Below are 56,362 nucleotides of genomic sequence, written 5' to 3'. Positions count from 1 at the left end.
GTCGAAGCGGCCGGGATCGGCATTGACGGCAGGGTCGCGCCCGTGAGCGCCGAAGCAGATGAGGATGAGGTCGCCGGCCCGGATGACGGTCCGCCCGTCCAGGGCGATGTCCGCGGTGGCGTAGCGCAGCGGCAGATGCATGACGGGCGGGTGCCGGCGCAGAGTCTCCTCGATGACGTCGTCCCAGCGTGCGGGGTCGCGGCGGGCGGCAGCGAGCTGCTCGGGGTGGCTGAGCATGGCGATGACGGCATGGTCGAGCAGAGACACGGTGGTCTCGCTGCCCGCGCCGATCATCAGGAGCAGCGTGCTGACGAGCTCGTCGTCGGTGAGCTGATCGAGGCCGCCGTCCCTGGCGGCGATCAGCCGGGTGGTCATGTCGTCGCCGGGCTGGGCTCGCTTGGCCTGGACGAGACGGTGCATCGAGGCGATCATCTCCTGCTGCACGCGGGTCGTCTGCTCGGCTGACAGGGTGGTGTCCAGCACGGCGTCGATGGTGGCCAGCATGGCGGGCCGCTGATCCGGCGGCACGCCGAACAGGTCGCAGATGACCTGGGTGGGAATTCTGTAGGAGTAGCGTGCCCGCAGGTCCAGGACGCTTCCCGGAGCCTCGGCGGCCAGGGCGTCCAGCAACGTGGTGACGACGGTGGTGATCGGCCGCCGCATCGCCTCCACGCGGCGGGGCGTGAACGCTGCGCCGACCAGGTTCTTCAACCGCTGGTGGTCGGGGTCGTCGGTGGTGAACATGCTCTTCACGTCCACCCAGGCGGTGAGCCAGCCGATCGCGTAGGGGCGGTAGCCGGGCCAGGACTTGCGCGCGTCCTTGGAGACGTGGGGATGCGTCAGCAGGTGCTTGACGACCTCCCCGTCGGTCACCGACCAGGCGGTGAGGTCGCCGGGCAACCGGACGGGCACGGCCGGTCCGGCGGCTCGTAAGGCGTCGGCCTGCTCGTAGATGCGGCGTCCGCTGCTGTCGAGAACCACGGGTGCGGGGGTCACGCGTGCCTCCGGTGCGGGCAGGGCTTCGGTCGAGCCCGCCCTTCCTCTCAGTTCAAGAGTCCACAACCTGTCGAGGATCGTTTCAAGGGCCCGTTTCTCCCTCCACCAGGCCGGCGAGCCGCCCTTGCTCCCGGGCGGCCCGGGGCCGGGCGCATGGAGCGAGCCCCCGGCCCTCTCGCGGTTGCAGGGGGCCGGGGGCTCGCGGCGGTGCTGAGGTGTCCGTTCCGGCGGAGGGGTTACCTCACGTAGCTGACCTCGACGTTCAGATAGGTGCCGACGCCGTAGTCATGGCCGCGGATGGCCAGGAGGTTGCAGTGCTCCAGGTGCCTGGCGGGCAGGACGACGTTGATCGCGCCCGCGGCGCAGCCGCCGCTCCTGACGGCCTGGACGAGGCGGCCGTTGAAGTAGACCCGCGCATCGTTGTCGATCGTTCCCTGGATGCGGATCTGCCGGGCGTTGCGCGGGATGTGCACCCAATGGCGTACCAGGATGTCGGTGTTCACCGCCCAGGACGTCTTGACGTGGGCGGAATTGTTCCAGGAGCAGATGCCGTTGGTGGTGCCGAATCCTTCTTGCCCGCTCGACCAGTCGCTGTCATCGAAGTCCGGCTCGTAGAAACGCGGGGCGTTGGCCCCGGGCGGCACCTGGAGGTATTTCCAGTCGGTGCTGTTGTAGCCGAGTACGGTGACGACATTTTGCCGCGTTCCGGCCTGGGAGGCCGACGCCGATGCCGGAACGGGCAGGGCCACGGTGGCCAGCAGCGAGCCGGCCGCGAGGCCGACGGGAAGGAAACGCAGCAGTTTCTTGAACATGGCGATCTTCCTCCGTTGATGGTGCGAAATGTCGATCCTGCGGCCGCCGAAAGGGACATGTCTATGCATGTCGCAATTCTGCCGCCTAACATCCCGGCCGGAATGGGTAAATCGAATCATAAGTTGAGCACACGCCGACAGGTTAAGCAATGGCAAAGAAAGGTCGACAAGAAGAGGTAGGCGCATTTATTAATAAAGAGGAATTTTCCGATATGCCGAATATGAGGGGCCCCTCGGCGGGGTGGCTCGCGTGTTAAAGAGGCGACCCCGTACGGCTACGCGTCCTGTCGATCGGGGCCGGCCGGCCCCGAAACGCCGGGCGAGCCGTCGGCGCCGCCGCCCCGCCCCGCCGGTGGTCAGGCGGGCAGCAGCAGGGTGGTGAGCAGGTCGTCCAGGGTGACGAGGCCGGTCAGCGTGCCGGCGTCGTCGCGGATCAGGGCGATCTGGCTGTGGGCGGCGCGCAGCCGGGCGACCGCGTCGGCGACCGAGGTCTCCTGGGGCAGGTCCGGCACGCGGTAGGCGAGCTGGGCGGCGGCGGTGGCGGGGACGCCGACGATCTGCGCGGCCGGGGTGAGCAGCGCGGCGATGCCGGACTGCGGCGCCTGCAGGGCCTGGCTGAGCACGACGTGGTCGTCGGCCTCGATCAGGCCGAGCCTGCGCGACTCGGCCACCAGGTGCCGGAGCTGGTCGGGGGTGCGCGCCTTGGCGCCCGCCTCGTCCGGACGGACGCGGAACAGCCGCAGCAGCCCGTTGGTGACCGCGTTCAGCGCGCTGATCAGCGGACGGACCAGCAGGGTGAAACCGCGGAACGGCAGTGCGAGCAGGGTGGCCGAGCGCTCGGGGTGGGCGATGGCCCAGGACTTGGGCGCCATCTCACCGAGCACCATGTGCAGGAACGTCACGACCGCCAGCGCGACGACGAACGCCACCGCGTGCGCGACGGCCTCGGGCAGGCCGACGGCGTCGAAGAGCGGGGCGAGGGTGCCGGCGATCAGCGGTGCCTGCTGGGACAGGGCGATGCGGTCGGCGCTGACGTAGGCGAACTCCTGGGCGACGAAGTAGCCGGTGGCGAGGGTGAGCAGGACGATGGCCACCAGGCCGAGGGCGACACTCATCGCGGCTGCGCACCCCGCAGACGAAGGCCGTACCTGAGGCTGGGGCTACTGCTCGGGTCCGCTGACAGGGACACCACCACCGATCCTTCCCGTTTCGTGTTCTCCGCCGCGGCGCGCCGGCCGCGGCTTCCTGGCCCGGACGTTCTCCGACCCGGGCAGCCCGGTCCTGACCGGGGCGTCTTAGCCCAGATCAACGCATACGAGCGAGCGTAAGCACCGGATGTGATCCGCGTCTCAGCCGGGTTCGGTCGCAGTGGGAGCCTCCCGTCGCCTCTACCATGATCAGCGATTTGTGATCTTCACTGTGAGGAGCGATCCCGTGTCGTCCGGGCAAGAACGCGTGCGGGCCGTGCTCGAGCACCGGCTGACCCAGCGGGCCGTCATCGGCGTCATCGTGCTCAACGCGGCCACGATCGGCTGCGAGACCAGCGCCTACCTGATGGAGCAGGCCGGCGGGCTCCTGCACGCCGTCGACCGGATCGCCCTGGCCGTCTTCACGGTGGAGATCGCGGCCCGGCTGTTCGCCTACCGCCGCGCGTTCTTCGCCGACCCGTGGAACTGGTTCGACACGGTCATCGTGGCGATCGCGCTCGTCCCGGCCTCCGGCCCGGCCTCGGTGCTGCGCGCGCTTCGCATCCTGAGGGCGCTGCGGCTGGTCTCGGCGGTGCCCAGCATGCGCCGCGTGGTCAGCGCGTTGTTGTCGGCGGTGCCCGGGATGGCCTCCATCATCGGGCTGCTCGTCCTGATGATCTACATCGCCGGAGTGATCGCGACCAAGCTGTTCGGCGAGATCATGCCCGAGCGGTTCGACGAGCTCCCCCGCTCGCTGTTCACCCTGTTCCAGATCATGACCGGCGACGACTGGGGCAACGTCGCCCAGGCGGTCATGGAGCACAAGCCGTGGGCGTGGGTGTTCTTCATCGCCTACATCCTGATGTCCACCTTCGTCGCGCTGAACCTGTTCATCGCGGTGGTGGTCAACGCGATGAACGACGCCGAGCCGTCCCCGGCGGAGACGCGGGCCCAGGCCGAGCTGGCGGAGGTGAAGCAGCAGCTCGCGGCGGTGAACGCCAAACTCGACCAGCTGCTGCTGGCGCGCGAGGGCGTCACGGCCGACGGCCGCGCCGAGGCCGGCTGAGGGGGCGTCGGCGGCGATCGAGAGGGGCGACGAGCCGGCCTGACGGAACACGGCTCAGCCGACCAGGTGGCCGCGCGGTTGCGCGACACTGGGCGAGGTGACCGAGCGACACACCCGTGCGCCTGCCGGACATGAGCCAGGCATGAACGTCACCGACACCGGGCCGCCGGAGCGCGCCCAGCGCTTCGCCCGGCTCTACGAGCAGACGTATGCCGCGTTGCTGCGGTTCGTCGAGCGTCGCGTCGACCCCTCGCACGCCGAGGACGTGGTCGCCGACGTGTTCCTCGTCGCCTGGAGGCGCCTGGACGACGTGCCGGCGGCGGCGGACGAGGCGCGGGCCTGGCTGTTCGGCGTGGCGCACCGCACCCTCCGCAACGGGCTGCGGGCCGACCAGCGGCGGCGGGCGCTGACCGTCCGCATCGCCGACAGCCGGCCGACCGGCGCCGCGGCGGACGGGCTGGACCCCGAGCTGGTGGCACGACGCCTCGACCTCGTCCAGGCGTGGCGGCGGCTCAGCCCGCGCCACCAGGAGACGCTCGCCCTGGCCGTCTGGGACGGCCTCACCGCCCCGCAGGCCGCCGGGGTGCTCGGCATCTCCCCCGTCGCGTTCCGGCTCAGGCTCACCCGGGCCCGCCGCGCCCTGCGCCACCATGCCGACCACCAGGCCGACCACCAGGCCGACGCCCAGACCGACAGCCACGCCGACGCCCGGACCGACAACCAGACCGACCACCAGGCCGGCACGGCCCCCGCCGCGACGACCCAGCCTGTGGCAACCGCCACCGCAGACTCCCGGAGCATGCGATGAACGACAGCCTCGAAGACGTCCTGCGCGGCCTCGACCCGGCCGTCACCCCCGCCGGCCTGGACGCCGGCACCGATCCCGGAGCCCGGGCCCTGCTGGCCCGGGTGGTGTCCGCCGACCCGGCGGCGGCGCCCGCCTCGGCGGCCGGCCGCCGTCGCCCGTTCACGACCAGGCGTCTCGTCGTCGTGGCCGGCGGGGTGGCCGCCGGCGTCGCGGCGGCGCTGCTGCTGCCCGGCGTGTTCGGCGGCGGCTCGGCGATCGCGGCGTGGACCGCGACGCCGCACACGGTGACCGGTGACCGGGCCGCCGAGGCCCAGGAGAAGTGCCTCGACCACGCCCAGGACGCCGCCCGGCGCACGACGGGGCACGAGCTCGGCTTCCGGCCCGTGGTGACCGAGGGCCGGGGGCCGTGGACGCTCGTCTACGTCAACGACGGCGGCAGCCGGCTGGCCGAGATCAGCTGCCTGTTCCGCGACGGCGGCATCGCGGCCGCGGGCGGCTCCACGCCGGGCCCCGGCGCGCGACCGCTTCCGCCGGTCCCGCCGGGATCGGCGCGGGCCGCCCTCGGCTCGGTCGTGAGCTCGAGCGAGGAGAGCGTGCGCATCGTGACCGGCAGGGTCGGCGCCGACGTGGTGGGCGTGGAGCTGTCCACGGAGGCGAAGGGCACCGTGACCGCGACCGTCACCGGCGGCTACTTCGCGGCCTGGTGGCCGGACGCGCCGACGACGGAGGAGCGCGAGAGGGCCGCATCGGGCCGGGGTGGCGTCAAGGGCGTCACGACGATCCTCCAGGACGGGTCGCGGCACGGCGTCCCCTTGGAGGAGCTCACCGGCCGGACGAGCACGCAACTGACCACACCGGCCACAGGGGGCTCTGCGCGCAGCTGACCTGGCCCTTCACAGCGGCGCCGGGCCTCAGGCGCCCCCGCCCCCGCCCCCGCCCCCGCTGCCCGGGGTGCGGAGGAGTGGCACCGGGTCGGTGGCGAACCGGGCGGCGCGAGGCTCGCGTTCGTTCCCGAACCGGTGGGTGAGGAGGCCGTAGAGTTCCGGGCGTCGTCCCTGGAGCCAGCGGCGGCCGGTCGAGAGCGGCAGCAGGGTGAGGTCGAGGTCGGCGGTCACCATGTCGTCACCGGCCGCCCAGGTCTCGCCGAGGACGCGGCCGTAGGGGTCGATGATCATGGCGTTGCCGGTGCGGATCTCGCCGTCGTCCTCGCCGACGCCGTTGCTGAACAGGACGAACAGCCCGTTGTCGTGAGCCCGCGCGGGCAGCCAGCGCATCAGCCACTGGCGTCCGCTGGGGCCGCGCAGCTCGGCCTCGATCGCCTCCGGGGCGCTGTGCCGGTTGCGCCAGAGCTCCACGGGGATCGGGCGCATCCCGTGGGGGCTGCGCGAGGCGGTGCCGCCGGTCTGGTGGGGCGCCACCAGGATCGAGGCGCCCATCAGCGCGGTGACGCGGACGTTCTCCACCAGGTTGTTGTCCCAGCAGATGAGGATGCCCATGCGGACTCCCCAGGGGGTGTCGAAGACGGTGTAGGCGTCGCCGCTGCTGATCGCCGGGTGCTCGAAGGCGTGCAGCTTGCGATGACGATGGACCGATCCGTCCGGGAGGCAGAGGGCGTAGCTGTTGAACAGCCGCCCGTCCGGGTCGCTCTCCAGGAAGCCGACTCCCACGGCGAGGCCGTGCTCGGCCGCCAGCGCGCGGACCGCGGTGACGGACGGACCGTCCAGCGGCTCGGCGAGCTCGCGCAGCCGCTCGGGGGTCTGGCGGCGGAGGTGCCAGTACCCCAGCAGGCACATCTCCGGGAAGGCGATGACCTGCACGCCGTCCGCGCTCGCCACGCGCACGTGCTGCTCGACCTGGGCCAGGTTGTAGGTCTTGTCATCGGGACGATGCTCGAACTGCACGGTCGCGCACCGCAACGCCGGTGCGGGGGTCTCGGCCGCTTCGTCGTTCCCTGCCATCGCGAACCTCCGGATCCTTGGGGTGGTTCACCAGGAGACCGCATGCGCCTCCCATGCGTCCAATGAATGTTTTTCGCTGTTCGATAGAGTCACGGAATGGATCTGGTTCTGCTGCGCGCCTTCCTCACGGTCGCCGAGCACGGTCACTACGGCCGCGCCGCGCGGGCGCTGAACGTCACCCAGCCGACGCTCACGAAACAGGTCCAGTCGCTGGAGGCGCAGGTGGGAGGCCGGCTGTTCGACCGCGGCCGGCACGGCGCCGTCCTGACCGAGCTGGGCGCCGTCCTGCTCCCGGACGCGCAGGCTCTCCTGCGGCGAGCCGACGCGCTCACCCGGCGGATGGCGCGAATGGCCGCCGGGGAGATCGGCAGGCTGGCGGTCGGCTTCGGGCTGTCCAGCATCGACCTGGCCCCGCGGATCGTCGCCGCTTTCCGGCGGCGCCACCCCGATGCGCACGTCACGTTGGACGATATGTCGTCACAGGTCCAGCTTGACCGGATCGACGCGGGCGACCTCGACGTCGGTTTCGTCCGGCTGCCCCTCGAAGGCGGACGGGGACGACTGCCGCTGGCCGGCGACCGCCTCGCCCTCGCCTGGGCCGACCACGACGACCGGCCCCCGCACGACGTCGGAGAGCTCGCGAGCTGGGCGGCCCGCCACGACTTCCTCCGGCTGGCGCGGGAGAGAGGGCCTGGACTGGCCCGGCAGATCAACCACCTGTGCACCGCCGTCGCGGTCCGTCCCGCCGTTGTCCAGGAGGCACGGGACCTGCAGACCGTCCTCGCGCTGGTGGCGGCCGGCGCGGGGGTCGCCTTCGTGCCGGCCAGCGCCCGCCGCATCGCGCCCCCCGCCGTCACGATCACGCCGATCCGCCATCCGGCGGCCGAATGGCAGATCGCCGTGGTGTGGAAGGACGGACGGCCCGGCCCGTTGACGACCGGTTTCCTCGACCTCGTCCGAGAACACGGCCATCTGGAAGCCGGCGGCTCCTGAGCCGGCGTCAGGAGACGGTGAGCGTGCCGTCCGGGTTACGGGCGCACGTGACGACGGCGCGGGACGTCGCGGCGAGCGCGCCGGTCAGGCACTGGCCGAGGACCGTGTGGCCCGCGGCGTTGGGGTGCCACGACTCCTGACAGGTCTGGAAGTAGGTGACGCAGGTGTTCGCCGCCCGCTGGATGCCGATCTTGTCCCAGCCGGACAGGCTGGTGACGAACGTGCCGGACGGCCCGTCCTGCACCCGGACCGGCGTCGCGAGCGCACCCGCCGGGCTGCCGGGGTTCTCGCACAGCCTGGCCCCGTCGAAGGCCCTCTGGACGTCCAGCACGCGCAGGTCGGCCGCCGGGCGCTCGGCTGCCAGCGTGGCGAAGGCGTTCTTGACCAGCGAGCCGAGGTTCTGCGAGAACACGTGCCCGGGGGCCAGGCTCGCGCGGTGGATCGGGCACCCGGCGGCGTAGCGCTCGGCGCCGAGGGCGCGGAACTTGTCGCGGGTGTCGGTGCGGCCGTCCTCGTCGTAGTACTGCGGGGCGACGTCGGGCGGCAGCGGGTTGGTGTAGGTCTGCAGCACCACCTGGTGGACGCCGTCGGCGTCGATCTGGTCGAGGGTGTCCAGGATCTGGCGCAGGGCCGCGGTGGTCTCGGCGGTGGCGGCGGCGACCTCGGCGTCGGTGGCCAGGTCCGAGGCGGTGCAGGGCTTCTGCGGCACCTCGCCCTTCAGGTAGGCCCAGAACTCCCACCAGCCCGTCCAGGCGTCGGCGATGAAGCGGTTGGCGCACAGCGTGGCCACGTCGCCGAAGGTGAACTGGGTGTTGTTGGAGCCGAGGCCGACGAGGACGACGTCGATGTCGTGCGTCCGGGCGACGGCGCGCAGCTGGTCGAGCTGCGCGGCGACGGCGCGGCCCTCGGCGCGGGCGCTGGAGGGGGCGGCGATGTCGGCGGGCTGGGCGCCCGAGCAGGCGAGGTTGAACCGTTGCTGGATGCCCGGGAGCGACGCCGTGAACACCGAGGCGTTCGCCGACCGGTGACAGAAGTAGGCGTTGCTGTTGGCCGCCGACCAGCCGGGGAAGGCCTGTGCCGTACCGGAGGCGTCGACGACGGGCTGGTAGTCGCCCGCGCCCTCCCCGCTGATGAAGCTGTCGCCGAGCGCGACGGCGGCGGTGGGCAGAGCGGTGGGCAGAGCCGCCTGCGCCGGTCCGCTCCGCGCGGCCTGGATGCCCGCCGCGCTCACCAGGAGCATGACCACCGCGACCGCGTTCCGGAGGAGCCTCATGACCGCCTCATTTCATACTGAACAAGTACGAAATACGCCTGTGTGGATCACAACACGCGGCGCCAACAGCGTCAACATGCACCGGCGGCGATCCGCGCACGCTTACCCGGGACGTAATTGCCGCCCCTACCTCCGCCTGAAAAGCTCAAGACATCGCACGACATAAGGAGTCATGAGATGTTCTTCGAGACCACGGACGGCACCCGCCTCGCCTACGAGGACTACGGCCAGGGCAAGCCCATCGTCTTCGCCGCCAGCGTGATGCTCTCGGCGGACATGTGGGAGTACCAGATCCCGTACTTCGTGGAGCGCGGCTACCGTTGCGTCGCCCTCGACCGGCGGGCCCACGGCCGCTCGGACCGTCCCTCGACGGGCTACGACCTGGACACCGGCGCCGACGACCTGGCCGAGCTGATCGAGCTGCTCGACCTGCGTGACATCACCTTGGTCGGTCACTCCATGGGCGGCGCCGAGGTGGCCCGGTACCTCGACCGCCACGGCGACGAGCGCGTCGCGCGGGTGGCGTTCGTCTCGGCGATGCTGCCGTTCCTGTGGCGGACCGACGACAACCCCGAGGGTGTGCCGGGCGCCGTGCTGGAGGCGTCGATGGCGGCCCTGGACGCCGACCGTCCCAAGTGGCTGGCCCAGCGGGCGCAGGCGTTCTTCGCCACGCACCTGGGCAACGAGGTCTCCCCCGCGCAGGTGGACTTCACGCTGCGGCAGTGCCTTGAGGTCTCGCCGTGGGCGATCCGCCAGTACCAGCGGGCCGCGATGACCTTCGACCACCGGGCCTCGCTGGCCGAGATCGCCGTGCCCGCGCTGGTCGTGCACGGGGCGGCCGACGCCTCCGTGCCGGTGGCCGTCAGCGGGCGGCGCACCGCCGGGCTGGTTCCCGGGGCGACCTACCTGGAGTACCCGACCGGCGGGCACGGCCTGTTCGTCACCCACCGCGACCGGTTCAACGACGACCTGCACACCTTCATCAAGTCCACCTGACCCGCGCACGGGTGGTCACTCGACCACCCGTCCTGTCGCCTTCCGCCCGTCCACGCGTACGGCCAGGCAGTACACGGTCCGGTAACGCGGCCAGTCCCCCGGGGCCGGCGCGAGCCACGCCAGCCCGATCTCGTCCTTCTTCGGCTTCTTGACGCGCATCCTGGGAAGACAGCCGTTCTCCGCGAGGCGCGCCATGTCCGCCTCCGGGTACGGCCCCTGCGGCAGGACGTACGTGGTGGCGAACTCGGCCGAGTGCGGCACGTGACAGGGGACGATGGTCACCAGGTACGTCTGGGGAAGGGGTTCGACGCAGTCGCCGGGTCGTAGTTCGGTGGCGTAGTACCGCTGCGTGCCGGGAACGCTGCTCTGCTGCACGGGGGTCTGCGGGGCGGCGGCGGGCTCCGGCCGGGCGGACCCGGACGACGCCGCCGGCACCGGGTCCCCCGCGCAACCGGTGAGCGAGACGGCTAAGCAGCATGCGATCAGTGAGGTGCGAACCATGGCACAAGGGTGGCAGCATCGCGGCGCTCCGGCGGCTCTCCTGACGCCTGGCCGCCGCCGGTATATTGGGCGGATGCTGATCAGGGAAGCCACCGTGGACGACTGGTCGGCCATCTGGCCGTTCTTCCGCGAGATCGTCGCCGCCGGTGAGACCTTCACCTATCCGCTCGACCTCGGCCGGGAGGAGGGGCGCGGCTGGTGGTTGCTGCCGGCCCCCAACCGCACGGTCGTCGCCGTCGACGACGACGGGACGATCCTCGGCACCGCGAAGATGAACAACAACCAGATGGGCAACGGCTCGCACGTCGCCAGCGCCAGCTACATGGTCGATCCAGCGCATTCCGGACGCGGTGTGGGCCGCGCGCTGTGCGAGTACACGATCGAGTGGGCCCGCACCAACGGTTTCCGCTCGATGCAGTTCAACGCGGTCGTGGAGACCAACGAGACGGCGGTGCGGCTGTACCGGAAACTCGGGTTCGAGGTGCTGTGCACCGTGCCGGAGGGCTTCCGGAGCCCGGCGAAGGGCTACGTCGGCCTGCACATCATGCACCGCCCTCTGTGACGGCGTCCCGGAGGACACCGCGCACCGGACCCGGCGCCCGTGGCGGCGGCCACGGACGCCGGCCGGCGAACCCGATCCGAGCCCGGCCCTCCTACCGGGTCGCTCCGGCCACCCACTTGGGGGCGCCGTACTGGTAGGCGCCGAGGCTCGGGAGCGGGTCGGTGGAGCCGTCGTTGACGCCGGGCAGCGGGATCGCCTGGTTGCGCGCCGGGGACGCCTCCGACAGCCGGTAGTCGCGCCCGGCCGGGTCGACGAACAGCGGGTCGACGTCGGCCGGCAGGTTGTTGGACAGCACCATCCCGCCGTTCGTGGCGCCGTCGAGGCCGCGGATGGGGCCGATGTTGTTGTAGACCTTGGTGCCGGTCGAGTTGCCGGGCTCCTTGACGTAGAACATCGTCATGCCGCCGGTGTTGTTGTAGACGCCGTTGTTGCGCGAGCCGCCGCCGAGGCCGTTGAGCATGACGGTCCCCTCGGGGTTGCCCCAGCCCACGTTGGCGGCGATGGTGATGTTGCTCTGCCCGTTGTCGGCGTAGACGCCGGTGACCCCGAACTTGGTGGCGCCCCACCTCGGCGCCGGGTCGTGCAGCACGTTGTGGTCGATCGAGGTGCCCAGCATGTCGGAGCCGCAGCAGGTGTAGACCGCGGCGACGTCCAGGCTCAGCCGGGCGTACCGGGAGATGTCGTTGTAGGCGATGCGGTCCGGTCCCGGCGTGCCGCCGGCGGCGTCGTCCCACTGCAGGTTCACGCCGCTGCGGCCGACCCGGTAGATGGTGTTGTGCGTGACCGTCTGGCTGTTGCCCTGCACGGCGACGCCGGCCGCGTAGGTGCCCAGGTAGTCCACGTCGTGGATGACGTTGTTCGTCGCGGTGTTCCGCATGCCGCGCAGCGCGATGCCGTTGCCGGCGCTGAATGACAGGTCGCTGCCGACGACCTTGTTGTCCGTGCCGTTGAGCACGATGCCGGTGTCGGCGACGCCGCGGGTGACGGTGGAGCCGCAGTCTGCGGCGCCGCGCGTGATGTCGGTGTAGTGCGACAGGTACGTGCCGGTGATCCCGTCGATCACGACGTGGCTGCTGCCCGGCCCGGTCTCGATGGTGGCGGCGAACAGGCCGAGGCCGGCGATCGTCGTGTGGCTCGCGTTCCGCAGGTCGAAGGCCAGCGTGCGGGCCTTGGCCTCGATCACGTGCCGGTTGGGGTCGTCCTCGCTGTACAGGTAGAGCCGCTTGCCTGCCGGGTCGTAGAACCAGGTGCCGGGGTGGGCGAGTTCGCCGATCTTGCCGGCGAGCGCGTACCGGGTGTCCTTCGGCACCACCTTGTGGACGCACGGCGGCGCCACGTCGAGCTCGACCGAGCCCACGTCGGAGCTCTTGATCGTGGAGGTCGCGGTGATGTACCAGTAGTTCGTCGTCACGCGGGCGCCGTTCCAGTAGCCGGCCGGGCGGGTCAGCGCGTCGTCGGCGACGGTGGCCGCCGCGCTGCCCGGGCCGGCGTACCGCACCGCGGGTTCGAGCAGGTCGAGGCCGGGGTAGGGCCACTGGGCCTCGACGTTCATCCGCTTGTCGGTGAAGGTCTGCACGGTCGTGACGTCGGGCCCGAGGTCGGCGCGGGCGCTGTGGACGTGACCGTCGCGCACGGCCTGGGCGAAGGGCGAGCCCGCCGCGTACGGGTCCGACCGCGCGATGCGGGCCAGGTCCCGGCCGGTGACCGGGGACCAGCCCCTGATCCGCCTGGCGCCGCTCACCGTCACGCGCGCGCCGGGGGCCGCCCGGTAGGTGATGGGCAGTCCAGCGGCGCCCGGCCTGGCGGGCACCACGGTCTCCTCGTACGTGCCCGACTGGATCAGGCAGGTGTCGCCGGGCGTCATGACGTCGGCGCACCGCTGGATGCGGCGGTAGGCCGTCGCGGCCGACCGGCCGTCGGCCGAGTCCCTGCCCCACGGCGCGACGTGGTAGGTGGTGCCGCCCGCGCTCGCGCCCTGCTCGGCCGCCGCCGGGACGGCCGGGAGGGCTGCCGGCACCGTCGCGATCACCGTCGCGATCACCATGGCCGCGAGCGGCCGCCGATTGCGTAAGAACGTCATGGTCCTTCTTTCCGTGACGGGCCGTTCAGCCCTTGACCGCGCCGACCGTGAGGCCGCTGATGATGTGGCGCTGCATGTAGACGAAGAAGATGACGACCGGTGCCACCGCCAGCAGCAGGTTGGGGAAGACCCTCGTCAGGTCGGTCGAGTACTGGCTGATCCCGGCGTAGATGGCGGTCGTCACCGTGTACCGGCCGGAGCCGGGGCTGAGCAGGATCTGCGGGCTGACGAAGTCGTTCCAGATCCCGATCGAGTTGAGGATCAGCACGGTGACCACCGCGGGCCGCATCAGCGGGAAGATGATCGTCCAGAACGTGCGCAGCCGGCCCGCGCCGTCGATCATCGCCGCCTGGTCGATGGAGGCCGGGATGGTCCGGATGAAGCCGACGAACAGGAAGATGCTCACCGGAAGGGTCGAGGCCACGTCGTGGGCCACCAGCCCGGCCACGGTGTTGGCCAGGCCGACCGAGCGCAGCACGTAGATCACCGGGATCACCAGCGCGGCGCCCGGGATGAACGTGCCCGCGAGGAAGTACAGCAGCAGCAGCTGCGAGCGGCGGCTGAGGCTGCGCGCGATCGCGTACGCCGCCGGGCCGGCCAGCAGGATGCACAGGACGTCCACGACGACGACGAGGAACAGCGTGAAGCCGTAGCTGCGGATCACGTTGTACTGGGGGCTGTCGACGGCGTTGGCGAGGTACTCGAAGGTGAGGTCGCCGAACGGGAGGGAGAAGGGGTTGCCGAGGATGTCGTCCTGGGACTTGAAGCTGTTGACCACGAGCAGGTAGACCGGCACGGTCATGGCCACCAGCAGCAGCGCCAGCATGACCGGGCGCACGAAGGAGCGGCGCCTGCCGTGGCCGGCTTCCGTTTGTTCGATCATCGCCGTCCCCTAACTCGTCGTGGCCCGGTCTTGCCGGTTGCGCGCGGCGGTCACCAGCAGGGCGAGGCCGGCGCACACGACCATGAGGAACACGGCCTGCGCGTTGGCGTAACCGACCTTCGTCCCCTCGAAGGACCTGGCCAGGATGAGGAACGAGTACGTCTGGGTGGCGCCCGCGGGCCCGCCGTTCGTGAGGCTCACGACCAGGTCGTAGGTCTTGATCAGGCCGATGAGGTTCAGCACGGTGGCCACGGTCACCACCGGGGAGATCATCGGGATCACCACCCGCAGGTTGGCCTGGCGCCGGGTCGCGCCGTCGATCGCCGCGGCCTCCAGCAGTTCGGCGGGGACCGTCTGGAGCGCGGCGACGAACAGCACGACGTTGAACCCGAATCCGGCCCACACGATCACCGCGATGAGCGAGACCAGGGCGAGGTTCTCCTCGAACAGGAAGCCGACGGGCCCGATGCCGAAGTGCCGCAACGTGCTGTTGACGGCGCCGTTCGTGCCGAGGATCGCGGCCCAGAGGAAGCCGAGGATCAGCGCGCTGATCACGTGCGGGTAGTAGGCGAGCGTGCGGAAGAACGAGTTCGTCCGCGAGCGCTCCTTCAGCAGCAGCGCGTACGCCAGGCCGCCGCCGATCATGAGCAGGGTGCCGGTGACGGCGACGAGGGCGGTCACGTACCAGGCGCCGGTCGAGCTCGGGTCGTCGAACAGGTGCAGGTAGTTCTCGAAGCCGATGAACACCGCCTCGGAGAAGCCGTTCCAGTCCGTCAGGCTGAGATAGACCGCCACGCCCACCGGGACGACGGTCATCACCGTGTAGACCAGCACGGACGGCGCGACGAGCCCGAAGGTCACCGCCCTTGCCCGGTACCTGGCGGGCAGCCACTCGCGGCGCGGGCGCCGGGGCTCGGACGCCTGCCGCTCCGGCCGCCGGGTCAGCTCTGCGAGTTCCACCACTTGTCCAAACCGGCGGCGACCTGCTCGGCCGTGGCGCCCGTGTACAGCTTCTGCACCTGCGTGTTGAGCTCGGCCGGATAGCCCTCGACCGGCTGGCGCTCGCCCGACTTGACCAGGACGGACGGCGCCTCCTCAAGGATCTTCTGGACCTGCGTGCCGAGGCTGGACATCTTGTAGGTGAAGCCCTTGCGCAGGTTGCCGTCGGCGGCGAGCTGGCTCTCGATCGCGGCGGGGTCGGTGACCAGCCACTTCACGAAGTCGATCGCGGCGGCCTTGTTCTTGGAGGCGTTGACGACGACGTACGGGCTGGCGATGTTGCCGTACTGGGCGGTGGGGTGGGAGCCGTCGGACGGCATGGAGAAGACGCCGATCTCGTCGCTCTTCTTCGCCGCGTCGGCGGCCGGGACGAAGAAGGAGCCCATGACGTACATCGCGGACTTGCCGTCGAGGAAGGCCGTCTGCCCGTCGGCGTAGGTCAGGCCGAGCGCGCTCTTGTCGAGGTAGCCCTGGTCGATCCAGCTCCGGAAGCGCTGGAGGTACTTCAGGTAGTCGCCGGTGGCGAAGGAGACCTGGTTCTGCTTGCGCTTGACCGTCCAGTCGGGGTCGGCGGTGAGCACGCCGGAGTCGGCGATCAGCGAGAACTGCGCTCCCGGCACCCACTGCCCGGCGCTCTGCAGCGGCGTGTAACCGGCGCTCTTCAGCTTGGCCATGGCGTCCTGGAACTGGTCGAGCGTCTTGACGGCGGTGGCGTCGAGACCGGCCTTGGCGAAGGCGGCCTTGTTGTAGAAGACGAGCGACTGGATCTGCTGGCCGACGCCGACCAGGTAGCGCTTGCCGTCCACGGCGTACTGGTCGGCCAGCGGGGTCTGGCCGGTCCACGCCTCGCCGGTGAGGTCGGCGAACAGGGCGGCGTTCTCCTTCGTCGGGGTGATCTGCTGGGCGATGTCCGGCGGGTCTCCGGCGGCGAGGTCCTGGGTGAGCTTGGCGGTCGCCGAGACGGTCCCGGTGAGCTCCAGGTTGACCTTCACCCCCGGGTGGCTCTGCTCGTACTTGGCGAACAGCCCCTTCCAGTACTGCTCGGTCAGGTTCGGGCTGATGTTGACGATGATCCGCAGAGTCGTGGCGCCGGCCTGCGCCGGGTCCTCGCCGCCGCAGGCGGTGGCCGCGGCCACCACGGTGGTCGCGGCGACCGCGACCGCGCACGCCCGGCGCAACTGTGTTCCCATATCCGCTGCACGCTCCAATTGCATAGTCATGACCGGTGGAAGGTCGGGGTGGACTGGCCGTCTTCGGCAGCCGCCCGCCCGGGGGCCACCTGAGTGAGGGGGTCGGGCTGCGCGGGCCGGCGTGGCGGACGGCGTGACGGCTCGACACGATCGACGCGGCGACCTCGACCACCGTCAACATCCATCGCCTATCGATAGGTGATGTTATGTGGCATACCTAACTTGTTCAAGAGTCATTTCGTGCGTGCCGGCGAAAGCTCACGGCGAACCGGCCGCCGCTCCCCGGGCCGGTGACGGCCAGCGTGAGCCGGGTCAGCCGGGAGCCCCAGCTGCGCGCGAGGCGCGGGTCGTCGATGTCCCGGTGCTCGACCGACGCGGTGCCGGCGGCGGCGTCCCAGCGCAGTTCGAGCGGCGGTCCCCCGTCCGCCGTGACGACCGCCCGGCCCGGCCGGCACTCGACCTCGCCGGCGAGAAGGTGCCGGAACAGCACGGTCCGCGGGCCCGCGGCCCATGCGTCCGCCACGCTGACGTACGGCTCCGGGCCGTCGCGGACCAGCCGCACGACGCGCTCCCAGCGGGTGAGCAGGCCCGCCGGATAGGCGGCGCTCAGGTCCGCCCGCAGGACGGCCTGGCCCTCGCCGAGCCGGACGGCGACGTCCCGCGCGCCGTGCTCCTCCCCCGGGAGCTGCCCGTGTCCCGGTTCGGGCACGTTGTGCCAGGCGCTCTGGAACGGCCACTCCTCGTAGCGGCGCGGGCCGAACGTCGCGGCGGTGTAGGTCGGCTGGCCGGCGTCCACGACCATCGGCCGTCCGTCCAGCGCCACCCAGTAGGAGCCGACGTCGAGGTGGTTGTGGTGCTCGCCGTTGTGGCCGGCCTTGGCCGCCACGGTCAGCCCGTCCGCGCTCCCGGCCCGCTCGCGCGCGACCATGACCTGGATGCGCGGCAGCCAGCACTCGCGGGCCAGCCAGGGCGAGCCGTCCGGCGTCCCGCCGGCCGCGACCGCCCGGCACCATCGCCGGTCGGCCAGCGCGGTCATGGCGCGCCCGAGCCCGGCCCTCGGCTGGACGACGCCGCCGGAGCGGCGTGCGGCGGCCACCGCGTACGCCACGGTCTCCGGCTGCCCCAGGCGCTCGCCCCAGCGGAAGAGCACCTGCCACGGCCGCTCGCCGGAGAGCCGGGCGGGGGCGTCGCCGGTGTTGACGTACCAGTCCGCGCCGAGATGCATGCGCCGGGGGTAGGCCAGCAGGGCGGGCAGCACCGGCGGGCCGGGGTCGTCCAGCAGGTCCAGCGCCTCCAGCAGCCGGCACGCCCCCTGCCACCAGTACGCGATGCCCTCGTCGATCCCGCCGTCGTCGGGGAGCCCGGTGACGTAGTGGTCCAGCCCCTCGGCGACCAGGCGTACCAGGCGCTCGCGCCGCCGGGCGTCGTCGCAGAGCAGCAGCGCGGCCGCCAGGACGGCGCCGTGGATCCAGGGGTTCCAGTTGTTCGCCCGGCCGTCGCGGCCGATCCAGTGCCAGTCGCGCACCCGCTCGAACGGGGTGAGCACCCGCCGGTCGGCCTCGCGGCGCAACCTGCGGCGCAGCCCCGGCGCCCTGATGTCCAGATGCGGGCCCAGCGCGTGGCCGGTCCAGGCGAACAGCGCCGCGATCTCGGCCGCGCCCAGGTCGAGGAAGGGGTCGTCGGGGTCGGGCACGACCTCGCCGCGGGCCGCGGCCCCGCGATCGTGCGGCGCCCAGCACCACGTGCTCGTCTCGGCGAGCGCCATCAGCCCGTCCACGACGGCGTCCAGGTGCGGGCAGGCTCCGGGGGGCGCGGTCGCGGGGGCCACCTCGCCGGTGAGCACGGCGGCGAGGGCGAGGACGTCCACGCGTTCGCGCAGCCGCCGCGCCTCGTCCTCGTGGACGGCCCGCGCCCCGTCGCGGAACGTCCGGGCCCAGTCGTCCGCGGACAGGCGCGGGGCCGGGCGGGCCAGCTCTTCGGCCGCGGCGGCCAGGACGGCGTCGCGGGCCTCGGCGGGCACCGCGTCCCACACCGGCCGCGCGGTGACGTCAGGAACCATCGTCGTCGCGCAGCACGAGCTCGACGACCGGGAGCGGCACGTCGGGCGCGGCGACGGGCAGGGTCAGCGTCAGCGTGCCCGGCGGCTGGCCCGGCAGGGCGAGGTTGTTGTGCTCGTGCAGGTCTCCGTCCGCCTGGTGGAAGCGCACCTCGGAGCCGTCGTGGAGGAACTGGGCGTAGCGCACGCGCCCGGCGAGGCCGGGCAGGTGGACGTGCTTGAGCGGCCAGGACAGCAGGTGCAGGTAGAGGCGGCCGGCCCGCTGGGTGTAGAGGGCGTTGGGCGGCGGGGTGAACGCGCTCGGCCCCGCGCCGTGCACGGCCCTGGCGTGCAGGGACATCCACTCCCCGATCGCGGCCAGCGTGTGCCGGGCCCGCGGGTCGAGCGCGCCCCGGCCGGTGGGACCGACGTTGAGCAGCAGGTTTCCGGCGCACGCGACCGACTGGACGAGCATCCGGATCAGCAGCGCCGGGTCCTTGTAGTCGTGGTTGTCGCGGTCGTAGCCCCAGGAGCCGTTGAGCGTGTGGCACGCCTCCCACATGACCTGGACGCCGTCGCGGGTGAGCGGCCGGTCGGGCTGGTACTGCTCGGGCGTGACGTAGTCGCCGGGGATGCCGAGGCGGTCGTTCACCACGATCTGCGGGCTCAGCGCGCGCACGGTCGCCATCAGCTCCTCCGCGCCCCAGTCGGCGGGCCCCTTCGCCGGGTAGGTGAAGTCGAAGAAGAGCAGGTCGATCGGGCCGTACCCGGTCAGCAGCTCGCGTACCTGCCCGTGCAGGTACGCCCGGTAGCGGGCCATGTCGCGCGTGGCGTTCGCGTCCGGCGGCGCGCTGTCGCGCAGCGGGTGGTACCGGTCGATGGTGAAGTCGGGGTGACGCCAGTCGAGCAGCGAGTAGTAGAGCCCCACGCGCAGGCCCTCGGCCCGCATGGCCGCGGCGAACTCGGCGACCAGGTCCCGGCCGGTCGCGCGGGCGCTGGTGTAGTCGGTGAGCGCGGAGTCGAACAGGCAGAACCCGTCGTGGTGCTTGGCGGTCAGCACCGCGTAGCGCATCCCGGCGGCGCGGGCGGTCCTGGCGAGCTCGGCCGCGTCGAACAGGTCGGGATCGAACTGCTCCAGGTAGCGGTCGTAGTCCGCGTCCGGCATCTTCTCCCGGCTGCGCACCCACTCGTGCCGGGCGGCGAGGCTGTAGAGCCCGAAGTGGACGAACATCCCGAACCGCGCTTCCTCGAACCACTCCGTCGGCCCCGCCGGCATCCCGGTCTCCTCTCACGGTTGACAGCTCTCATCGGTCGGCAGTTACATCTACCATCGATAGGCGATAATTGTCGATGTATGGGGATGGGGCAGAAATGAGCACGAACGGGCATGTCGGAGCACCCGAGACGGGCGTCTACGAGACGATGCTGGGACCGGCGCACGCCTCGCCCTTCGTCCGGCCCGGCGCGAGCCTGGTGGACGCCCTCGCGGACGTGAGCGCCGCCACCGCCTGCGCCAAGCTCCACCAGATGGGCATAACCCGGACCTTCATCGACGGCCCCGTCCCCCTGCACAGGGAGCCGGGCGTGCGGATCACCGGCGGCGCCGTGACCCTGCAGTTCCTGCCCCAGCGCGAGGACGTCTTCTCCGGCACCGGCCAGGAGGACGCCGAGCGCAAGACCGCGCTGTGGGGGGTGCTGGAATCCATCCGGCCCGGCGACGTGCTGGTCATCTCCGCGCAGGCCAGCCACTTCACCGGCTGCCTCGGCGACATGCTGGTCCGCTACTTCAAGCTGCGCGGCGGAGCCGGCATCGTCGTGGACGGGCGGGTGCGCGACGCCGCCCGGGTGCGCGCGCTCGGCGTGCCGATCTGGTGCACGGGGGTGACGCCGCACTACGCCTCGCAGGCCGAGCTGTTCCCCTCGGCCTTCAACGTCCCGGTCGGGGTGGGCGGCACGCTGGTGACGCCCGGCGACCTGATCGTCGCCGACGAGGACGGAGCGGTCGTCGTCCCGCAGGGCAGCGCCATGGCGGTGGCCGAGGACTCCCTCCTGCACCAGGACCGCGAGGAGTTCGCCCGCCGCCGCCTGGACGAGGGCGGCCGGCTGTCGGACTACTACCCGCTGACCGGAGCCGGCCTGGCCGAGTACCTGGCCGCTCGCGAGAACGACTGAGCGACGGGGCGGGGCGGACAACCCGCCCCGCCGAGGGCTACCCCTGCCCGTCCAGCAGCTCCGGAGGGACGAACCCCTCCTCGGCGAGCCGGCGCCACAGCTCCGGCGGGATCTCCGTGCGCGCGGCGGCCGCGTTCCCCTTCACCTCGGCCGCCGACCGGCAGCCCACCACGACCGACCGCACGGCGGGATGGAGGAAGGGGAACTGGACGGCCGCCGCGGCGAGCGGCACCCCGAACTCCGCGCAGACCGCCCGGCAGCGCTCGGCCCGCGCGAGCACGCCGCCCGACACCGGCCGGTAGTTGAACATGGCCTCCGGACGCGGGTCGGCGAGCAGCCCGGTGTTGAAGACGCCGCCCACGACCACCGCCGTGCCGGTCTTCAGGCACAGCGGCAGCAGGGTCGTCAGCGCGTCGTGGTCGAGCAGCGAGAACCGCCCGGCGATGAGGACGACGTCCACGTCGAACTCGGCCACGTACGCGGCCAGCGGTTCGCTGTGGTTCATGCCGAAGCCGACCGCGCCGGCCAGCCCCTCGTCCCGCAGCCTGCGCACGGCCGGGTAGGCGGTACGGCGCACGTCCTCGGGGAAGTCGTCGGGGTCGTGCAGGTACAGGATGTCGACGGAGGGCCGCCCGAGCCGTTCCAGGCTGGACTCCAGCGACCGGCGGATGCCGCGCTCGGTCCAGTCGGTGACCACCCTCTGCCCGGGGCGCAGCAGCCAGCCCGCCTTGGTCGAGATCACCGGCTCGGCGGCCCCGCCGTGAGCGGCGAGCGCGCGGCCGAGCCGTTCCTCGGCGACCCCGTGCCCGTAGCGGGGCGCGGTGTCGAAGTAGGTGACGCCCTCCTCGACGGCGGCGGCCACCGTGGCGGCCGCGTCCTGCTCGGAGACGTCCTGGAACAGGTTGCCGATGGGGGCGGTGCCGAGGCCCAGCCGCGGCAGCCCGGCCTTCATCGCCGCACCTCCATCGGCGGAGCCTCGTACGTGGGTCTCCCGCCGCGCAGCGTCATCGTGAGGGTGAGCCGTACGTGCGTCGAGCCCGGCAGCCGCACGTGGACGTACGGCCCCTCGACGGGCGTGGGCGGCCCGTCGTCGGCGCGGACCTCGTGGATGACGTGCTCGGCGAACGTGCCCGCCTGCACCACGAGCGCGCGCGGCGCGTCGCCGAGGTTGGCCAGCTCGACCACGGTGTGGCCGGCGTCGATGCCGGTGACCAGCGCGGCGACGTCGGCGGGCAGGCCCGGACGGCGCTCCCCGGCGTCGAAGTACCGCAGGTGCATCTGCGCCAGCGCGCCGTTGTAGAGCACCTGCGGCGATCCGGTGGTCAGCTGCAGCAGCGCCTCCGTGACGACCGGGTTGCGGTCCTGCCAGTCGTGGATGCCGAACGCGTCGGGGCCGACGGCGGGGTCCACCGGGTCGGCCGCGATGGACTCCAGCCGCTGGGCGCAGGTGTCGATGGCGCTGCGCAGCATCCGCTCGGGGAAGCCGGGGTTGCGGCCGGCGAGGTACTCGTACCAGGGCTCCTCGTGCCCGGACTCCTCCTTGGTGCGCTGGGTGTGCACCGCCGTCCAGTCCCAGCTCGCCTCCTCGCGGAGCCGGTCGACGCGCTCCCGGTCGGCGGCGGCCCGGCTGAACTGCCACAGGGCCACGGGGAGCTGGGTCGGCATGATGTTGTGGTCGAACCAGCCGGAATCGTCGTGGCGCATGGGCGCCATGAGGGTCGGCTCGTGCTCCAGCCCGCGCAGGTGGGGCCGCCAGCGCCTGGTGATGGTGGAGACGTCGGCGGGGCGGCGTCGTTCGGCCCGGCCGAGCACGACGTCCAGCGGGTTGCGGGCCAGGTCCAGGTAGGAGGCGTCGCCCGTCAGCAACGTCGCGTTGGAGGCGCCGACGATCGCCGCCGTCCCGACGGGCGGCAGGCCGTGGGGCCAGGACCAGCCGTAGTGGCCGCCGTACCAGCGGCCGTCGAGGTGCTCGCCGACCACGCCGTGCAGGCCGGCGTTGTCGGGGACGACGTCGCGGCCGTCCAGCCGCCGCCGCCAGGCGTCGACGTACTCCACCACCCAGTCGGCGTGGCGCGACTCGCCGCCGAGCAGGTAGGCGTTGGTGACGAGGCTGGTCGCGCAGAGGTTGACGATCGTGTCGCCGCGTCCCATGCGCTCCCACATCACGCGGCCGTACGCGCGGGCCCGCGCCGGGTCGGCGGCCAGGTCGTCGAAGGGCGCGGCCTCGTCGATCCAGTCGAGCGGCAGCCCGTAGGGGCGCAGGGCCAGGCTCCACGGGAAGTACACGTCGTGGTCGCTGAAGCCCCAGCGGGGGCCGGCGGCGCCGTTGTGCGGCGCGCGGATGACCCGGTGCTCGGGGTCGTAGTTGGGGCCGCCGGGCAGGTAGAGGTCGGCGAAGCGCCCGGCCAGCTCCCTGAGCTCGCCGTCGCCGGGCGTAGCGAGGCAGAGCCCGTAGAACAGCAGCATGCCCTCGCCCTGGTGGAACCAGTCGTAGCCGCGCTCGAACTCCTCGACCAGCATGCCCATCCCGGTCAGCTGGGCGGTGACGCCCCGCCAGTGGCGTCGCGCCGCCGTCAGGACGTCCGCGCTGCCGCCGAGCAGGTAGAGCGTCGGCCAGTTGAAGAACGCCTCGTAGAAGTCGTCCACCCCGTCGCGGCCGTCGAGCCCCTCCCCCAGCCTGTCGCGGAAGACCAGCCGGCCGTCGTCCTCGGTGTAGCGGTCGGAGAAGATCCGCCACGCCTTGTCCTGGACGGCGAACAGCTCCCGCTCCAGCACGGCCCACCGCGGCGGGGTCGTCAGTCCGCGGGAGGCCCGCACCTCCGGCACGCGCGCGGCGTCGAAGGCCGTCACCTCCCGCCACCGCCCTCTGCCGCGCCGCCGGGGAGTCTTGCTTCCATGCGCATGAGAACACCTGTAATCGCTGATCGATAGCCGATGATTAGAATCATCATGAGCTCGGATCAACGTGTCAATACTGGCCGAACATACGGAGCACAGGTGATCGACTGCCACGCCCACCTCTGGGACCTCGACGGCGGCTATCCGTGGATCACGCCGGAGTCACCCCATCACCGGTCGTTCACCACCGGCGACCTGGCCGCGGCGGGCGACGGCCTCGGCCTGACCGGGACGATCCTGGTCGAGGCGTCCAGGGGCGACCGCGGCGAGACGTGGCGGCTGCGCGACCTGCGCCTGCGTCACCCCGGGCTGATCGCCGGGCACGTCGGCAACCTCAACGTCCACGCCGGGATCGAGCCGTCCCGGTTCCGGGACCTCATGGACGAGGCCCGGCCCAACGGGATGCGGCTCGGCGGCCCCTCGTGGGCGGCCACGCCCGCCTCGGCCCGCGCGCTCGTCCCCGTGCTGGCCGGGCTCGGGGTGGCGCTCGAACTCAACCTGCACGCCGCCGCGGTCGGCGTCGCGGCCGAGGTCGCCGCGCGGCACCCGGAGCTGACCGTGGTCGTCGACCACCTCGGCAACCCGCCGAACCTGCTGGCGGCCGACCCGGGCGAGTGGCGTGACCACGTGCGGCGGGCGGCCCGCACCCCGAACGTGATCATGAAGATCTCCGGCCTGCTCACCCAGCAGCACGGCGTGCCGCCGGGACGGGTGGCCGCCCTGGTCGCCCACGTGGTCGAGACGTTCGGTCCCGATCGGTGCGTCGTCGGCTCCGACTGGCCGATCTGCCTGCCCCGCGGGTCCCGCGCCGAGTCGCTGGAGCTGGCGACGCTCGGGCTCGCCGGGCTGACGGCCGGGGAGCGCGAACGGGTGCTGCGCACCACCGCCGAACGCGCGTACCGCCTGGCACCCCCGGTTGACAACGCTCCTGAGCCCCTGCTTCGATGCGACAGTTGATCGATAAGCGATGATTGGTTAATCGATGGCCCATTTCGACCTCCCCCAGGACCAGCTCGAACGGTACCTGCCGCCCCTGCCGGAACCGGCGGACTTCGATGCGTTCTGGGCGAAGACGCTCGCCGGCGCCGATGGCATCGACCTCGCCATGACGGCCGAGCCGGTGCCGAACGGGCTGGCCACGATCGACACCTTCGACGTCACGTTCGCGGGCTACGGCGGCCATCCCGTCAAGGGCTGGCTGCACCTGCCGGTGACCAGGACCGGCCCGCTTCCCGCCGTCGTGGAGTACCTGGGGTACGGCAGCGGCCGCGGCGTGGCCCACGAGAAGCGGCTCTGGGCGTGCGCCGGTTACGCCCACTTCGTCATGGACACCCGCGGCCAGGGCGCGGAGACGCCCGACCCCGACCCGGCGACCGGCGACGTCGCGGCCCCCGGTTTCCTGACCCGCGGCGTGCTCGACCCCGAGCGGTACTACTACCGCCGCCTGTACACCGACGCCGTGCGGGCCGTCGCGGCGGTGCGCACGCATCCGGAGGTGGACGCGTCCAGGGTCGCGGTGACCGGGACCAGCCAGGGCGGCGGGATCGCCCTGGCCGCGGCCGGGCTCGTCCCGGATCTCGTGGCCGTCATGCCGGACGTGCCGTTCCTGTGCCACTTCGGGCGGGCGACGACGTTCACCGACCAGCCGCCGTACGTGGAGTTCACCCGGTTCGTGAAGCTGCACCGGGAGCACGCCGGGACGGCGATGCGCACCCTGTCGTACTTCGACGGCGCGACGCTCGGCCGCCGGGCCAACGCGCCGGCGCTCTTCTCCGTCGGCCTCATGGACCGCATCTGCCCGCCCTCGACGGTGTACGCGGCCTTCAACCACTACGGCGCGCTGCACGACCTGCCCCAGTCGCGCAAGCGGATCAGCGTCTACCCGTTCAACGACCACGAGGGCGGCGGCCCGGCGCACGAGGCCGTCAAGCTCGCCTGGCTGGCGGACCGGCTGGCCGAACAATCGATACCTGCTAACCGATGATCGCGTATCATGACAGCGGGGATCGGGGACGCGCGAGATCGCATGATGAGGACTTCATGGCATCGACACGGCAAGCCAACAGTGACTTCGCCTCCAGACTGGCCACGAGCAAAGACTCGGTCCGTCCCACCTTGATCTCCGATCGGGTGTACGAGCTGCTCCGCCAGGCCATCGTCGAGGGCGACCTCGCGCCGAACGAGCGCGTGGTGGAGTCGGAGATCGCGCGCCGTCTGGGCGTGAGTCAAGCGCCGGTTCGCGAGGCCGTCAAGCAGCTGGCCCGCGAGGGGCTGCTGGTGCACGTGCCACGCCGCGGCAACTTCGTCGTCGAGATCTCCACCGAGCACGCCGAGTACGCCCGCCAGGTGCGCGAGCCGCTCGAACGCCTCGCCGCCCAGCTCGCCGCCGGGCAGGTCACCGACGACCAGCTCGGCGAGCTGGAGGACCTCGTCGAGCAGATGCACCAGGCCGTGGCGATGAACGACGTCGGCAGGTTCCGCGACATCGACATCGCCTTCCACACCAGGGTCAGCCAGATCGCGGGGAACCCGTTCCTGACCCGGATGTGGGAGGTGCTCGAACCGAGCCTGCGCGCGCTGCGCGCCATCGCCGACCCGCTCTTCGACGGCGACTGGCACGCGATGGCCGACGAGCACGGCCGCCTGGTCTCGCTGCTGCGCGACGGCGACCCCGCCAAGGCGGCCGAGGCGTTCGCCGACCATTCCGCGGGCCGCTCCCCCGTCCCCGACGGCCGCACCCGCAAGAAGAGCAAGCCCTCTGCTCGCTGAGCCCAGGATGTTGTTGTTCCAGGTGGGATTCGCCTGATCCCGCCCCCTGAATCCCGCTAACGTGGGGCACATGGCAGTTGATCAACGTGGAGGTGCGGGGGTGGCCGGCGACAGGCAGGTGGCGGTCGATCTCAAGACGAACGTGCCGCACTCGGCACGGGTCTACGACTACCTCCTGGGCGGCAAGGACAACTTCGCGGCCGACCGCGCGGCGGCCGAGGAGGTCGTCAAGATCGCCCCCTACATGCCGACGTCCGTACGCGCCAACCGCGACTTCATGGTCAGGGTGGCCCGCCACCTGGCGGCCGAGCGCGGCGTCGACCAGTTCATCGACATCGGCACCGGGCTGCCCACCTCGCCCAACCTGCACGAGGTGGCCCAGCAGGCCGACCCCGCCGCCCGGGTCGTCTACGTGGACAACGACCCGCTCGTCCTCGTCCACGCCCGCGCCCTGCTCACCAGCACCCCGGAGGGCAGAACCCGCTACATCCAGGCCGACCTGAACGACCCGGACGCCATCATCGGCTCGGCCGAGGTCCGCGACACCTTCGACTTCGCCCGTCCCGTCGCGCTGTGCCTGATCGCCGTGGTGCACTTCATCCGCGACGACTCCGACGTCCGCTCGATCATCGAGCACCTGATGAAGCCGCTGCCGCCGGGCAGCTTCCTGGCCCTGTCCACCATCACGCTCGACAGCGCGCCGAGCAGGCTGGTGAGCGAGGCCGTCGCCCAGTACAACCGGCGCGGGATCATGTCCAAGGCCCGGACCAGGGCGCAGATCGAGGAGTTCTTCACCGGGTTCGAGCTCATCGAGCCGGGTGTGGTGCCGGTGCACCGGTGGCGGCCCGACGAGCGGGCGCTGCTCGTGGAGGACTCCATGGTCTCGATGTACGGCGGGGTCGCCGTCAAGGCCTGACGGGCCCCCGGAAGGCGGTGGCGAGGGCGCCGAATTCGGTGATGCGCAGGACCCGCGCGGCCAGCGCGTAGAGGCCGGCTCCGATCGCGCCCGCGGCGCAGAGGGTGATGAGCGAGCCGGTCCAGTCCGCCCCGAGCGTGGCGCCGAGGACGCGGTTGACGACGGCCGCGGCGAGGCCCGCGACGATCGCCGCGGCGAGCATCCGGGCGTGGGTGCGAAGCAGGCGGTGTCCGTCGACCCTGCCGATCCGGCGGCGCAGCAACTGGGCGGTGAGCAGCAGCGCGGCGGTGTAGGCGACGGCGGAGCAGGCGGCCAGGGCGATGACCACGTCCGGCCCGGGCGCGAGTCGTGCGGCGGCCAGGCAGGCGGCGACGGTGACGGCGGAGACGCCGACGCTCAGCAGAGCCGGGGTGCGGGTGTCGCCGAGTGCGTAGAAGACGCGCACCATGATCTGGTAGCCGGCGAAGGGGACGAGGGCGAGGCCGTAGGCGGCGAGCACCGCGCCGGTGAGCCGGGCGGCGGCGGGCGAGGCGTTGCCGTGCGCGAACAGCACGGTCGTCAGCTGCGGGCCGAGCGCGACGAGCGCTGCGGCGGCAGGGACCAGCACCACGCCGGTGAGCCGCAGGCTCCGGGACAGATCGGCGGTCATCCCGGCGAGGTCACGGTCGGCCGCCGCCCGGCTCATCCTGGGCAGGACCGCGGTGATGACGGTGACCGCGACGACGGCGTAGGGCAGCTGGAACAGGGTGTAGGCGTTGGAGTAGACGCCGACGGCGCCGGGCCCGGCCTGCGAGGCGATCCGGGTGATCACGAGGAAGACGGCCTGGGTCGCGGCCACGGAGGCGAAGGTCCATCCGGCCAGGGCGACGATGCGCCGGACGCCGATGCCCCGAGGATCGGCGCGCAACCGCGCCCGGAACCCGGTTCGCCGGCCGGCCACCACGAGAACCGCCATCTGGGCGGCGACCCCGGCGCTGGTGCCGATCGACAGCAGCAGCACCTGCACGCCGGTCAGCGACTCCAGCCTTCCGGTGCCGCCGATCAGCAGGAAGGCCGAGGCGGTGGCGATGACGACCAGGTTGTTGGCCACCGGCGCCCACATGGGCGAGACGAAGCGGCCGCGGGCGTTGAGGATCGCGGCCAGGGTCGCGCTCACTCCGTAGAACAGGATCTGGGGCATGAAGTACCGGGTGAGGACGACCGCCAGCCGCCGCTGCTCGGGGCTGAACCCCGGCACGTAGAGGTCCACGATGAACGGCGCGGCGATGATCGTCACGATCACCACGGCTCCGAGGCCGTAGACCACCAGCGACAGCAGCCGCTGGGCGAACAGGTCGCCGTCGATGTCGCGGTCGGCGGCCGTACGAACCAGCAGCGGGACGAGCACGCCGGCCAGCGCGCCGCCGAAGACGAGCTCGTAGACGGTGTTGGGGGTGACGTTCGCCGCGGTGTAGGCGTCCAGCAGCCGGGTTCCCAGCCCCAGCGCGGCGACCAGCGCCAGCGTGCGGACGAAGCCGGTGGCCCTTGAGACGGTGGTGGCGATCGCCATCGCCCGTCCCGTCCGCATGAGCCTGGGCCGATCAGGCATGGGCGATCTCCTCCGTCTGCGCTTCGGCGCGGGAACGACGGCGTCGAGCAGGCCGACGCCGTCCTGCCGGACGTCAAGGCCCCTGCTTCTGGGGCCTCCTTACAGATCTACTGCGTTTCCGCCGAACGCATCGCCACGTCGTCGATCCGGAACGCGGACCCGGTGGGGGCGCTCCAGACGAAGGTCCAGTCGACGCGGGTCGCGCCCGTCGGCGCGGTGAACGTGCCGGCCGCCTCGGTCCAGGCCGTCTTCCGCGGCAGGGGGACGGCGTCGGTCCGCAGCACCGAGCCGTTCTCGTCGCGCCAGCGCACGTTCCAGGCGACCGTGGGCATGGTGGCCGCGGCCTCCCGGTACCACAGCGACACGCGGTAGCTCTTACCGGCGATCACACCGCTGTACCCGGGGTACTTGTCCAGCGCCACCGCGCTGCCGGACCCCTCGGTGCTGGTCAGCTGCAGCGAGCCCGTGCCGCCGTGCGCGTCGCCGGTCTGGTGCGCCAGGCTGGATCCGTACCAGGCGGAGTAGGGCGCCGTCGAGACGTCCTCGAAGGTCTGCTCGGTGACCGGCGGCACCTCGGGCGCCTTGCCGTCGAACGTGCTGCCGGCGTCCTGGCCGTACTGGGGGCCGACCCACTCCGCGGCCGTGACGCGCCTGCCCATGTCGTAGATCCTGAACTGCCACGGTCCCGTGTAGGTGTTGTCGTGCCAGGAGTTGTTCGACTCGTGGACGATCGACTTCTCGATCTTCTCCCCCAGGTACGGGGACCAGTCCGGGTGCGCCGTGCCCCAGTTGGACAGCAGGCTCATCTGCCCGCAGTACTGCGTCGAGCAGCCGCCGCCGACGGCGCCGGGGTCGAAGGAGAACGTGTTGTGGTGGATGTCGAGGTTCTTCGTCCACCAGCGGCAGTCGGTGTAGAGCGGCTCGTCCTTGATGGCGGGCGCCGCGCACTTCGAGGTGTTGGCCGGCCCGACGATCAGCGTGCAGTCGCTGGTGGTCGAGGCTGCGCTGCCGCAGAACCGGTCGGCGTTGGCCCAGGCGGTGATCCCGCCCCAGTTGTTCTCGAGCAGGTTGCCGGTGACCTCGATCTTGCCGGTCCGCGCCGGGATGCGCGGCTCGCCGTCCGCCTCGGACAGGTAGATCGCCGCGTCGGGGAAGGAGTCGCCCTTCGCCGCCCGCTCGGCGCCCGCCTTCCAGGTGTTGCGACGGAGGGTGTTGTTCCGGATCACGGCGTTGTAGCTGATCTCGTAGAAGATCCCGATCGACTCGTTGTCCTCGATCAGGTTGTTCTCGATGAGGAAGTCGTTGTTGTTGGTGTCCGCCCAGATCCCCGGCCCGTGGTTGTGGTGCACCCAGTTGCCGGTCACGTCGGCGCCGTTCACCGCCCAGAACTTCAGGCCACCGGTGCATCCGCAGCCTTGGCCCTGGTGTTCCCAGTCGTCGGTGTTGTTGCCGGTGACCTCGTTGTCCGCCACCACCAGGCCGGTGATGTGGTCGCCGTGCTGGGACGCGTTCAGGCCGAGCTGGCCGTTGTCCTTGATGCAGTTGCCGCGGATCTGGTTCCTGGCCCCCGCCATCAGCGCCGCGCCGGAGTTGTCACGGAACGTGTTGTGCTCCAGGACCCAGTCGTCGGCGGCGCTGTGGTTGACCACGGCCTCCTCCTGCGGCGCGACGAACCCGGTGACGGTGAGGTGGCGGATGGTGACGCCGGTCGCCGTGTCGCCGAACGCGTACTGGTTCACGCCCTTCCCGTCCAGCACCGCGCCGGGGGCGCCGATGAACGTGGCGTTGTCACCGGGCAGGATCTGGGCGTACTGGGCGGGCTCCAGGGTGTGCGTGCCGGTCTCGAAGTAGTACGTGGTGTTCGCCTTGCGTAAGTCCACGCCGCTGTTGTCGCCCGCGGGCACCACCACGGCGCCGGCGGGCGGTGTGGCGGGGCCGTCCAGCGACGAACTTCCGCAGACGGCCGCCTTCGCCGCCGTCGTCTTGGCTGTTGTCGTCGCCTTGGTTGTTGTCGTTGCCGTCGTCGCCCTGGTCGCCGGATCGCCGGCGTCGCCACTGGCCGGCGTCGCGCCGCCCATGACGACAGCGGCGAGCGCCACCAACGCCATCGGCCACGTTCTTCTCATTCATCGTCTCCTCGGGGTTTCGGCCAGCCTTTACTGCCGTTGACTGCTGGCCGTCGTCACTGTAGCCCGCACCCGCCCACAAGATCGAAGCTTGGACAAATTGGACAAACTAGTGCGCGCGCCGGGGGCCGGAGCTCTGGCGTCGCCTCGCATCCGGCCCGTGTTCCGGACGTGATCGGAACGCGGCAGGATCACCGTCATGAGGCGGATGATCGTGACCCTGGTGGCCTGCGCCGCCCTGCCGGCAGGCGCCGCTCCCGCTCAGGCAGTGAGCAAGGACCCCGTCCAGGCGCTGAAGGCCGTTCTCGCGGCCGGACACGGCATGCACTTCACCGAGACGACCGCCCTTTCGGACGACGCCGGCGAACGAGCGGAACGCCGGCGCACCGGAGTCTTCGAACTCGATGCCAAGGGCGGCGTCAAGGCCCTGGACGTCACCACCACCGGAGGCGAGTACGGGCGCGAACGTGTCATCGGCTTCAACCACGACATCGGCGGCACCGGTTACCGATCCGGCGGCCTCATAGGGAAATGGCTGAAGAAGGGCAAGACCTGGTGGAAGGACTCTCATCAGCTGCACCTCTGGCACACCGAGTTGCTCGGCTATGACGAGCAACTCGTCAACCCGGCCGAGCCCGCGACCCTGGCCGCCCTGCTGAAGAACGGACGGCGGAGCGGGGACACCGTCACCGGCACGATCACGTTCAAGCAGCTCGGGCCGGCTTCCCGCTGGGCGGCGCACTCGACCCACGCGGAGTGGGATGCGGACACCAGGCTCGCCTACACCGTCACGCTGACCCCCGGGGGCCTGGTCAGCAGGGTGCGGAGCGCGTTCACCTTCGCCGACGGCCTCGACGAACTGGTGGGCAAGACCCTGCATGTCGACACCCGCTACAGCCGGTGGGGCGCCAAGGTGTCGATCAAGGCGCCGGCCCCCGGCGAGACGACCACCGAGCTGTGCATCGAGGGCATCTGCAACTGGCGCCTTCCGAGCTGACGACGGGACGCCGGCGCTCCGCTCGTCCTCCGGGCCTTCACGCGCCGTCGAGCCGTCCGTGCAGCTCCGCGACCCGGTCAAGGGCCGCGCGACGAACCCGGCTGCCCGGCGTTCACCGCTCAGAAATGCCTCGCCGCGTCGTCAGTACTGGCAGCCCCTCGCCACCCGCGAAAGGATTGACGACCATGACCGACACCAGGCTGCCAGGCGACGACGCGGCCACGTTCATCGCGGCGGCCCGTACGGACGACGCGGCACGGTTCGCGCTCATCACGGAGCGCCACCGGCGTGAGCTCCAGGTGCACTGCTACCGGATGCTCGCGAACTACGAGGACGCCCAGGACCTGACGCAGGAGACGTTCCTGCGGGCGTGGCACAAGCGGGAGTCGTTCAAGGGCCACTCAGCGCTGCGGACCTGGCTGTACCGGATCGCGACGAACGCCTGCCTCGACTTCCTGGACAAGCGCAACCACCGCACCCCCGTGGCCGCCGAGCTGCCGGACGCGAGCCCGGAACTGCGCCACCTGCAGCCCTACCCGGACCGGATGCTCCCGGAGGACCCGCAGGAATCGGTGGTGGCGCGGGAGACGATCGAGCTGGCGTTCATCGTCGCCGTCCAGCACCTGCCGCCGCGGCAGCGGGCGGTGTTCATCCTGCGCGACGTCCTCGGCTGGCCGGCGTCGAAGGCCGCCGACGTCCTGGAACTGACCGTCGCATCGGTGACCAGCGCACTGCAGCGGGCCCGCGTGACGATGCGCGAGCAGCTGCCCGGCCGCCGCCTCGACTGGCGCAGCCCTGCCACGCACGAGCTGTCGCGGGACGAGCGCGGCGTGGTGAGGTCGTACATGGACGCCCATGAACGCAACGACCTCGACGGGCTGACGGCCCTGCTGCGCGACGACCTGCGCTTCGCGATGCTGCCCGACCCGGGCACCTTGATCGTCACGGCCAAGGACGCGGTGGACGGCTGGGTCTCCCACGGGCTCTTCCGGCGCGGCTACGACGACTGGCGCTGCATCGCCACGACGGTCAACCTCATGCCCGCCGCGGCGCTGTACCTCCGCACCCCCGGCGACCGGGAACACCGTCTGTTCAACATCGCGGTCCTGCACATCGCCGACGGGAGGATCGCCGAGCTCACCGGGTTCGACGCCACCGGCAAACCATGGCTGGGCCTGCCCGCGACGCTGTGATCGGACGAGCCCCTCGTCCGACGGGTCCGGCGCACGGGCCGGGCGTCACCGCATCCTCTCGGCCTGGCCTCACGAGCCGGGCGTCCGGCCCGTGCTCAGCGCCGCACCTCGTACCGGGTCAGCGCCGGACGTCGTACCCGGTCAGCGCCGCACCTCGTACCGGGTCAGCGCCGGACGTCGTACCCGGTCAGCGCCGCACCTCGTACCGGGTCAGCGCCACGCCGCCGGGAAATGCCCGCGTCTCGACCAGTTTGAGGTTCACCCAGCTGTCCAGCGCGGTGAAGAACGGCGTGCCGCCGCCCACCAGGACCGGGTGCGTGACGATCGCGTACTCGTCGATCAGCCCGGCCCGCATGGCCGCCGCGGCGAGCGTCGCGCCGGCGATGTCCATCGGGCCGCCGTCCTCGGCCTTGAGCCTGGTGATCTCGGCGACCGCGTCGCCGGTGACCAGGCGGGCGTTCCAGTCGACCTTGTCGATCGTCGAGGAGAACACCACCTTCGGCATGTCCCGCCAGAGGCGGGCGTAGGCGATCTCCGCCGGGGTGGCGCCGGGCCGCTGGTCGGCGGTCGGCCAGTGGGGGCTCATCGCCTCCCACAGCTTGCGGCCGTACAGGGACAGCTCGCTCGCCCGCATCTGGTCGTACCACCACTGGAACAGCTCGGAGCTCGGCGAGGAGTCCGGTCCCTCGCCCCCGCTCCAGCCGATGTCGTCGCCGGGCGCGGCGATGTAGCCGTCCACCGTCACGTTCATGCCGAAGATCAGTTTCCGCATCGCGCCAGCCTTCCGTGAGTCGATCTCATCTGTAACAGACGGGCGCGGCGCGGAAACCTCATCGGTGCGCGATCTGTCACATCGGATGGTCGTCCGGGCTCATCGGTACGAGCGCAACCGTGGAGTGCGCGGGCCGCAGCGCTCGGCCGGCCGCTCGTTCTCGTCCATCGGTCACAGCGTCCCGTCGTCAGGTTCACACAGGTGAGCCCTCGGACACGGCGGATGTGACGCGGCCGGCGCCGCCACGGAACGGATCAGAGCCGGATGCCCTTGATGATCTTCGTCAGCCCCGGCACGAGAGGCGGGGTCGCCATCACGGTGACGACGACTCCGGGGCGCTCGACCCAGCCCGAGTACACACCGGCCCCCAGCGCGCCGTCACCCCCCTGGCGAAGCACCTGGCGATCGCCGATCTTCGTGGTGGTCGTGTCACCGGAGAAGGTCCCGACGTGGAACGGCGCGTTCTTGAGCTGCGCCACGGAGGTCGCCTTCGGCCAGCACACCACCCTGACCCACAGCGACCGGTGCCGGCGGCTCATGTCGTCGCGGTCGTCCGACCACTGGTAGCTGTACTCGACCATGCCGTCGTGCTTGTCGACGAGGACCTGCCCGTAGGTGGAGCCCTTCGGGATGTGGTTGACGCGGACCCCCTTCATCGCCGCGGCGCCTCTCGCGGGCTTGTCCACCGTCGCGGCCGACGAGCGCCGCACGTCCGCCTTGGAGGGGGCGGGACAGCTGGGACGCTCCGCCGCCTGCGCGGGGAGGGCCACGAGAGCTGCGGCAACGGGGAGCACGGCCAGGGCGGCAAGGTTCTGAATCTTGTTCATGTCAGGGTTGGATGCGTCCGGAGCTAGAAGGGTTCGGCACTCTTTTCACGGCATTTTGGGCGGAACTTCGTCGGTCATGAATGCATCAAACGAGCGTGTTGATCGAAGGAGACCCTCAGCGGCTGGGCCGGTACTGGCTGGCCGGACGGCTCGGCGCCGGCGGGCAGGGCGTGGTGTACGAGGCCTATGGCGAGGACGGACGCCGGGTGGCGATCAAGGTGCTGCACGGCGACCAGGCGGCCCAGCTCGGCCGGGAGGCGACGGCCGCCCAGCGGGTGGCCTCGTTCTGCACCGCGCCGATCATCGAGGCCAGGCTGGAGGGCCCGCGCCCCTACATCGTCAGCGAGTACGTGGAGGGCCCGAGCCTGCGCACGGCGGGCCGGATCTTCGCCGGTGACGACCTGCACCGCCTGGCCACCGCCATCGCGACGGCGCTGACCGCCATCCACGACGCCGGGGTGATCCACCGCGACCTCAAGCCCGACAACGTGCTGCTGGGCCCGGACGGTCCCCGCGTGATCGACTTCGGCATCGCCAGGACCGCCGAGATGTCGCTCACCGCGACCGGCGTGGTGAGCGGCACGCCCACCTACATGGCTCCCGAGGTGTTCATCGGCCAGCGGGCGGACGCCTCGGCGGACGTGTTCGCCTGGGGCGCCGTCATCGTCTTCGCCGCCACCGGCCGTGATCCGTTCCACGCCGAGAACCTGGGCAGCGTCATGCACCAGGTGTTGTCGGCCACCCCCGACCTGTCCGCGCTGCCCGGGACGCTGCGCCGGCTGGTCGCCTCGGCGCTGGCCAAGGAGCCGGCCCAGCGGCCGACCGCCCGCGAGCTGCTGCTGGCGCTGGTCAGCGGCGACGGCTCCCTCGACACGGCCCGCCTGCTGGCCCAGGGCGGCCACCGGGCCGCCGGGATCGGCGCGCAGGGGCACGATCCCGCGCTCGGCACGCTGGCCGAGCAGGCGTACACGATGCTCGACCCGGCCGAGCGCGAGCTGGTCCCCGACGTGTTCCTGCGGCTGGTGACGGTGGACGAGGCGGGCGAGCTGTCGGCCCGGCAGGCCGAGCTGGCCGAGCTCGTCGAGGGACGGGCGTCGCACGAGGTGGCCGCCGTGCGGAGGATCCTCGCCGTGTTCGGCTACCTCCTGACCAGGCAGGACGGCGGCGTACGGCTGGCCAGGCCAGCACTCCCCCATGCCTGGCCGCGCTACCGCCGGTGGATCGAGGCCAACCTCGACGGCCTGGCCGTACACCGGCAGATCCTCACCGCGGCGCGGCGCTGGGAGGCGGCGGGACGCCGGGACGGCGACCTGTTCCAGGGCAGCAGCCTGGAGAACGCGTTGCACTGGGCGGCCACCGCCCGCCGCGACATCACCCTGTCGCCCACCGAACGCGACTTCCTGGCCGCGGCGGCCACCCTGACCAGGCACAGGGCCCGGCGCGCCCGGCTGACCTCGCTGAGCCTGGGCGGGCTGCTGGTGATCGCGCTGGTGGCCGGCGGGCTGGCCGTGCAGCAGAGCGCGGTGGCCGACGACCGGGCCGAGCAGATCGCCGGGCAGCTCACCAGGTCGGAGGCGGCCAGGCTGGCGGCGGCGGCGACCATGGCCCGCCGGAGCGACCCGCGCCAGGCGATGCGGGCGAGCCTCGCGGCCTGGCGGCTGGACCACACGCCGGCCACCAGAGCTGCCCTGGTGGCCTCGCTCGCCCAACGCGAGACGGCGATGTTCGGCGACCCGTCCACCGCGGGCGACACGGTACGGACGCTCGGCGCCGACGGCCGCACGCTGATCAGCGCCGACTCCAGGACGACGCGCGCGTGGGACGTGCGGAACGGCCGTCTCCTGCGGACGCTCGCCACCCGGCCGGCCGAGCCACTGGACAGCGTAACGCTGAGCCCGTCGGGCAAGGTGCTGGTGACCGTGACGGCCAAGCGCGCCGCCGCGGTGGACCTCGTCAGCGGCAGGCCGATCAGCGACTACACCTTCCCCACGGCCAAGGACCTCACGATCGAGTGGATCGACGTGACCTTCGAGCGGGACGACTCCGTCCTGCTTGAGGAGGCTGACCGGCGGACCCGCTGGGACCTGCGTACCGGCGCCGCCAAGACGCTCGCGCCCGCCCCCACGAACACGTTCAGCCGGGACGGGGCCTGGCGGGCCGCACAACGCGGCCGCCTGCTGGAGCTGACCAACCTGCGGACCGGGGCGAAGGACCTCATCGGCGACAAGGACGGCGCCGGCACCCAGGGCACCTGGAACGGCGGCGCGGCCGTGTTCGGCCCCGGCCTCATCGCGACGGTGACGCCGGGGTCCATCCAGTTCTGGCGCAGGTCGGACACGCAACTGCTCACCACGGTCCAGGTTCGCGGGGACGAGGAGGCGGTGCAGGGGGCCTTCGACGGGAGCACGTTCCGCTACCTGCTGGGCGACCAGGTCTTCTCGGTGGACGTGGCGGACCTGGCCGTCGAGAACGACGATCACCTCGTGGGCACGGCGGCGCTGAGCGGTGACGGGCGGCTCGTGCTCCGCGACGGCGAGCTGTCGGCCGTCGGCGGGCGGAAGGTCGGCGCGTTGCCGGAGGCGGAGAACGCGGTGTTCAGCCCGGACTCCCGCTTCGTCGCCGTGTTCGGGCCCGAGGTGCGGATCGTGGACGCCGCCTCGGCCGCCGTCCAGGGCACGCTGCGCACGTCCGCCGCCCAGGTGGCCTTCTCCCCCGACGGCGCCAGGCTGGCCGTGGTCACCGAGCGGGGCGGGGTCGAGCTGTGGGATCGGCGGACCAGGCGGCGGGTGTGGTCGGCCAAGGCGGGCGCGGCGACGTACGCGGCCTTCTCCGCCGACGGCCGGACGCTGGTGGTGGCGGGCGACCGCGTGCACCTGCTGGAGACGGCCGGCGGCAAGGCCCTGGGGCCGGCGTTCGGCGGCGGCGGCAGGGACGCCGAGGGGGTGCGCGCGTATTTCACCCACTCGGGCAGGGCGGTCGTGGTGCTCGACGCGCGGCGTCGGATGACGGTCTGGGACGTGGCCACGCGCCGCAGGCTCGCCACCGCGCGCGGGTTCGCCGATCCGGCCGCCTACTCGCCGCGCGAGGACCTGCTGGCCAGCCTCCAGGTGGGCGGCAGGGTGCGGCTCGTCGACGTGATGTCGGGCACGGACCTGGGCGCGCTGCTCGACGAGGGCGGCGGCCAGGACCCGGAGATCGGGCAGCCGCTCGACGTGGCGTTCACTCCTGACGGGTCGGCGGTGCTGACCGTGGACGGCAACGGCGTCGTCAGGCGGCACGCCGTGGGCGGGGAGGCGATGGCGGCGGCGGTGTGCGCGAAGGCGGGCGGGCTGAGCGCGGCCCAGTGGCGGGCGCTCGTGCCGACGCTGCCGTACAGGAAGGCGTGTCCCTAGCCGGGGGCCGCGCGACACCCTCTCGAAGGGGAAGTCCGCCCTACCGGAACAGGAGAACCCCGGTTCCGGGGGGCGGGCCGTTGATCACCACAATCCCCGCGGTCGGCGAGAAGGCCGCGAAGAACGCATCTCGGACGGCCAGGTCCGCCTGCGCGCCGGCACTCTCTACGCGGCCTTCGACCGGCTCCAGGAAGAGGGCCTGATCACCGAGGACCGGGAGGAGATCGTCGACGGCCGGGTGCGCCGCTACTACCGGCTGACCGGCGACGGCGCCGCGAGGCTGGCGGCGGAGGCCGAGCGGATGCGCCGGCACGCCAAGGCGGCCACCGTACGACTGCGCGCGATCGGCCCGGCATCGGCGCCGGCGTGGCGCGCCGGGCTGGCGCTCGCCGCGGCGCTGTGGCCGTTCCTGATGCTGGCAGGCGCGCTGGCGGCAGCGCTGCTGAGGAGCGCCGAAAGCGTGCGGAACGTGGAGGCCGCCGCCGTGGCGCGGCCGATCTGGATCCTGTACCTGGCCGAGCCGATCGTCGTCGCGGCCCTGCCGGTGCTGGCCGTGCTGCTCGCCCGACGGTGGATCGCCGTGCTCGCGCTGGTCGCGCTCATGCTGGATCTGGCCGGCAACCCGTACCTGCTGGATGTGGACAGGCTGCTGTTCCCCAATCACGGCCCCGTCCTGCTGGCCGAGCTCGCGACCATCGTCATCGCGTTCGCGCCCGCGGCGCATCGCGCGATCACGGCCGTTCCGCGGCGCGCGTTCCTGCTGTGGGGGCCGCTCGCCGTGGTCGGGCTGACCGCCGGCAAGGCCATCGTGAGCTGGGTGGACGTGATCACCCACCAGGACATCGTGAGCTGGAAACCCGTGCCGTGGCTCGTCGTGGTCGGGCTGGCGGCCGGGTACGCGTGCCGGTCGGCCGTGGGGCGGCGGGCGGCGCTGCTGCTGTTCGTGCCCGCGGCGGCCCTCGGCGACCTCGGGGCCCTGCCGTCGGTGCCGACCTTCACGGCCCTCGCCCAGCTCGGGTGCGCGGCCCTGGCCTTCACCGCCGCGGCCGCCCTGACCCGGCGGCGGCGGAGAAGCCTGAGACGAGCTCCGGCTTCTTGAGCAAGAACCCGCCACCGAGGGCCGCGCATGCGGTCAAGGTGGACGAGCGTCACGTCGGCGTGACAGCCGCCGTCCGGGGGTCAGTCCCAGGCGTTCGGTTCTGGAGGCGTCCGACAAGGCGCTGAACGGCTTCCCCTCGCCGGAACAGCTCGCCGGGGCGGATCCCGAGACGGTCCGGCGGGCGTTCGCCCCGGTCAACGACTCCCTGCTGACCGCCACCGAACGGGAGGCGCGCGCCGGAGCCAGGATCGTCGTCTGGCCGGAGGCGGGGCGGCGCGGCGCGCGAGGCCGACAAGCAGCGGCTGATCGACGCGATCGCCGCGATCGCCGTCAGGACGGGCAGCCATGTGAACGCCGGACTGATCGTGATCACCGGGGCGCCGCCGTGCATGCGCAACGAGACGGTGCTCGTCGATCCGGCCGGGCGGGCCCGATGGACGTACGAGAAGGCCCGCCCGGTGCCGGGCATGGACCCGTTCGACCCCGGGGACGGCAGGGTGCCGACCGCCGACACCCCGTTCGGCCGCCTGGCCAACGTCATCTGCTTCGACGCCGACTTCCCCGCCCTGATGAGGCAGGCCGCCGGCGTGGACCTCATGCTGGTGCCGTCCAACGACTGGCACGGCTTCGGCGCCACGCACACCGAGAAGGCGGCCGTCCGGGCGGTGGAGAACGGCTACTCGCTGATCCGGCAGGCCGGCAACGGCCTGGCCGCGGTCTTCGACCCGCAGGGCCGGACGCTCGCCTTGGCCGACTACTTCACCACCGAGCAGCAGACGATGACCGCGTACGTGCCTGTCGCCGCCGATCCGACGACATATGCGCGTATCGGCGACGTGTTCGCCTGGCTCTGCCTCGCGGCGATGGCCGCACTCGGGGTCGTCGCCATGCGCGCCAGGCCCCTCACCCCACCCGGGGTCCGATCGGACCGGTGCCGGGAGACGATCTCCTGAAGCATGTCCGATCCGTACAAGCCCGATGCCGTTCTCGCTGAATAGCGTCACGGCTGTGCCCCTCGGCGGGCGCAGGAGGACGGCCGGACCTGGACCGTCCGGATCGTCGTGCCCCTGATGAGATCTGTTGAGACGGAGTGCTCGTGAACATTGGAATCGGTCTGCCGATCGCCGTGCCCGGACGTCCCCCGCGGGAGGTCAGGCAGTGGGCGGAGGAGAGCGAGCGCCTCGGCTTCCACTCCCTGGGATCCATCGACCGCCTGGTCTACGACATCCTGGACCCGCTGGTCTCCCTCGGCGTCGCCGCGGCGGTGACCGAGCGCGTCCAGCTGTTCACCAGCGTGCTGAACGTCGGCTGGCGGGGCAACCCGATCCTGTTCGCCAAGCAGCTCGCCACCATCGACCTGATCTCGCAGGGCCGGCTCACGGCGGGCCTGGGCATCGGCGGCTGGCCGGACGACTTCACCCTCAGCGGCGCTCCCGCCAAGGGCCACGGCAAGCTCTTCGACGACACCCTGACCGAGCTGCGCCGCGTCTGGGACGGCGAGGTCACCAGCGTCTCGGGCCCGACCCCGCTGCCCGGCGAGGGCCGTCCCAGGCTGCTCATCGGCGGCCTGATCCCCGCGGGCTACGCCCGCGCCGCCCGCTTCGGCGACGGCTGGGTGGCGCCGACGCTGAGCCTGGACCTGCTGGTGAACGGCGTTCGGGGCGTCACCGGGGCATGGGCCGCGGCCGGGCGGCCCGGCAGGCCGCACATCCTCACCGGCCGCTACTTCTGCTGCGGTCCCGAGGCCGTGCGGCTCACCGACGAGTACGTGGCCCACTACTACGGCTCCAAGGAGTCGCCGTACTACGAGGCGGTCCGCGCCGACTCGCTCGACTCCGACGAGCGCCTGCTCAAGGAGCTGATCGCGTTGTCGGACGCGGGCGTGGACGACCTGGTGCTCTACCCGGCCGGCAGCTCCCTGGACCAGGTCCATCTGCTGGCCGAGGCGCTGGAGCGGGTGGGGGTCCGGCGGAACCCGACCTTCGAGTTCACCACGGGCTGACCTGGACCGGCCGACGCCCCACTCGACGACGACACGTGAGGACATGCCCGTGATCCAGCAGATCCAGCCGACGGGTGCCCCCGCTCCGGCCGCCGGGGCGGTGACGAGACTCGCCGGCGACGTCAAGGGCCCGGTCTTCCTCCCCGGCGACCCGGGATACGCCGAGGAGGCGGAGGGCTTCGACCGCTCCGTCGTCCACCACCCGGCCGTCATCGTCGGCGCGGCGGGCGCCGGCGACGTGGTGGCCGCGGTGCGCTTCGCCCGCGACCACGGCCTGGGCGTGGCCGTGCAGGCCACCGGCCACGGTGTGGGGCCGCCGCCGACGGGGCCCTGCTCATCTCCACGCGGCGCATGGACGGCCACCGGGTCGATCCCGGGCGCCGCACCGTGCGGCTGGAGGCGGGCGTGCTGTGGCGGGAGGTCATCAGGTCCGCCGCCCGCCACGGCCTGGCCCCGCTGAACGGCTCGGCGCCGTTCGTCGGCGCCGTCTCCTACACGCTGGGCGGCGGCATCGGCGTCCTGTCCCGCCGCTACGGTTACGCCGCCGACCACGTCCGCTCCATCGAGGTCGTCACCGCCGACGGCGAGCTGCGCACCGCCTCGGAGGCGGAGAACACCGACCTGTTCTGGGCGCTGCGCGGCGGCAAGGGCAACTTCGGGGTGGTCACCTCACTGGAGATGGAACTGGTGGAGGTGTCGCGGATCTACGGCGGCGGCCTGTTCTTCCCGGCCGAGTCGATCCGTGAGGTGCTGCACTTCTACCGCACGTGGGTCACCGGGGTGCCCGACGAGCTCAGCTCCTCCTTCCTGATGATGCCCTGGCCCGATCTGCCCGAGGTCCCGCAGGAGTTGCGCGGGCGTTTCGCCATGCACCTGCGCCTGAGCCACCTGGGCTCGCCGCAGGACGGCGCCCGGCTGGTCGAGCCGCTGCGCCGGATCGCCACGCCGCTGCTCGACACGGTCACCGACCTGCCGTACACCGAGGTCGGCACCATCCACAACGATCCGCCGACGCCCGGTTCGTACCACATCGACAACTTCCAGCTCACCCACCTCGACCACGACGCCGTCGAGGCGATCCTGGCGCTGGTGGGCCCGGGGTCGAACAGCGCGGTCGGCATCGAGATCCGTCATCTCGGCGGCGCGCTCGCCCGGCCGCCGCGCCTGCCGAACGCGGTCGCGCGCACCACCGCCCAGTTCCAGCTGTACTCCGCCGGCGTCCTCGGCATCGGCGCGGACGAGGCCGTGCACGCCGGGCACGACCGGGTCGTCCAGGCCCTCGCCCCCTGGAACAGCGGGACGCGCACGCTCAACTTCATGGCGGGCGTCGCCCACACCGACCCGCAGGACGTGCGGCAGGCGTTCACGCCGCAGGCGTACGAGCGGCTGGTCGCCGTCAAGACGGCCCACGACCCCGGCAACATGTTCCGCTTCAATCACAACATCCCGCCGGCGGCCGGATGACGGCAGGGGCGTCGTCCCGGCCGGGGCGCTCACCGTGCCGTCATCGGTTCCGGTGCGTTGTGGGCGCGACGGTAGGCCAGCGGTGACAGGCCCAGGTAGGTGTGGAAGTGCTTGCGCAGGGCGACGGGGTCGCCGAAGCCGCAGGCGGCGGCGATCCGCGCCACGCTCAGGTCGGTGGACTCCAGCAGCAGGCGCGCGTGCGCCAGCCGCCGCTGCGCCAGCCACTTCTGCGGGCTGCTGCCCACCTCGCCGCGGAACCGCCGGGTGAAGGTGCGCACGCTCATGTGCGCGTGCCGGGCCATGTCCTCCAGGGTGACCGGCTCGGCCAGCCGGTCCAGGACCCACTGCCGGGTCGCCGAGGTGGACCGGTCGGTGTCCTGCGGAACCGGGTGCTCGATGAACTGCGCCTGCCCGCCTTCGCGCCACGGCGCCACCACGCAGTGCCGGGCGGCGGTCGAGGCCACCGCCGCCCCGTGGTCCAGACGGACCAGGTGCAGGCACAGGTCGATGCCGGCCGCGCCGCCGGCGGAGGTGAGGATGCGTCCGTTGTCGACGAACAGCACGTCCGGATCGACCTCGACGCCTGGGAACAGCCGGGCCAGCGTGTCGCACAGCATCCAGTGCGTGGTGGCTCGCCGGCCGTCCAGCAGACCGGCCGCCGCCAGCAGGAAGGCCGAGGTGCACAGGCTGACGATGCGGGTCCGCGGCCCTATCCGGCCGAGCGCCGCGGCCAGCTCCCCGGACAGCGCGCCGGTCGCGAGCAGGTGCTCGCCGGGCTCCTGAGTGGCGATGACGACGGTGTCCGCGGTCTCCAGCAGCGACTCGTCATGGTTGACGACGATCTGGTAGTCCTCGTGCGTGCGCACCGGCCGGCCGCCGAGCGAGCAGGTGCTGACGGCGTACAGAGGGGTTCCGTCCGGTGCGCGGGCCGCGTTGAACACCCGGGCCGGGATGCCCAGGTCCAGCGGCAGGACCCCGTCGAGGGCGAGCACGGCGACACGATGTGGCATGGCCGGAATAGTACGACAGATGACTTCCCGGCCACTCACCCGCCTCCGCGGGCCCGCGCCACCCTTTCTGTCTGCCGGGACGGCGGTTCCGGCGTGAAGAAGGGAAGACTGACATGAGCGAGGACGACATGCGGGCCGTCACCGTCAGGGAGTTCGGCGGGCCGGAGGTGCTGACCGTCGAGCAGGTCGCGCGCCCTGAGCCGCTGCCGACCGAGGTGCTGGTGCGGGTGCACGCCGCCGGCGTCAACCCGGTGGACTGGAAGACCCGCGAGGGCCAGGGCATGGCGGGGCTGCAGACGCTCCCGCTGATCCTGGGCTGGGACGTCTCCGGCGTCGTGGAGGAGGTCGGCTTCGGCGTCACCACGCTCGCGCCCGGCGACGAGGTGTACGGCATGCCGTGGTTCCCGCGCGCCGCCGGCGGCTACGCCGAGTACGTGACCGCGCCGGCCCGCCAGTGGGCCCGCAAGCCGTCCACCCTCGACCACGTGCACGCGGCCGCCGTGCCGCTGGCGGCGCTGACCGCCTGGCAGTCGCTGACCGACACCGCCCGCGTGCGGCCCGGCCGGCGCGTCCTGGTCACGGCCGCCGCCGGCGGGGTCGGGCACTTCGCGGTCCAGTTCGCCCGGCACCTGGGCGCCCACGTGATCGCCACCGCCAGCGCGGCCCGCCACCCCTGGCTCAAGGAACTCGGCGCCGACGAGACCATCGACTACACCACCACCCGCTTCGAGGACGCCGTCACGGACGTGGACGTCGTCATCGACCTGGTGGGCGACGCCCATGACCGGACCAGCACCCGTTCGCTCAAGGTCCTGCGTCCCGGCGGGCTGCTGGTCGCCCTCACGGCCGGCGTGTCACCGGAGCTGGCCCGCGCCGCCGAGGCGCCCGGCGTGCGCGCCACCCCGTGCCTGGTCGAGCCGGACGGCGCGGCGCTGACCACGATCGCCGGCCTGATCGACGCGGGCGAGGTGGCCGTCGAAGTGGCGGAGACCTTCCCGCTGGAGCAGGCCGGCACGGCCCACGCCCGGCTCCGGACCGGCCGCACCCGCGGCAAGCTCGTCCTCACCGTGACCGGCTGAGACCGCCCGCCGGGCGGCGACCGGCGGGCGGCTCGCGCCGGTCGCCGCCCGGGGCGGGGCCGCCGTCCGGCGGCCCGGGGCGCGGTCAGCCGATCGCGTAGGCGCGGGTCACCGTCTGGGTGACGCTGTCACCGGCGGCGTCCCTGGCCGTCGCGCGCAGGGAGACGAAACCCGGCGAGCCCGGGTTGGCGACGGTCGCCGTCCAGCCGGAGGCGGCTGCCCGGGTCCTGACGGGCTGCCACGTGGCGCCGTCGTCGGTGGAGAACTCCAGCTCGACCGCGCGCACCGCGGCGCCGCGCGCGCCGGGGTTGCGTTCGGTCCAGATCGACAGGTGGGTCCGTGATCCGGGTGCGGCCCGGTTGGCGGTGTCGAGCCCTCTGGGCGCGTACCTGACCGCCGTCAGCGGCAGGGGCGTGGCCCGCGCCGTACGGGCCGAGCGGAACGTCCAGACGGCCTCGACCCCCGTGGACAGGGCGTTGACGGACATGTCCCTGCGCGAGGACGCGGCGAGGGTGTAGGTGCCGGCGTCCTGCGGCAGCGTCGCGGACAGCGCGCACTGCCCGCCGTCGCCCGGCGCGCACCCGGCGATGTCGCTCGTGGCGAGCTGCCTGCCGTCGCGCGAGAGGGTCACGGTGCCGGTGGCGGTGGCGTCCATGCCGGTCAGCCCGGCGACGCCGTCGGTGTAGAGCCGGCCCGCGGAGAAGCGGACCGTGTCTCCGTCACGGCTGCCGCCGGGCGTGGCGAACGACGGGCCCGCGACCGCCGCGTTCCAGACCTCGGAGAAGGCGCGCTCGCGCACCGGGCTCGTGCCGACCTGGCGGGAGCCGCCCGTCTGGAACTCCGAGGACCAGGCGAACCCGGGGCTCCGGTAGTGCGTCATGGCCGAGGGCAGCGGGATGTCCCTGGTGGGCAGGGTGAGCGCCCCGACGCCGGCCGGGTCCAGCGGTCCCGTCCACATGGTGCCCGTGCCGGCCGCGCCCGAGGCGCGAAACGTCTCCGACGCCTTGACCAGGTCCCTGGTCCGCACGGAATAGGTGGGGTCGTCCGGGATGCCGCCGGTACGGCGGTCGACGAGGTCGTACCGGTAGGGGCTGGGCGTGGCGCCCTTCTTGTGCCAGACGCTCCAGGACTCGTAGGTGAGCCCGGGTTGCCGGACGGGGATGACGTAGTAGCTCTCATCGGGGTCCTGGCCGGAGGAGTACCAGCCGTACTGCCATGGACCGTTGGCGAGGTAGAGGCCGAACGCCGGGTCTGCCGCGGCGGTGGGGTCGTCCACGGCGAACCGGATCCGCCTGCCTTCGCGCGCGTCGATCGTGACGCGCAGGTCGTCGTGCTCGATCGTGAGCGGCCGGTGCCCGGTCGTCAGGACGACGGGGTCGAAGTCGTAGATCTCGGTGTAGAGGTTCCAGGCGCCCTTCGGGAGCCGTGCCCTGGCCACCCCGTCGCGGAAGTTGAGGGTCCGCTGGGCGCCGCTCGCCTGGTCGTAGACCATTCCGAACACCACGGGGGGCGCGGCGCCCGACCTGCCGACCGTGCTGACGGTGACGTCGTGGGACTCCGGCTCCACGTACGCGCCCGCCGGCGTGCGGAGGATCACGTCGCCGGAGGTGGCGGTGAGCACGCCCGGGTAGTCGCCGGCGGGCTTGCCGGTGACGTCGACGGTGAGGGTGAGGGACGCCTGCCCGCCCGCCGGGACCTCCAGCCTGTCCTGCGGCAGCTTGAGCACGTCGCTGTCGGTCGTGAGGCTCAGGGTGACGGGGACGTCCCCGTCGTTGGTGTAGGTGATCGTCCGGGTCGCCCGGTCGCCACCGGCGTGCTGCCACGGGAAGGCGGCCCAGACCGTGGCGGGAGAGGCGATCACCGGCTGGGCCAGCGCGCGGGGCACGTCCACCCGCCCGGCGCCCTGATCGTAGAGGCCGGTCCCGCTGGTGGGCCTGGCGCTGCCGACCAGCGCGGCCTTGAGCTGCTGCCCGGTCCAGCCGGGGTGTCGCTGGGCGAGGATCGCCGCCGCGCCGCTCACGTGCGGCGCGGCCATGGAGGTCCCGCTGTGCGCCACGTGCGGCCCGTCGGCGGTGCCCGCGGCCGCGGCGGCGACGATGTCCACGCCGGGGGCGGTGATCTCGGGCTTGATGGCGTGATCACCCGTTCTGGGGCCCTTGTTGGAGAACGTGGACACCTGGTCCGACCGGTCGACGGCGCCCACGGAGAGCGCCGCGTCCGCGGTGGACGGGCTGGTCACGGCCCCCTCGCCGCCGTTGTTGCCGGCCGCCACCACGAAGAGGGCGCCCGTCCGTTCCGACAGGGTGTTCACCGCCTGCTCGACGGGATTGTCGCCGGGTTCGTCCGCCGCGCCGAGGCTCATGTTGACGACCTTGGCGTGGGCCTCGGTGGCGGCCCACTCCATGCCCGCCAGCAACGCCGAGTCGGAGATGCCGTTGACGCCGCCCACCTTCCCCACGGCGATGCGGGCCCCCGGCGCGACGCCTCGGTACTTCGTCCCGGCCCCGGCGACGATCGAGGAGACATGCGTGCCATGGCCGACGCGGTCGGTCATGTCCGGCTCGTCGGAGAAGTTGCGCTCCTGGGTGACGACGCCCTTGAGATCGGGATGACCGGCGTCGTAGCCGCTGTCGAGCACGGCCACGGTGACGCCCTGGCCGGTGAACCCCTGCTTCCACGCCTCGGTCGCGCCGATCTGCGCGGTGCTGCGGTCCAGCGCGAACGACCGGCGCCCGTCGAGCCAGATCTTGCCCTTCCCCGCGGCCGGCGTGCGGGCCCCGCTCACCAGGTCCCGCCACGTCCGCGCGGCGGTGCTCTTCGGCACCCGCACCGCCGCCACGCCGAGGTCGTCGAGCTTGCGGGTCAGGCGGGTCCCGCTCAGCGCCGGGGCCGGCCCGTCCCCCTGGGTCTGGCTGATCAGCGGGATCTCGTTCGTGTCGGCGTCGCCGTACCTCCAGGCCAGGAGCTGTGTCACGTCGAAGAGCCGCTCGTCGAGCAGCCCCTCGCTGACGAGCGGGAACGCGTCCGAGGGGATCACGTGGAGGTGTCCGTCGCGAACCTGCGCCGAGTAGCGGACCCGCCGGCCGGGGGCGCTGTCCACCCGGTGGCCACGGCCGCTGACCGTCACCTTGTCCCCGGTCAGGAGCGTCACGCTGCCGGACACGACCGGGCCGGTTTCTGCCGGGACCGCGGCGAAGGAGGGTTCCTGAGCCGTGCCGGCTCCCAGGGAACCGGCCAGCACGGCGGCCACCAATCCTGTTCGCAAAGTTGTGAATGCCACACCCCTACTTGGACGAACCGTCGTCAAGCGTTATGAGCCACGTCGCCAGCCGTCCGGCATTGAGGGATCCACCCGCCTGTGCGACAGTTGCGCCAAGCTCGCAGGGAGAGGCCGCATGAACCGTGTTCTCGAACAGCGCTACCGTCGCATTCTGCACGCCTATCCCGAGCCGGGCGGCGTGCCGGGGTGGGCCGACGGCCTGCACCTCGGCGCGCTGGCCGTGGCGGTCGTCACCGTCGCGCAGCTGCCCGTCCTGCCCTACCTCACCTACAAGGTGTGGACCGCGCTCGGGGTCGTCCTGGTGGTGGCGCTGGTGCGGGGATGGACGCGGGTCGCGGCTCCGCTCGCGGCGGTCGCCGCGCTCCAGGCGAGCTGGCCCATCGTCCTGGGAGGGTTCCACGACCCGGTCGTCGACGTCGGGCCGCTGTACGGCGATCTCGCGCCGGTCGCGCCGTACTGGGTGGTCGCGGTCGTGTCGGCGGTACTGGCCGTCCGGCGGACGGGGGCAGGTCGCACGTCGGGGAAGGGCCGGTGGTGGGGCGCGACGATGCCGGTCCGGTCGCCGTGGTGGCTGGTCGTCCCGCCGGTCTGCTGGGGGTTGCAGCTCGTGCACGGGCCGGTCCTGGGCGTCGTGCGGGCCGGTGTCGAGGTGGTGGTCCTGCTGCTGGTCCTGGCCGCCACGCTGGCCGCCCGGGACGGCCGCTGGGCGCTGGCCGCCGCCGTCTACCTGGTTCCCGGCCTGGTTCACCTGGGCGAGAACCTGGCGGTGACGCGGGTGAGCGGTTTCCTGTACTGGAGCGTGCTCACCGTTCTCGTGGCGGCCTCCCTGGTGGCGGCCCGGCGGGGGGCTGGGGGCGGATCAGCGGCGGTCAGGAGGTGGTGATGAGGAAGCGGTGGAGGCCGCGGCCCACCCAGCGGTCGCGGTGGTCGGGCGGCTCGGCCGCGGACAGCGCCGGGAAGCGCCGCAGGAGCAGCGGCAGCGCGATGCGGGCCTCCATGCGCGACAGCGGCGCCCCCAGGCAGAAGTGCGGCCCGGCGCCGAAGCTGAGCGGCTGGACGTCCGGACGGTCCGGGTCGAAGCGGGCCGGGTCGGGGAAGCGGCGCGGGTCCCGGTTCCCGGCGGCCAGCATGAGGACGACCTTCGTCCCGCCCGGCACCGGGACGCCGGAGACGTCGGTCGCCGTCTCGGCCCACCGGCTGGTCGCCTGGACGGGCGCCTCGAACCGCAGGACCTCCTCCACGTACGCGGCGGCGAACCCCGGCTCCCCGCGCAGCCGCGCGGCCTGGCCCGGGTGCTCGAACGCCAGCCGCAGCCCGTGCCCGAGCAGGAAGCTCGTCGTCTCGAACCCGGCGGTCAGCAGCAGCATGAGGTTGCCGACCAGCTCGTCGTGGCTGAGCCGGGTGCCGTCGTCGTGGGCGCGGACGAGCGCGGTCAGCATGTCGTCGGCGGGGTGGCGGCGGCGGTCGTCGATCAGCTCGCCGAAGTAGCCGGCCAGCTCGTCCATGGCCTTGTCGGCGATGGACAGCCTGGCGACGTTGGTGATGCCCTCCAGGGCGATCGTCAGGTCCGAGGCGACCTGGCGGAACCACTTCTGGTCCTCCTCGGCCACGCCGATGAGCGCGCTGATGACGGCGATCGGCAGCCGGGAGGCGAACTCGGCGATGTAGTCGACGGGCGTGCCGCCGGCGCCGAGGTCGGCCAGCCGGTCCAGCAGCCGGTGGACCATCCGCTCGACCGACTCCTGCATCCCGGCCACCCGGGCGGGCGTGAAGCCGCTGCTGACCAGGCGCCGGGTCTGGGTGTGGCCGGGCGGGTTGCGGTACAGCATGGAGTCGGTGTAGCCGCGCAGCGAGGAGTGCGAGCGCCAGGCGGGATAGATGTGGTCGTACCCGGCGGCGTCCTGGACGCGGAGGCGGTTGTCGCGCAGCGCGCGGTTGATCTCGGCGTACCCGACGGCGACGGTGAGACCGGGACGTACCGGGACGACCGGGCCGTGGGCGCGCAGCAGCTCGTACAGCGGGTAGGGGTCGCGGCGCCCCTCGGGGGCGACCAGGGCGGCGACGATCTCGGCGGGGGTCACGGGCCTGCCACCAGCCGGACGATCCGCAGCGCGCCCGCCGGATGCACCGAGGCGACCTCCAGGCCGCACCGCGCGGCCAGGGCCCGCAGGTCGGCGACGGCGCGCTCGCGTCCGCCGTAGTAGACGAGCATGCGCAGGTCCATCCCGGTACGCGGCGACTCGCCGTCGGGGCCGAAGTCCTCCACCACGAAGACCGAGCCGCCCGGCCCGGCCGCCTCGGCGCAGCGGCCCAGGATGACGGCGGCGTCGTCGTCGCCCCAGTCGTGCAGGATCCACGACAGCAGGTAGCCGTCGGCGCCCGGCGGCAGCGGGTCGAAGAAGCTGCCCGCCACGGCCTCGCCGCGGCCGGACAGTCCGGCGGCCGCCAGCGCCGCGGCGGCGGCCCGCGCGGTGGCGGGCTGGTCGACGACCGTGCCGCGCAGGCCCGGGTAGGCGGTGAGCAGCGCGATGAGCAGCGATCCGTCGCCGCCGCCGACGTCGACGATCCGGCCGAGGCTCCCCCAGTCGTAGCCGGCCACGATGGCGGGGGCCCGGCCGGGGACCTCGGCGGCCATGCGCGCGTCGAAGGCGGCGGCGCGGCCGGGGTCGGCGGCCAGGTCCGCCCAGAACGAGCGGCCGAACTGGCGGGGGAAGGCGGCCTCGCCGGTGCGCACGCTGTGCAGCAGGTGGGCGAAGGCCAGCTCGGCCCGGCCTTCCCAGCTCTCGATGTCCAGCATGGCGCGCATCCCGGCCGGATGGTCGTCGCGCAGCTCCTCGCCGATCGCGGTCAGGGTGTACCTGCCGTCGTCGTCGCGGCCGAGCACCCCCCTGGCGGCCAGGTAGCGCATGAGGCGCTCCAGCACGCCGGGATCGGCGCCCACGGCGGGGGCGAGTTCGGCGCCGGTGGCCGGCGCCTTGGCGAGCCGGTCGGCGATCCTCAGCGTCGCGGCCACCCGGATCGCCATCGGGGTTCCCAGGTGGGCCAGCGCCCACAGGCGATGCTCAGTCACGCGGTCATCGTCACATCGGGGCGCGGGCACGGGCACCTTCCAGAATGCCGCCCGCGCCCGCGCCGGCGGAACAGCGCACATCGCGAGATGGCCGCCGCGGGCGCGGGTGCCACGCTGAGGATGCACCGTGCTGCCTGCCCTGGGAGATGTCCGATGCCCGATGCCGCGCCGAAGACCCGCCCGCTCACGGGCGGCGAGTACGTCGAGAGCCTGCGTGACGATCGTGAGATCTACCTCTACGGTGACCGCGTCAAGGACGTCACCGAGCATCCGGCGTTCCACAACCCGGTGCGGATGACCGCCAGGCTCTACGACGCCCTCCACGCCGACGGCACCCGTGAGCTGCTGACCTGCCCCACCGACAGCGGCGGCGAGGGCTACACGCACCGCTTCTTCACCACCCCGCGCACGATCGAGGACCTGGTCGCCGACCAGCGGGCCATCGCGACGTGGGCCAGGATGAGCTACGGCTGGATGGGCCGCAGCCCCGACTACAAGGCCTCCTTCCTCGGCACGCTCGGCGCCAACGCCGGCTTCTACGCGCCCTTCGACGGCAACGCCCGCCGCTGGTACCGCGAGTCGCAGGAGAAGGTGCTGTTCTGGAACCACGCGATCGTGCACCCGCCGGTCGACCGCAACCGGCCGCCGGACGAGGTCAACGACGTCTACGTGCACGTCGAGCGGGAGACCGACGCGGGGCTCGTGGTGAGCGGCGCGAAGGTGGTGGCGACCGGCTCGGCGCTGACGCACTACAACTTCATCGCCCACTACGGCCTGCCGGTCAAGAAGCGCGAGTTCGCGCTGGTGGCCACCGTGCCGATGGACGCGCAGGGCCTGAAGCTGATCTGCCGCCCGTCCTACGGCATGAACGCGGCGCTGACCGGCGGCCCGTTCGACTACCCGCTCTCCTCCCGGCTGGACGAGAACGACAGCATCCTCGTCCTGGACAAGGTGCTCATCCCCTGGGAAAACGTGTTCATCTACGGCGACCTGGGCAAGGCGCAGCTGTTCACCGGCCAGTCGGGCTTCACCGAGCGGTTCACCTTCCACGGCTGCACCCGGCTGGCGGTCAAGCTGGAGTTCATCGCCGGGCTGCTGGTCAGGGCGCTGGAGATCACCGGCACCAAGGACTTCCGCGGCGTGCAGACCCGGATCGGCGAGGTGCTGGCCTGGCGCAACCTGTTCTGGGCGCTGTCGGACGCCGCCGCCCGCAACCCGGTCGAGTGGCGCAACGGCGCCCTGCTGCCCAACCCGCAGTACGGCCTGGCCTATCGCTGGTTCATGCAGATCGGCTATCCGCGGATCAAGGAGATCGTGCTGCAGGACGTGGCCAGCGGGCTCATCTACGTCAACTCCGGCGCGGCCGACTTCAAGAACCCGGACATCCGCCCGTACCTGGACAAATACCTGCGCGGCTCGGACGGCACCGACGCCGAGGGCCGCGTCAAGGTGATGAAGCTGCTGTGGGACGCGATCGGCTCGGAGTTCGGCGGCCGCCACGAGCTCTACGAGCGCAACTACGGCGGCAACCACGAGAACACCCGGGTCGAGCTGCTGTTCTCGCAGATGGCCGGCGGCCAGCTCGACGAGTACGCGGCCTTCGTCGACCGCTGCCTCGGCGAGTACGACCTGGACGGCTGGACGGTGCCCGACCTGTCCTCCTTCGAGGAGCTGCGGCGCACCGGCACCGGCTGACCTGCCCGACCCACCCCTGACCGAAGAAGGGCGGACCACCCATGCGTCCATTCCGCATCGACATCCCCGAGGCCGACCTGGCCGACCTGCACCGCCGGATCGACGCCACCCGCTGGCCGGACGAGCTGCCCGGCACCGGCTGGGAGCGCGGCGTGCCGCTGGGCTACCTCAAGGAGCTGGCCGACCACTGGCGGCACGGCTTCGACTGGCGGGCGGCCGAGGCCGAGCTGAACCGGCACCCGCAGTTCGTGACCGAGATCGACGGCGCCGACGTGCACTTCCTGCACGTGCGCTCGCCGGAGCCGCAGGCCGTGCCGCTGCTGCTGACGCACGGCTGGCCGGGCTCGGTCGCCGAGTTCCTGGACGTGATCGGGCCGCTCACCGACCCGCGCGCGCACGGCGGCGACCCGGCCGACGCCTTCCACCTGGTCATCCCGTCGATCCCGGGGTTCGGGTTCTCGGGGCACACCAGGGAGGCGGGCTGGCATCCGTACCGGGTGGCGCTGGCGTGGGCCGAGCTGATGCGCCGGCTGGGCTACGACCGCTACCTGGCGCAGGGCGGCGACGCGGGCGCGGTGATCTCGCTGGAGCTGGCCAGGCTGGCCCCCGAGCACGTGATCGGCGCGCACGTCAACATGCTGATGGCCTTCCCCTCGGGCGACCCGGCCGAGCTGGCCGGCCTGACGCCCGCCGAGCAGGGGCGGCTGGCCGGGCTGGCCCGGTTCGACGAGGAGCTGTCGGGCTACATGAAGCTGCAGTCCACCCGTCCGCAGACGCTGGCGTACGCGCTCACCGACTCGCCCGTGGGGCAGCTCGCCTGGATCGTGGAGAAGTTCCACGACTGGACGGACTCCGACAAGTCGCCCGAGGACGCCGTGGACCGGGACCGGATGCTGGCCAACGTGTCGATCTACTGGCTGACCGCGACGGCCGGGTCGTCGGCGCGCTTCTACTACGAGGGCGCGGCGGGGCTGAAGATGGCCGCCGAGGGGCACCGGCCGCCGCCCATCACCGTGCCCGTGGGCGTGGCGGTCTTCCCCAGGGACATCTTCGTGCCGGTGCGCCGGCTGGCCGACCGGGACATCCCGACGATCAGCCACTGGACCGAGTTCGAGCGGGGCGGCCACTTCGCCGCCATGGAGCAGCCGGAGCTGCTGGTGGGCGACGTCCGCGCGTTCGCCCGCCCGCTGAGGTAGCCGTACGGACGGAAAGGACGCCGGCGGGATCCGCCGGCGTCCTTTCGTCGTTCGGACGGGGTCAGGACTTGAGCAGCGGCACCTGCGGACGCTGCTCGGAGGCGGCGGCCGTCGCCGGGCCGCCGCCGCTCTGGCACAGGACCCGCAGCATGAGCGCGGGCCGCATGAGCGCCTGCGGCGGGTCCACCAGCCCGGCCACCCGCATGAACGCGGCCGTGACCGCGCCGTCGCGGGCCGCCGCGGCGTGCAGGCGCGCCATGTAGGCGTTGCCGATCCGCACCTTGGCGGTACGCCGCCCCTCCACCCCGGGGAAGGCGAGGTCGGCGCCGGCGGAGATGTCCCACGGGACGTCGATGACCCGCGAGATGTCCCTGAAGAAGGCCCGCCACGGCGGCACCGCGCCCGCCTGGAGGTGCTCGCGCAGGATCATCGCCTCCATGGCGGCGACGGTCATGCCCTGGCCGTAGACGGGGTTGAAGCTGCACACGCCGTCGCCCAGCACCAGCAGGCCGTCGGGGAAGGCGGGCAGACGCTCGTAGCGGCGCCGCACGCTGGCCGGGAAGGTGAAGGTGACGCCCTCGTCGAGCGGTTCGGCGTCGCGGACGGCGTCGTAGACGTCGGGCACGGGCAGGGACTTGGCGAAGGCGAGGAAGCCCTCCAGGTCGGCCGGCGGGTGGTCGCCCAGGATGCCGGTGAGGGAGAGCATGCTCATGTCGCCGGGCAGCTTGGGGAAGAACGCGCCGCGCGGGTTCGCGGGCGAGGCGACGGGGTTGATGGACAGGTCCTCGCCGTACGGGTCGCGGCGCAGGCGGAAGTGGCGGGTGGTGTAGGCCAGGCCGATCTTCACGCGGTCCTCGTCGGGCCGGGGGAAGCCGAGCTCCTGGAGCCAGGCGGGGGTGCGCGAGCCGCGGCCCGTCGCGTCCACCAGCAGGTCGCAGGCCAGGTGCTCCTCGACGCCGTCCGTCCCGCGCACGCGGACGCCGGTGACCCGGTCGCGGGCCGGCGTCGCGGTCGGCCCGAGGATGTCGGTGCGCTCCAGGAAGCGCACGTTGGGCAGGGCCGAGACGCGGTTCCTGACCTGCTCCTCCAGGACGGGCCTGGTGGCCGAGACGCTGATCAGGCCGGTGGGGGCCGGGCGCAGCCGGCGGCCGTTGAAGTACCAGCGCAGGCTGGTGGCCAGGTCTCCGGCGGGCACCCCGTCGTCGATCATCTGCTGGGTGAGACCGGGGAACAGCTCGTCCAGGATCTGCTGGCCGCGGGCCAGCAGGGCGTGGGCGTGGCAGCCGTGCGGCACGCCCCGGCGCGGGCCCGCCGCGCCGGTCAGCGTGTCCCGGTCCACCAGCAGGACCTCGGCGCAGTGCTCGGCGAGCACGCGCGCGGCCAGCAGCCCCGCCATGCCTCCGCCGAGCACCACCGCGCGCTGTGCGACGTGAGCGGCCATCTCAGTCACGCGGGCTGTTCTGGTAGGCGGCCAGCTTCCACTGCCCGTCGCGGCAGACGGCCAGCCAGGAGGCGCGGACCGCGCGCTCGGGGGCGACCTCGCTCTCGCCGGCCGCCAGCACGCCGCCCTCGGTGGTCAGCAGGCAGACGTCCTCGGCCAGGAAACGCAGGTCGATGGGCTGCCCGGTGACCTGGGTGCCCTGGTACGGCCCGGCGAAGGCGTGGGCCATGAAGGCGCGGATCTCGGCCTGGCCCTTGCGGTACACGCCGGGCAGGATCATGGAGCCGTCCTCGGTGAAGACGGCGGCGAACGCCTCGGCGTCGTGGGCGGCCCACGCGGCGATGATCTGCTGCGGCAGGGCGGCGACGGCGAGGGTCTGGTCGGGGGCGGACACGGTGGTCATGGCGATCTCCTTCAGATGTAGAGGGTGTCGGGTTCGAGGCCGCACAGAATCCGCCCGTACAGCTCGGCGTTGGTGTTGGGGTGCATGAGGGCGTGCTGGTTGACGGCGTGCACGTCGCGGGCGATGCGCTGGATGGGCACGTCGCTGTAGATGGAGGAGCCGCCGCTGGCGGTGGCCAGGATGTCGACGGCCTCCTTGGCCAGGCGGCAGACGGCGCCCATGTCGGCGCGGGCGCGTACGCGCTCCTCGATCGTCCACTGGGCGGAGCCGGCGTCCTTGGCGTCCACGGTGTCGGACAGGCGGTGGGCGTGGAACTCGGCCTGGTCGATCTTGAAGGTGGCCTCGGCGACCTGGAGGTGGGTCAGCGGGGCGGCGCTCTGGCTGGCGTACCCGGTGTAGGTGATCTTGCGGTCGGGCAGCCGCTCGAAGAAGACCTCGCGGGCGGCCTTGGCCAGGCCGAGCACGGTCCCGACCGAGGAGGCGGCGGCCACCGGCAGCAGCGGCGAGCGGTAGATCGGGGAGCCGGCGTTGACGCCGTCGGCGTGCTGTCCCTGGAGGATCGCGCCCAGCGGCATGACCCGGGCGGCCGGGACGAACAGGTCCTGGGCCACGGTGCTGACGCTGCCGGTGCCGC

General features: G+C 72.4%; 49 protein-coding genes (2 of these 49 running past the window's edge). 24 read left to right on the top strand and 25 right to left on the bottom strand.

All coding sequences use genetic code 11. The features are described 5' to 3' along the window. From ACIBST_RS24155 to ACIBST_RS24145, 3 genes are all read right to left on the bottom strand, one after another. Positions 1 to 996: the 5' portion of a cytochrome P450 gene (locus tag ACIBST_RS24155; RefSeq protein ID WP_397174721.1), read on the bottom strand. The gene continues 234 nt to the left of window position 1, outside the view; 996 of the gene's 1,230 nt are visible here — the first part of the coding sequence; the start codon lies at positions 994 to 996; its stop codon lies beyond the left edge, outside the window. A 236-nt stretch (positions 997 to 1,232) separates the two neighbouring features. Next, positions 1,233 to 1,808 carry a hypothetical protein gene (locus tag ACIBST_RS24150; RefSeq protein ID WP_397174720.1) on the bottom strand — a complete coding sequence of 192 codons (576 nt, stop codon included), beginning with the start codon at positions 1,806 to 1,808 and terminating at the stop codon, positions 1,233 to 1,235. A 356-nt stretch (positions 1,809 to 2,164) separates the two neighbouring features. Then, entirely contained in the window at positions 2,165 to 2,923 is a 759-nt protein-coding gene (locus ACIBST_RS24145) for a CNNM domain-containing protein (RefSeq protein WP_397174718.1), read from the bottom strand. Positions 2,924 to 3,242: 319 nt separating this feature from the next. On the opposite strand from ACIBST_RS24145, the gene ACIBST_RS24140 reads away from it, so the two are divergent. From ACIBST_RS24140 to ACIBST_RS24130, 3 genes are all read left to right on the top strand, one after another. Further along, positions 3,243 to 4,061 carry an ion transporter gene (locus ACIBST_RS24140; RefSeq protein WP_397174716.1) on the top strand — a complete coding sequence of 273 codons (819 nt, stop codon included), beginning with the start codon at positions 3,243 to 3,245 and terminating at the stop codon, positions 4,059 to 4,061. A gap of 142 nt (positions 4,062 to 4,203) precedes the next feature. Beyond that, a complete protein-coding gene (locus ACIBST_RS24135; RefSeq protein WP_397174715.1) occupies positions 4,204 to 4,869 on the top strand; it encodes an RNA polymerase sigma factor in 666 nt (221 codons plus the stop codon). Continuing rightward, the gene (locus tag ACIBST_RS24130) at positions 4,866 to 5,753 is read left to right on the top strand and encodes a hypothetical protein (RefSeq protein ID WP_397174713.1); all 888 of its coding nucleotides are present in this window, start codon (positions 4,866 to 4,868) and stop codon (positions 5,751 to 5,753) included. The genes ACIBST_RS24135 and ACIBST_RS24130 overlap by 4 nt, the downstream gene beginning before the upstream one ends. Positions 5,754 to 5,780: 27 nt before the next feature. Here ACIBST_RS24130 and ACIBST_RS24125 read toward each other — a convergent pair whose 3' ends face one another. Continuing rightward, entirely contained in the window at positions 5,781 to 6,827 is a 1,047-nt protein-coding gene (locus ACIBST_RS24125; protein ID WP_397174711.1) for a nitrilase family protein, read from the bottom strand. A gap of 96 nt (positions 6,828 to 6,923) precedes the next feature. On the opposite strand from ACIBST_RS24125, the gene ACIBST_RS24120 reads away from it, so the two are divergent. Further along, positions 6,924 to 7,820 carry a LysR substrate-binding domain-containing protein gene (locus ACIBST_RS24120; RefSeq protein WP_397174709.1) on the top strand — a complete coding sequence of 299 codons (897 nt, stop codon included), beginning with the start codon at positions 6,924 to 6,926 and terminating at the stop codon, positions 7,818 to 7,820. 7 nt (positions 7,821 to 7,827) lie between these two features. On the opposite strand, the gene ACIBST_RS24115 is transcribed toward ACIBST_RS24120, so the two are convergent. Next, positions 7,828 to 9,093, bottom strand: coding sequence for a hypothetical protein (locus tag ACIBST_RS24115; RefSeq protein WP_397174708.1), 1,266 nt, complete (start codon positions 9,091 to 9,093; stop codon positions 7,828 to 7,830). A gap of 177 nt (positions 9,094 to 9,270) precedes the next feature. On the opposite strand from ACIBST_RS24115, the gene ACIBST_RS24110 reads away from it, so the two are divergent. Next, a complete protein-coding gene (locus ACIBST_RS24110) occupies positions 9,271 to 10,089 on the top strand; it encodes an alpha/beta fold hydrolase (RefSeq protein ID WP_397174706.1) in 819 nt (272 codons plus the stop codon). A gap of 15 nt (positions 10,090 to 10,104) precedes the next feature. Here the strand turns inward: ACIBST_RS24110 and ACIBST_RS24105 are convergent, their stop codons facing one another. Continuing rightward, positions 10,105 to 10,590: a hypothetical protein gene (locus ACIBST_RS24105; protein ID WP_397174705.1), complete on the bottom strand. Its 486-nt coding sequence runs from the start codon at positions 10,588 to 10,590 to the stop codon at positions 10,105 to 10,107. A 73-nt stretch (positions 10,591 to 10,663) separates the two neighbouring features. Here ACIBST_RS24105 and ACIBST_RS24100 point away from each other — a divergent pair, with 73 nt between their 5' ends. Further along, positions 10,664 to 11,152 (top strand): GNAT family N-acetyltransferase, encoded by a 489-nt coding sequence (locus tag ACIBST_RS24100; protein ID WP_397174703.1) that lies wholly within the window; start codon positions 10,664 to 10,666, stop codon positions 11,150 to 11,152. 91 nt (positions 11,153 to 11,243) lie between these two features. On the opposite strand, the gene ACIBST_RS24095 is transcribed toward ACIBST_RS24100, so the two are convergent. The 6 genes from ACIBST_RS24095 to ACIBST_RS24070 form a co-directional block, all read right to left on the bottom strand. Next, positions 11,244 to 13,232, bottom strand: coding sequence for a right-handed parallel beta-helix repeat-containing protein (locus ACIBST_RS24095; protein WP_397174701.1), 1,989 nt, complete (start codon positions 13,230 to 13,232; stop codon positions 11,244 to 11,246). 25 nt (positions 13,233 to 13,257) lie between these two features. Continuing rightward, positions 13,258 to 14,115, bottom strand: a complete 858-nt coding sequence (locus ACIBST_RS24090) for a carbohydrate ABC transporter permease (protein ID WP_397174699.1) — start codon at positions 14,113 to 14,115, stop codon at positions 13,258 to 13,260. A 9-nt stretch (positions 14,116 to 14,124) separates the two neighbouring features. Further along, positions 14,125 to 15,075: a carbohydrate ABC transporter permease gene (locus ACIBST_RS24085; RefSeq protein WP_397174697.1), complete on the bottom strand. Its 951-nt coding sequence runs from the start codon at positions 15,073 to 15,075 to the stop codon at positions 14,125 to 14,127. Continuing rightward, entirely contained in the window at positions 15,057 to 16,304 is a 1,248-nt protein-coding gene (locus ACIBST_RS24080) for an ABC transporter substrate-binding protein (RefSeq protein WP_397174695.1), read from the bottom strand. The genes ACIBST_RS24085 and ACIBST_RS24080 overlap by 19 nt, the downstream gene beginning before the upstream one ends. A 226-nt stretch (positions 16,305 to 16,530) precedes the next feature. Then, positions 16,531 to 18,363 carry a heparinase II/III family protein gene (locus ACIBST_RS24075; RefSeq protein WP_397174693.1) on the bottom strand — a complete coding sequence of 611 codons (1,833 nt, stop codon included), beginning with the start codon at positions 18,361 to 18,363 and terminating at the stop codon, positions 16,531 to 16,533. Next, positions 18,353 to 19,615 carry an alpha-L-fucosidase gene (locus ACIBST_RS24070; protein ID WP_397174691.1) on the bottom strand — a complete coding sequence of 421 codons (1,263 nt, stop codon included), beginning with the start codon at positions 19,613 to 19,615 and terminating at the stop codon, positions 18,353 to 18,355. Before ACIBST_RS24070 ends, ACIBST_RS24075 begins: the two co-directional genes overlap by 11 nt. A gap of 95 nt (positions 19,616 to 19,710) precedes the next feature. On the opposite strand from ACIBST_RS24070, the gene ACIBST_RS24065 reads away from it, so the two are divergent. Beyond that, positions 19,711 to 20,511 (top strand): hypothetical protein, encoded by an 801-nt coding sequence (locus ACIBST_RS24065; RefSeq protein WP_397174690.1) that lies wholly within the window; start codon positions 19,711 to 19,713, stop codon positions 20,509 to 20,511. 37 nt (positions 20,512 to 20,548) lie between these two features. On the opposite strand, the gene ACIBST_RS24060 is transcribed toward ACIBST_RS24065, so the two are convergent. Then, positions 20,549 to 21,463: an aldo/keto reductase gene (locus ACIBST_RS24060; RefSeq protein WP_397174688.1), complete on the bottom strand. Its 915-nt coding sequence runs from the start codon at positions 21,461 to 21,463 to the stop codon at positions 20,549 to 20,551. Further along, positions 21,460 to 23,361, bottom strand: coding sequence for a hypothetical protein (locus ACIBST_RS24055; protein WP_397174686.1), 1,902 nt, complete (start codon positions 23,359 to 23,361; stop codon positions 21,460 to 21,462). The genes ACIBST_RS24060 and ACIBST_RS24055 overlap by 4 nt, the downstream gene beginning before the upstream one ends. A gap of 147 nt (positions 23,362 to 23,508) precedes the next feature. Here ACIBST_RS24055 and ACIBST_RS24050 point away from each other — a divergent pair, with 147 nt between their 5' ends. From ACIBST_RS24050 to ACIBST_RS24035, 4 genes are all read left to right on the top strand, one after another. Beyond that, positions 23,509 to 24,366, top strand: coding sequence for an amidohydrolase family protein (locus tag ACIBST_RS24050; RefSeq protein ID WP_397174684.1), 858 nt, complete (start codon positions 23,509 to 23,511; stop codon positions 24,364 to 24,366). A 25-nt stretch (positions 24,367 to 24,391) separates the two neighbouring features. Next, the gene (locus ACIBST_RS24045) at positions 24,392 to 25,393 is read left to right on the top strand and encodes an acetylxylan esterase (protein ID WP_397174682.1); all 1,002 of its coding nucleotides are present in this window, start codon (positions 24,392 to 24,394) and stop codon (positions 25,391 to 25,393) included. A gap of 56 nt (positions 25,394 to 25,449) precedes the next feature. Beyond that, the gene (locus tag ACIBST_RS24040) at positions 25,450 to 26,178 is read left to right on the top strand and encodes a GntR family transcriptional regulator (protein ID WP_397174680.1); all 729 of its coding nucleotides are present in this window, start codon (positions 25,450 to 25,452) and stop codon (positions 26,176 to 26,178) included. Positions 26,179 to 26,248: 70 nt separating this feature from the next. Then, entirely contained in the window at positions 26,249 to 27,094 is an 846-nt protein-coding gene (locus tag ACIBST_RS24035) for an SAM-dependent methyltransferase (protein WP_397174678.1), read from the top strand. On the opposite strand, the gene murJ is transcribed toward ACIBST_RS24035, so the two are convergent. Together murJ and ACIBST_RS24025 are read right to left on the bottom strand one after the other, a co-directional pair. Beyond that, a complete protein-coding gene (murJ, locus tag ACIBST_RS24030) occupies positions 27,084 to 28,682 on the bottom strand; it encodes a murein biosynthesis integral membrane protein MurJ (protein ID WP_397174676.1) in 1,599 nt (532 codons plus the stop codon). The two genes, ACIBST_RS24035 and murJ, sit on opposite strands and share 11 nt — an antisense overlap. Positions 28,683 to 28,789: 107 nt before the next feature. Then, positions 28,790 to 30,562 carry a right-handed parallel beta-helix repeat-containing protein gene (locus ACIBST_RS24025; protein WP_397174674.1) on the bottom strand — a complete coding sequence of 591 codons (1,773 nt, stop codon included), beginning with the start codon at positions 30,560 to 30,562 and terminating at the stop codon, positions 28,790 to 28,792. Here ACIBST_RS24025 and ACIBST_RS24020 point away from each other — a divergent pair. The 3 genes from ACIBST_RS24020 (at position 30,540) to ACIBST_RS24010 (ending at position 32,998) form a co-directional block, all read left to right on the top strand. Beyond that, positions 30,540 to 30,851 carry a hypothetical protein gene (locus ACIBST_RS24020; RefSeq protein WP_397174673.1) on the top strand — a complete coding sequence of 104 codons (312 nt, stop codon included), beginning with the start codon at positions 30,540 to 30,542 and terminating at the stop codon, positions 30,849 to 30,851. The two genes, ACIBST_RS24025 and ACIBST_RS24020, sit on opposite strands and share 23 nt — an antisense overlap. Before the next feature lie 156 nt (positions 30,852 to 31,007). Continuing rightward, positions 31,008 to 31,805: a hypothetical protein gene (locus ACIBST_RS24015; protein ID WP_397174671.1), complete on the top strand. Its 798-nt coding sequence runs from the start codon at positions 31,008 to 31,010 to the stop codon at positions 31,803 to 31,805. 185 nt (positions 31,806 to 31,990) lie between these two features. Further along, complete coding sequence (locus ACIBST_RS24010) at positions 31,991 to 32,998, top strand: RNA polymerase subunit sigma-70 (protein WP_397174669.1); 1,008 nt, start codon at positions 31,991 to 31,993, stop codon at positions 32,996 to 32,998. Between the two features lie 187 nt (positions 32,999 to 33,185). Here the strand turns inward: ACIBST_RS24010 and ACIBST_RS24005 are convergent, their stop codons facing one another. Beyond that, positions 33,186 to 33,770, bottom strand: a complete 585-nt coding sequence (locus tag ACIBST_RS24005) for a dihydrofolate reductase family protein (RefSeq protein WP_397174667.1) — start codon at positions 33,768 to 33,770, stop codon at positions 33,186 to 33,188. Positions 33,771 to 34,024: 254 nt separating this feature from the next. Next, positions 34,025 to 34,597 (bottom strand): hypothetical protein, encoded by a 573-nt coding sequence (locus ACIBST_RS24000; protein ID WP_397174666.1) that lies wholly within the window; start codon positions 34,595 to 34,597, stop codon positions 34,025 to 34,027. Positions 34,598 to 34,692: 95 nt separating this feature from the next. Between ACIBST_RS24000 and ACIBST_RS23995 the strand changes: the two genes are divergently transcribed. The 6 genes from ACIBST_RS23995 (at position 34,693) to ACIBST_RS23970 (ending at position 42,554) form a co-directional block, all read left to right on the top strand. Further along, the gene (locus ACIBST_RS23995; RefSeq protein ID WP_397174665.1) at positions 34,693 to 37,989 is read left to right on the top strand and encodes a serine/threonine-protein kinase; all 3,297 of its coding nucleotides are present in this window, start codon (positions 34,693 to 34,695) and stop codon (positions 37,987 to 37,989) included. Between the two features lie 127 nt (positions 37,990 to 38,116). After that, positions 38,117 to 39,088 carry a PadR family transcriptional regulator gene (locus tag ACIBST_RS23990; RefSeq protein WP_397174873.1) on the top strand — a complete coding sequence of 324 codons (972 nt, stop codon included), beginning with the start codon at positions 38,117 to 38,119 and terminating at the stop codon, positions 39,086 to 39,088. Positions 39,089 to 39,390: 302 nt separating this feature from the next. Beyond that, the gene (locus tag ACIBST_RS23985) at positions 39,391 to 40,041 is read left to right on the top strand and encodes a nitrilase-related carbon-nitrogen hydrolase (protein ID WP_397174871.1); all 651 of its coding nucleotides are present in this window, start codon (positions 39,391 to 39,393) and stop codon (positions 40,039 to 40,041) included. 143 nt (positions 40,042 to 40,184) lie between these two features. Then, positions 40,185 to 41,090, top strand: coding sequence for an LLM class flavin-dependent oxidoreductase (locus tag ACIBST_RS23980; protein ID WP_397174663.1), 906 nt, complete (start codon positions 40,185 to 40,187; stop codon positions 41,088 to 41,090). A 49-nt stretch (positions 41,091 to 41,139) separates the two neighbouring features. Continuing rightward, a complete protein-coding gene (locus tag ACIBST_RS23975; RefSeq protein ID WP_397174661.1) occupies positions 41,140 to 41,550 on the top strand; it encodes a hypothetical protein in 411 nt (136 codons plus the stop codon). Further along, the gene (locus ACIBST_RS23970) at positions 41,442 to 42,554 is read left to right on the top strand and encodes an FAD-binding oxidoreductase (RefSeq protein WP_397174659.1); all 1,113 of its coding nucleotides are present in this window, start codon (positions 41,442 to 41,444) and stop codon (positions 42,552 to 42,554) included. Before ACIBST_RS23975 ends, ACIBST_RS23970 begins: the two co-directional genes overlap by 109 nt. Positions 42,555 to 42,583: 29 nt before the next feature. On the opposite strand, the gene ACIBST_RS23965 is transcribed toward ACIBST_RS23970, so the two are convergent. After that, the gene (locus tag ACIBST_RS23965) at positions 42,584 to 43,564 is read right to left on the bottom strand and encodes a GlxA family transcriptional regulator (RefSeq protein ID WP_397174657.1); all 981 of its coding nucleotides are present in this window, start codon (positions 43,562 to 43,564) and stop codon (positions 42,584 to 42,586) included. 113 nt (positions 43,565 to 43,677) lie between these two features. Between ACIBST_RS23965 and ACIBST_RS23960 the strand changes: the two genes are divergently transcribed. Beyond that, complete coding sequence (locus tag ACIBST_RS23960) at positions 43,678 to 44,643, top strand: NADP-dependent oxidoreductase (RefSeq protein ID WP_397174656.1); 966 nt, start codon at positions 43,678 to 43,680, stop codon at positions 44,641 to 44,643. Between the two features lie 85 nt (positions 44,644 to 44,728). On the opposite strand, the gene ACIBST_RS23955 is transcribed toward ACIBST_RS23960, so the two are convergent. Further along, positions 44,729 to 47,908, bottom strand: coding sequence for a S8 family serine peptidase (locus tag ACIBST_RS23955; RefSeq protein WP_397174654.1), 3,180 nt, complete (start codon positions 47,906 to 47,908; stop codon positions 44,729 to 44,731). Between the two features lie 130 nt (positions 47,909 to 48,038). On the opposite strand from ACIBST_RS23955, the gene ACIBST_RS23950 reads away from it, so the two are divergent. After that, positions 48,039 to 48,806 carry a hypothetical protein gene (locus ACIBST_RS23950; RefSeq protein WP_397174653.1) on the top strand — a complete coding sequence of 256 codons (768 nt, stop codon included), beginning with the start codon at positions 48,039 to 48,041 and terminating at the stop codon, positions 48,804 to 48,806. Here the strand turns inward: ACIBST_RS23950 and ACIBST_RS23945 are convergent. Next, positions 48,793 to 50,004 (bottom strand): cytochrome P450, encoded by a 1,212-nt coding sequence (locus tag ACIBST_RS23945; protein ID WP_397174651.1) that lies wholly within the window; start codon positions 50,002 to 50,004, stop codon positions 48,793 to 48,795. The genes ACIBST_RS23950 and ACIBST_RS23945 overlap by 14 nt on opposite strands. Next, complete coding sequence (locus ACIBST_RS23940) at positions 50,001 to 50,993, bottom strand: methyltransferase (protein WP_397174649.1); 993 nt, start codon at positions 50,991 to 50,993, stop codon at positions 50,001 to 50,003. The genes ACIBST_RS23945 and ACIBST_RS23940 overlap by 4 nt, the downstream gene beginning before the upstream one ends. Before the next feature lie 153 nt (positions 50,994 to 51,146). On the opposite strand from ACIBST_RS23940, the gene ACIBST_RS23935 reads away from it, so the two are divergent. Both ACIBST_RS23935 and ACIBST_RS23930 read left to right on the top strand, forming a co-directional pair. Further along, on the top strand, positions 51,147 to 52,688 hold the full coding sequence (locus ACIBST_RS23935) for a 4-hydroxyphenylacetate 3-hydroxylase family protein (RefSeq protein ID WP_397174648.1): 1,542 nt from the start codon (positions 51,147 to 51,149) through the stop codon (positions 52,686 to 52,688). A gap of 41 nt (positions 52,689 to 52,729) precedes the next feature. After that, positions 52,730 to 53,884, top strand: coding sequence for an epoxide hydrolase family protein (locus ACIBST_RS23930; RefSeq protein WP_397174646.1), 1,155 nt, complete (start codon positions 52,730 to 52,732; stop codon positions 53,882 to 53,884). 61 nt (positions 53,885 to 53,945) lie between these two features. Here ACIBST_RS23930 and ACIBST_RS23925 read toward each other — a convergent pair whose 3' ends face one another. The 3 genes in view from ACIBST_RS23925 to ACIBST_RS23915 are tightly spaced (at most 11 nt apart) and all read right to left on the bottom strand, a layout consistent with a single transcriptional unit that may run on beyond the window. Further along, positions 53,946 to 55,325, bottom strand: a complete 1,380-nt coding sequence (locus ACIBST_RS23925) for an FAD-dependent oxidoreductase (protein ID WP_397174869.1) — start codon at positions 55,323 to 55,325, stop codon at positions 53,946 to 53,948. Position 55,326: 1 nt separating this feature from the next. Further along, entirely contained in the window at positions 55,327 to 55,728 is a 402-nt protein-coding gene (locus ACIBST_RS23920) for an SgcJ/EcaC family oxidoreductase (RefSeq protein ID WP_397174644.1), read from the bottom strand. Positions 55,729 to 55,739: 11 nt separating this feature from the next. Continuing rightward, a protein-coding gene (locus ACIBST_RS23915; RefSeq protein ID WP_397174642.1) for an acyl-CoA dehydrogenase family protein crosses the window boundary here: on the bottom strand, positions 55,740 to 56,362 show its 3' portion. 553 nt of this gene lie beyond the right edge of the window; the window shows 623 of its 1,176 coding nt (coding positions 554–1,176); the start codon falls outside the window, past its right edge — the gene reads right to left on this strand; the stop codon is at positions 55,740 to 55,742.

The organism is Nonomuraea sp. NPDC049684, from assembly GCF_044465345.1.
Taxonomy (GTDB): Bacteria; Actinomycetota; Actinomycetes; order Streptosporangiales; family Streptosporangiaceae; genus Nonomuraea.
The sequence above is the reverse complement of the archived record's forward strand: the minus strand, read 5'-3'. Positions and strand labels throughout refer to the sequence as shown.

Excerpts from the sequence above, each read along its gene's own strand:
- ACIBST_RS24015 (WP_397174671.1), top strand. The coding sequence starts at position 31,008 with ATGAGGCGGATGATCGTGACCCTGGTGGCCTGCGCCGCCCTGCCGGCA.
- ACIBST_RS24110 (WP_397174706.1), top strand. The coding sequence starts at position 9,271 with ATGTTCTTCGAGACCACGGACGGCACCCGCCTCGCCTACGAGGACTAC.
- ACIBST_RS24080 (WP_397174695.1), bottom strand. The coding sequence starts at position 16,304 with ATGGGAACACAGTTGCGCCGGGCGTGCGCGGTCGCGGTCGCCGCGACC.
- murJ (WP_397174676.1), bottom strand. The coding sequence starts at position 28,682 with ATGCCTGATCGGCCCAGGCTCATGCGGACGGGACGGGCGATGGCGATC.
- ACIBST_RS24045 (WP_397174682.1), top strand. The coding sequence starts at position 24,392 with ATGGCCCATTTCGACCTCCCCCAGGACCAGCTCGAACGGTACCTGCCG.
- ACIBST_RS24150 (WP_397174720.1), bottom strand. The coding sequence starts at position 1,808 with ATGTTCAAGAAACTGCTGCGTTTCCTTCCCGTCGGCCTCGCGGCCGGC.
- ACIBST_RS24105 (WP_397174705.1), bottom strand. The coding sequence starts at position 10,590 with ATGGTTCGCACCTCACTGATCGCATGCTGCTTAGCCGTCTCGCTCACC.
- ACIBST_RS24115 (WP_397174708.1), bottom strand. The coding sequence starts at position 9,093 with ATGAGGCTCCTCCGGAACGCGGTCGCGGTGGTCATGCTCCTGGTGAGC.
- ACIBST_RS24040 (WP_397174680.1), top strand. The coding sequence starts at position 25,450 with ATGGCATCGACACGGCAAGCCAACAGTGACTTCGCCTCCAGACTGGCC.
- ACIBST_RS24145 (WP_397174718.1), bottom strand. The coding sequence starts at position 2,923 with ATGAGTGTCGCCCTCGGCCTGGTGGCCATCGTCCTGCTCACCCTCGCC.
- ACIBST_RS24075 (WP_397174693.1), bottom strand. The coding sequence starts at position 18,363 with ATGGTTCCTGACGTCACCGCGCGGCCGGTGTGGGACGCGGTGCCCGCC.
- ACIBST_RS24100 (WP_397174703.1), top strand. The coding sequence starts at position 10,664 with ATGCTGATCAGGGAAGCCACCGTGGACGACTGGTCGGCCATCTGGCCG.
- ACIBST_RS24095 (WP_397174701.1), bottom strand. The coding sequence starts at position 13,232 with ATGACGTTCTTACGCAATCGGCGGCCGCTCGCGGCCATGGTGATCGCG.
- ACIBST_RS24135 (WP_397174715.1), top strand. The coding sequence starts at position 4,204 with ATGAACGTCACCGACACCGGGCCGCCGGAGCGCGCCCAGCGCTTCGCC.
- ACIBST_RS23965 (WP_397174657.1), bottom strand. The coding sequence starts at position 43,564 with ATGCCACATCGTGTCGCCGTGCTCGCCCTCGACGGGGTCCTGCCGCTG.
- ACIBST_RS24010 (WP_397174669.1), top strand. The coding sequence starts at position 31,991 with ATGACCGACACCAGGCTGCCAGGCGACGACGCGGCCACGTTCATCGCG.
- ACIBST_RS24035 (WP_397174678.1), top strand. The coding sequence starts at position 26,249 with ATGGCAGTTGATCAACGTGGAGGTGCGGGGGTGGCCGGCGACAGGCAG.
- ACIBST_RS23960 (WP_397174656.1), top strand. The coding sequence starts at position 43,678 with ATGAGCGAGGACGACATGCGGGCCGTCACCGTCAGGGAGTTCGGCGGG.
- ACIBST_RS24060 (WP_397174688.1), bottom strand. The coding sequence starts at position 21,463 with ATGAAGGCCGGGCTGCCGCGGCTGGGCCTCGGCACCGCCCCCATCGGC.
- ACIBST_RS24090 (WP_397174699.1), bottom strand. The coding sequence starts at position 14,115 with ATGATCGAACAAACGGAAGCCGGCCACGGCAGGCGCCGCTCCTTCGTG.
- ACIBST_RS24005 (WP_397174667.1), bottom strand. The coding sequence starts at position 33,770 with ATGCGGAAACTGATCTTCGGCATGAACGTGACGGTGGACGGCTACATC.
- ACIBST_RS23930 (WP_397174646.1), top strand. The coding sequence starts at position 52,730 with ATGCGTCCATTCCGCATCGACATCCCCGAGGCCGACCTGGCCGACCTG.
- ACIBST_RS23950 (WP_397174653.1), top strand. The coding sequence starts at position 48,039 with ATGAACCGTGTTCTCGAACAGCGCTACCGTCGCATTCTGCACGCCTAT.
- ACIBST_RS24130 (WP_397174713.1), top strand. The coding sequence starts at position 4,866 with ATGAACGACAGCCTCGAAGACGTCCTGCGCGGCCTCGACCCGGCCGTC.
- ACIBST_RS24000 (WP_397174666.1), bottom strand. The coding sequence starts at position 34,597 with ATGAACAAGATTCAGAACCTTGCCGCCCTGGCCGTGCTCCCCGTTGCC.
- ACIBST_RS24125 (WP_397174711.1), bottom strand. The coding sequence starts at position 6,827 with ATGGCAGGGAACGACGAAGCGGCCGAGACCCCCGCACCGGCGTTGCGG.
- ACIBST_RS23925 (WP_397174869.1), bottom strand. The coding sequence starts at position 55,325 with ATGGCCGCTCACGTCGCACAGCGCGCGGTGGTGCTCGGCGGAGGCATG.
- ACIBST_RS23935 (WP_397174648.1), top strand. The coding sequence starts at position 51,147 with ATGCCCGATGCCGCGCCGAAGACCCGCCCGCTCACGGGCGGCGAGTAC.
- ACIBST_RS24120 (WP_397174709.1), top strand. The coding sequence starts at position 6,924 with ATGGATCTGGTTCTGCTGCGCGCCTTCCTCACGGTCGCCGAGCACGGT.
- ACIBST_RS23970 (WP_397174659.1), top strand. The coding sequence starts at position 41,442 with ATGGACGGCCACCGGGTCGATCCCGGGCGCCGCACCGTGCGGCTGGAG.
- ACIBST_RS24065 (WP_397174690.1), top strand. The coding sequence starts at position 19,711 with ATGAGCACGAACGGGCATGTCGGAGCACCCGAGACGGGCGTCTACGAG.
- ACIBST_RS24070 (WP_397174691.1), bottom strand. The coding sequence starts at position 19,615 with ATGCCGGCGGGGCCGACGGAGTGGTTCGAGGAAGCGCGGTTCGGGATG.
- ACIBST_RS23920 (WP_397174644.1), bottom strand. The coding sequence starts at position 55,728 with ATGACCACCGTGTCCGCCCCCGACCAGACCCTCGCCGTCGCCGCCCTG.